53 protein-coding genes (1 of these 53 running past the window's edge) are annotated in these 57,671 nt (G+C 41.9%); 29 read left to right on the forward strand and 24 right to left on the reverse strand.

Features of this window, described 5'->3' with window-relative positions; genetic code table 11:
- Nucleotides 1–2 precede the first annotated feature (2 nt).
- The 3 genes from ACOFKR_RS14975 (at nt 3) to ACOFKR_RS14985 (ending at nt 2,898) form a co-directional block, all read left to right on the forward strand.
- Complete coding sequence (locus tag ACOFKR_RS14975; RefSeq protein ID WP_419801605.1) at nt 3–674, forward strand: response regulator transcription factor; 672 nt, start codon at nt 3–5, stop codon at nt 672–674.
- Nucleotides 675–1,949, forward strand: a complete 1,275-nt coding sequence (locus tag ACOFKR_RS14980; protein WP_419801606.1) for a sensor histidine kinase — start codon at nt 675–677, stop codon at nt 1,947–1,949.
- A 232-nt stretch (nt 1,950–2,181) separates the two neighbouring features.
- Entirely contained in the window at nt 2,182–2,898 is a 717-nt protein-coding gene (locus tag ACOFKR_RS14985; protein ID WP_419801607.1) for a Dps family protein, read from the forward strand.
- 102 nt (nt 2,899–3,000) lie between these two features.
- On the opposite strand, the gene ACOFKR_RS14990 is transcribed toward ACOFKR_RS14985, so the two are convergent.
- Nucleotides 3,001–3,765 (reverse strand): oxygenase MpaB family protein, encoded by a 765-nt coding sequence (locus tag ACOFKR_RS14990; RefSeq protein ID WP_419801608.1) that lies wholly within the window; start codon nt 3,763–3,765, stop codon nt 3,001–3,003.
- On the opposite strand from ACOFKR_RS14990, the gene ACOFKR_RS14995 reads away from it, so the two are divergent.
- Nucleotides 3,764–3,901 carry a hypothetical protein gene (locus ACOFKR_RS14995; protein ID WP_419801609.1) on the forward strand — a complete coding sequence of 46 codons (138 nt, stop codon included), beginning with the start codon at nt 3,764–3,766 and terminating at the stop codon, nt 3,899–3,901. The genes ACOFKR_RS14990 and ACOFKR_RS14995 overlap by 2 nt on opposite strands.
- 199 nt (nt 3,902–4,100) lie before the next feature.
- Here ACOFKR_RS14995 and ACOFKR_RS15000 read toward each other — a convergent pair whose 3' ends face one another.
- A complete protein-coding gene (locus tag ACOFKR_RS15000) occupies nt 4,101–4,529 on the reverse strand; it encodes a DUF5606 domain-containing protein (protein ID WP_419801610.1) in 429 nt (142 codons plus the stop codon).
- 100 nt (nt 4,530–4,629) lie between these two features.
- Complete coding sequence (locus ACOFKR_RS15005) at nt 4,630–5,088, reverse strand: peptidylprolyl isomerase (RefSeq protein WP_419801611.1); 459 nt, start codon at nt 5,086–5,088, stop codon at nt 4,630–4,632.
- Nucleotides 5,089–5,239: 151 nt separating this feature from the next.
- Between ACOFKR_RS15005 and ACOFKR_RS15010 the strand changes: the two genes are divergently transcribed.
- The 3 genes from ACOFKR_RS15010 (at nt 5,240) to ACOFKR_RS15020 (ending at nt 7,902) form a co-directional block, all read left to right on the forward strand.
- Entirely contained in the window at nt 5,240–6,421 is a 1,182-nt protein-coding gene (locus ACOFKR_RS15010; protein ID WP_419803650.1) for an asparagine synthetase B, read from the forward strand.
- An 83-nt stretch (nt 6,422–6,504) separates the two neighbouring features.
- A complete protein-coding gene (locus ACOFKR_RS15015; RefSeq protein ID WP_419801612.1) occupies nt 6,505–7,680 on the forward strand; it encodes a hypothetical protein in 1,176 nt (391 codons plus the stop codon).
- 33 nt (nt 7,681–7,713) lie between these two features.
- Nucleotides 7,714–7,902: a hypothetical protein gene (locus ACOFKR_RS15020; protein ID WP_419801613.1), complete on the forward strand. Its 189-nt coding sequence runs from the start codon at nt 7,714–7,716 to the stop codon at nt 7,900–7,902.
- Between the two features lie 196 nt (nt 7,903–8,098).
- Here ACOFKR_RS15020 and ACOFKR_RS15025 read toward each other — a convergent pair whose 3' ends face one another.
- From ACOFKR_RS15025 to lpxK, 3 genes are read right to left on the reverse strand one after another with little or no spacing between them, the layout of a single operon-like run.
- Nucleotides 8,099–10,246 (reverse strand): putative porin, encoded by a 2,148-nt coding sequence (locus ACOFKR_RS15025; protein ID WP_419801614.1) that lies wholly within the window; start codon nt 10,244–10,246, stop codon nt 8,099–8,101.
- Nucleotides 10,243–11,055, reverse strand: a complete 813-nt coding sequence (locus tag ACOFKR_RS15030) for a purine-nucleoside phosphorylase (RefSeq protein ID WP_419801615.1) — start codon at nt 11,053–11,055, stop codon at nt 10,243–10,245. The genes ACOFKR_RS15025 and ACOFKR_RS15030 overlap by 4 nt, the downstream gene beginning before the upstream one ends.
- Entirely contained in the window at nt 11,006–12,082 is a 1,077-nt protein-coding gene (lpxK, locus tag ACOFKR_RS15035) for a tetraacyldisaccharide 4'-kinase (protein WP_419801616.1), read from the reverse strand. The genes ACOFKR_RS15030 and lpxK overlap by 50 nt, the downstream gene beginning before the upstream one ends.
- Nucleotides 12,083–12,322: 240 nt before the next feature.
- Between lpxK and ACOFKR_RS15040 the strand changes: the two genes are divergently transcribed.
- From ACOFKR_RS15040 to ACOFKR_RS15050, 3 genes are all read left to right on the forward strand, one after another.
- A complete protein-coding gene (locus tag ACOFKR_RS15040) occupies nt 12,323–12,595 on the forward strand; it encodes a hypothetical protein (RefSeq protein WP_419801617.1) in 273 nt (90 codons plus the stop codon).
- A gap of 96 nt (nt 12,596–12,691) precedes the next feature.
- Nucleotides 12,692–13,474 (forward strand): YoaK family protein, encoded by a 783-nt coding sequence (locus tag ACOFKR_RS15045; protein ID WP_419801618.1) that lies wholly within the window; start codon nt 12,692–12,694, stop codon nt 13,472–13,474.
- A gap of 12 nt (nt 13,475–13,486) precedes the next feature.
- Nucleotides 13,487–14,152, forward strand: a complete 666-nt coding sequence (locus ACOFKR_RS15050) for a carbonic anhydrase (protein ID WP_419801619.1) — start codon at nt 13,487–13,489, stop codon at nt 14,150–14,152.
- A gap of 563 nt (nt 14,153–14,715) precedes the next feature.
- Here the strand turns inward: ACOFKR_RS15050 and ACOFKR_RS15055 are convergent.
- Both ACOFKR_RS15055 and ACOFKR_RS15060 read right to left on the reverse strand, forming a co-directional pair.
- The gene (locus ACOFKR_RS15055; RefSeq protein ID WP_419801475.1) at nt 14,716–15,264 is read right to left on the reverse strand and encodes an IS5 family transposase; all 549 of its coding nucleotides are present in this window, start codon (nt 15,262–15,264) and stop codon (nt 14,716–14,718) included.
- A gap of 179 nt (nt 15,265–15,443) precedes the next feature.
- Complete coding sequence (locus ACOFKR_RS15060; RefSeq protein WP_419801620.1) at nt 15,444–17,183, reverse strand: thiamine pyrophosphate-dependent enzyme; 1,740 nt, start codon at nt 17,181–17,183, stop codon at nt 15,444–15,446.
- Between the two features lie 83 nt (nt 17,184–17,266).
- Here ACOFKR_RS15060 and ACOFKR_RS15065 point away from each other — a divergent pair, with 83 nt between their 5' ends.
- Entirely contained in the window at nt 17,267–17,449 is a 183-nt protein-coding gene (locus ACOFKR_RS15065) for a hypothetical protein (protein ID WP_419801621.1), read from the forward strand.
- A 64-nt stretch (nt 17,450–17,513) separates the two neighbouring features.
- On the opposite strand, the gene ACOFKR_RS15070 is transcribed toward ACOFKR_RS15065, so the two are convergent.
- Entirely contained in the window at nt 17,514–19,325 is a 1,812-nt protein-coding gene (locus ACOFKR_RS15070) for a MutS-related protein (RefSeq protein WP_419801622.1), read from the reverse strand.
- Between the two features lie 79 nt (nt 19,326–19,404).
- On the opposite strand from ACOFKR_RS15070, the gene rlmH reads away from it, so the two are divergent.
- From rlmH to ACOFKR_RS15110, 8 genes are all read left to right on the forward strand, one after another.
- Nucleotides 19,405–19,878 (forward strand): 23S rRNA (pseudouridine(1915)-N(3))-methyltransferase RlmH, encoded by a 474-nt coding sequence (gene rlmH, locus ACOFKR_RS15075; RefSeq protein ID WP_419801623.1) that lies wholly within the window; start codon nt 19,405–19,407, stop codon nt 19,876–19,878.
- Nucleotides 19,879–19,953: 75 nt separating this feature from the next.
- On the forward strand, nt 19,954–20,865 hold the full coding sequence (locus ACOFKR_RS15080) for a cation diffusion facilitator family transporter (protein WP_419801624.1): 912 nt from the start codon (nt 19,954–19,956) through the stop codon (nt 20,863–20,865).
- A gap of 286 nt (nt 20,866–21,151) precedes the next feature.
- Nucleotides 21,152–21,916 carry a C1 family peptidase gene (locus ACOFKR_RS15085; RefSeq protein ID WP_419801625.1) on the forward strand — a complete coding sequence of 255 codons (765 nt, stop codon included), beginning with the start codon at nt 21,152–21,154 and terminating at the stop codon, nt 21,914–21,916.
- A gap of 3 nt (nt 21,917–21,919) precedes the next feature.
- A complete protein-coding gene (locus ACOFKR_RS15090; RefSeq protein ID WP_419801626.1) occupies nt 21,920–22,213 on the forward strand; it encodes a protease inhibitor I42 family protein in 294 nt (97 codons plus the stop codon).
- Between the two features lie 53 nt (nt 22,214–22,266).
- On the forward strand, nt 22,267–23,523 hold the full coding sequence (locus ACOFKR_RS15095) for an MFS transporter (RefSeq protein ID WP_419801627.1): 1,257 nt from the start codon (nt 22,267–22,269) through the stop codon (nt 23,521–23,523).
- A 240-nt stretch (nt 23,524–23,763) separates the two neighbouring features.
- Nucleotides 23,764–24,642, forward strand: a complete 879-nt coding sequence (locus ACOFKR_RS15100) for a glycoside hydrolase family 16 protein (protein ID WP_419801628.1) — start codon at nt 23,764–23,766, stop codon at nt 24,640–24,642.
- Between the two features lie 77 nt (nt 24,643–24,719).
- Nucleotides 24,720–26,171, forward strand: coding sequence for a glycoside hydrolase family 30 protein (locus ACOFKR_RS15105; protein ID WP_419801629.1), 1,452 nt, complete (start codon nt 24,720–24,722; stop codon nt 26,169–26,171).
- Nucleotides 26,172–26,246: 75 nt separating this feature from the next.
- Nucleotides 26,247–27,467 carry a glycoside hydrolase family 5 protein gene (locus tag ACOFKR_RS15110; RefSeq protein ID WP_419801630.1) on the forward strand — a complete coding sequence of 407 codons (1,221 nt, stop codon included), beginning with the start codon at nt 26,247–26,249 and terminating at the stop codon, nt 27,465–27,467.
- 362 nt (nt 27,468–27,829) lie between these two features.
- Here ACOFKR_RS15110 and ACOFKR_RS15115 read toward each other — a convergent pair whose 3' ends face one another.
- On the reverse strand, nt 27,830–29,308 hold the full coding sequence (locus ACOFKR_RS15115; protein ID WP_419801631.1) for a glutamate synthase subunit beta: 1,479 nt from the start codon (nt 29,306–29,308) through the stop codon (nt 27,830–27,832).
- A gap of 6 nt (nt 29,309–29,314) precedes the next feature.
- Nucleotides 29,315–33,835 (reverse strand): glutamate synthase large subunit, encoded by a 4,521-nt coding sequence (gltB, locus tag ACOFKR_RS15120; protein WP_419801632.1) that lies wholly within the window; start codon nt 33,833–33,835, stop codon nt 29,315–29,317.
- Between the two features lie 462 nt (nt 33,836–34,297).
- Between gltB and ACOFKR_RS15125 the strand changes: the two genes are divergently transcribed.
- Nucleotides 34,298–34,669: a single-stranded DNA-binding protein gene (locus ACOFKR_RS15125; protein WP_419801633.1), complete on the forward strand. Its 372-nt coding sequence runs from the start codon at nt 34,298–34,300 to the stop codon at nt 34,667–34,669.
- Nucleotides 34,670–34,713: 44 nt separating this feature from the next.
- Here the strand turns inward: ACOFKR_RS15125 and ACOFKR_RS15130 are convergent, their stop codons facing one another.
- From ACOFKR_RS15130 to trpD, 6 genes are all read right to left on the reverse strand, one after another.
- The gene (locus ACOFKR_RS15130; RefSeq protein WP_419801634.1) at nt 34,714–34,848 is read right to left on the reverse strand and encodes a hypothetical protein; all 135 of its coding nucleotides are present in this window, start codon (nt 34,846–34,848) and stop codon (nt 34,714–34,716) included.
- 116 nt (nt 34,849–34,964) lie between these two features.
- On the reverse strand, nt 34,965–35,309 hold the full coding sequence (locus tag ACOFKR_RS15135) for a hypothetical protein (RefSeq protein WP_419801635.1): 345 nt from the start codon (nt 35,307–35,309) through the stop codon (nt 34,965–34,967).
- Nucleotides 35,310–35,453: 144 nt separating this feature from the next.
- Nucleotides 35,454–36,248, reverse strand: a complete 795-nt coding sequence (gene trpA, locus ACOFKR_RS15140; RefSeq protein ID WP_419801636.1) for a tryptophan synthase subunit alpha — start codon at nt 36,246–36,248, stop codon at nt 35,454–35,456.
- Nucleotides 36,249–36,310: 62 nt separating this feature from the next.
- Nucleotides 36,311–37,492 (reverse strand): tryptophan synthase subunit beta, encoded by a 1,182-nt coding sequence (gene trpB / locus ACOFKR_RS15145; protein WP_419801637.1) that lies wholly within the window; start codon nt 37,490–37,492, stop codon nt 36,311–36,313.
- 28 nt (nt 37,493–37,520) lie between these two features.
- Nucleotides 37,521–38,147 (reverse strand): phosphoribosylanthranilate isomerase, encoded by a 627-nt coding sequence (locus ACOFKR_RS15150; protein WP_419801638.1) that lies wholly within the window; start codon nt 38,145–38,147, stop codon nt 37,521–37,523.
- 5 nt (nt 38,148–38,152) lie between these two features.
- On the reverse strand, nt 38,153–39,142 hold the full coding sequence (trpD, locus tag ACOFKR_RS15155; RefSeq protein WP_419801639.1) for an anthranilate phosphoribosyltransferase: 990 nt from the start codon (nt 39,140–39,142) through the stop codon (nt 38,153–38,155).
- A gap of 284 nt (nt 39,143–39,426) precedes the next feature.
- Between trpD and ACOFKR_RS15160 the strand changes: the two genes are divergently transcribed.
- The 5 genes from ACOFKR_RS15160 to ACOFKR_RS15180 all read left to right on the forward strand — a co-directional run bounded on the left by ACOFKR_RS15160 (nt 39,427) and on the right by ACOFKR_RS15180 (nt 46,688).
- Nucleotides 39,427–40,359, forward strand: a complete 933-nt coding sequence (locus ACOFKR_RS15160) for an ion channel (RefSeq protein ID WP_419801640.1) — start codon at nt 39,427–39,429, stop codon at nt 40,357–40,359.
- A 331-nt stretch (nt 40,360–40,690) separates the two neighbouring features.
- Nucleotides 40,691–43,924 (forward strand): SusC/RagA family TonB-linked outer membrane protein, encoded by a 3,234-nt coding sequence (locus ACOFKR_RS15165; protein WP_419801641.1) that lies wholly within the window; start codon nt 40,691–40,693, stop codon nt 43,922–43,924.
- A gap of 9 nt (nt 43,925–43,933) precedes the next feature.
- A complete protein-coding gene (locus ACOFKR_RS15170; protein ID WP_419801642.1) occupies nt 43,934–45,484 on the forward strand; it encodes a SusD/RagB family nutrient-binding outer membrane lipoprotein in 1,551 nt (516 codons plus the stop codon).
- An 8-nt stretch (nt 45,485–45,492) separates the two neighbouring features.
- Nucleotides 45,493–46,032, forward strand: a complete 540-nt coding sequence (locus ACOFKR_RS15175; RefSeq protein ID WP_419801643.1) for a DUF1735 domain-containing protein — start codon at nt 45,493–45,495, stop codon at nt 46,030–46,032.
- Nucleotides 46,033–46,511: 479 nt separating this feature from the next.
- The gene (locus ACOFKR_RS15180; RefSeq protein WP_419801644.1) at nt 46,512–46,688 is read left to right on the forward strand and encodes a hypothetical protein; all 177 of its coding nucleotides are present in this window, start codon (nt 46,512–46,514) and stop codon (nt 46,686–46,688) included.
- A gap of 722 nt (nt 46,689–47,410) precedes the next feature.
- On the opposite strand, the gene ACOFKR_RS15185 is transcribed toward ACOFKR_RS15180, so the two are convergent.
- Both ACOFKR_RS15185 and ACOFKR_RS15190 read right to left on the reverse strand, forming a co-directional pair.
- Nucleotides 47,411–47,572: a hypothetical protein gene (locus ACOFKR_RS15185; RefSeq protein ID WP_419801645.1), complete on the reverse strand. Its 162-nt coding sequence runs from the start codon at nt 47,570–47,572 to the stop codon at nt 47,411–47,413.
- Between the two features lie 51 nt (nt 47,573–47,623).
- The gene (locus ACOFKR_RS15190) at nt 47,624–47,935 is read right to left on the reverse strand and encodes a hypothetical protein (protein WP_419801646.1); all 312 of its coding nucleotides are present in this window, start codon (nt 47,933–47,935) and stop codon (nt 47,624–47,626) included.
- Between the two features lie 119 nt (nt 47,936–48,054).
- Between ACOFKR_RS15190 and ACOFKR_RS15195 the strand changes: the two genes are divergently transcribed.
- Complete coding sequence (locus ACOFKR_RS15195) at nt 48,055–49,170, forward strand: MBL fold metallo-hydrolase (RefSeq protein WP_419801647.1); 1,116 nt, start codon at nt 48,055–48,057, stop codon at nt 49,168–49,170.
- Nucleotides 49,167–49,922: an MIP/aquaporin family protein gene (locus ACOFKR_RS15200; protein WP_419801648.1), complete on the forward strand. Its 756-nt coding sequence runs from the start codon at nt 49,167–49,169 to the stop codon at nt 49,920–49,922. Before ACOFKR_RS15195 ends, ACOFKR_RS15200 begins: the two co-directional genes overlap by 4 nt.
- A 35-nt stretch (nt 49,923–49,957) precedes the next feature.
- Here the strand turns inward: ACOFKR_RS15200 and ACOFKR_RS15205 are convergent, their stop codons facing one another.
- The 3 genes from ACOFKR_RS15205 to ACOFKR_RS15215 all read right to left on the reverse strand — a co-directional run bounded on the left by ACOFKR_RS15205 (nt 49,958) and on the right by ACOFKR_RS15215 (nt 52,120).
- Entirely contained in the window at nt 49,958–50,326 is a 369-nt protein-coding gene (locus ACOFKR_RS15205; protein WP_419801649.1) for a DUF4174 domain-containing protein, read from the reverse strand.
- 104 nt (nt 50,327–50,430) lie between these two features.
- Complete coding sequence (locus ACOFKR_RS15210) at nt 50,431–51,180, reverse strand: PPK2 family polyphosphate kinase (protein ID WP_419801650.1); 750 nt, start codon at nt 51,178–51,180, stop codon at nt 50,431–50,433.
- A 10-nt stretch (nt 51,181–51,190) separates the two neighbouring features.
- Nucleotides 51,191–52,120: a cobalamin-binding protein gene (locus ACOFKR_RS15215; RefSeq protein ID WP_419801651.1), complete on the reverse strand. Its 930-nt coding sequence runs from the start codon at nt 52,118–52,120 to the stop codon at nt 51,191–51,193.
- A gap of 97 nt (nt 52,121–52,217) precedes the next feature.
- On the opposite strand from ACOFKR_RS15215, the gene ACOFKR_RS15220 reads away from it, so the two are divergent.
- On the forward strand, nt 52,218–52,421 hold the full coding sequence (locus tag ACOFKR_RS15220) for an endonuclease domain-containing protein (protein WP_419801652.1): 204 nt from the start codon (nt 52,218–52,220) through the stop codon (nt 52,419–52,421).
- The gene (locus ACOFKR_RS15225) at nt 52,408–54,306 is read left to right on the forward strand and encodes an ABC transporter substrate-binding protein (protein WP_419801653.1); all 1,899 of its coding nucleotides are present in this window, start codon (nt 52,408–52,410) and stop codon (nt 54,304–54,306) included. Before ACOFKR_RS15220 ends, ACOFKR_RS15225 begins: the two co-directional genes overlap by 14 nt.
- A 272-nt stretch (nt 54,307–54,578) precedes the next feature.
- On the opposite strand, the gene ACOFKR_RS15230 is transcribed toward ACOFKR_RS15225, so the two are convergent.
- Both ACOFKR_RS15230 and ACOFKR_RS15235 read right to left on the reverse strand, forming a co-directional pair.
- Nucleotides 54,579–57,116 (reverse strand): TonB-dependent receptor domain-containing protein, encoded by a 2,538-nt coding sequence (locus ACOFKR_RS15230; RefSeq protein WP_419801654.1) that lies wholly within the window; start codon nt 57,114–57,116, stop codon nt 54,579–54,581.
- A 178-nt stretch (nt 57,117–57,294) separates the two neighbouring features.
- Nucleotides 57,295–57,671 carry the final stretch of a leucine--tRNA ligase gene (locus tag ACOFKR_RS15235; protein ID WP_419801655.1) on the reverse strand. Its footprint extends 2,620 nt past the window's final position, so 377 of the gene's 2,997 nt are visible here — the last part of the coding sequence; the start codon falls outside the window, past its right edge; it ends in the stop codon at nt 57,295–57,297.

Genomic DNA, 57,671 nt, shown 5'->3' on the forward strand with positions numbered 1-57,671 from the left:
AATTGAAACTCCTGATTGTTGAAGATGAGCAAGGCCTGCGCGAAAATATTGAAAAGTATTTTACAGAAGAAGGCAGTATTTGCGAGAGCTGCGGAACGCTGAAATCTGCCGTTCAGAAATTAGCACTCTATCGGTACGACTGCGTGGTCCTGGACATCAATCTGCCTGATGGTGAAGGTTTTGCCGTATTGGACTACCTGCGCTCCAATGATAAAAACGAGTGTGTATTGATCATTTCTGCGCGCAATTCCCTGGACGATAAATTGAAAGGCTTGTCAATTGGTGCCGATGATTATATTACCAAGCCGTTCCATTTGGCAGAACTGAAAGCCAGGCTGATCGCCGTTTTCCGCAGAAAAACCTTTGGCACCAACAACGTCCTGAACTATAAAGAAATCGTGGTCGACTTGTCCGGCAGGACTGTGGACGTAAACGGCAAAGCTATCCTATTGACGCGCAAAGAATACGACATGCTGCTTTATTTTATCGCCAACAAAAACAAAGTGGTTTCCAGGAACGCCATCGCAGAACATCTTTGGGGCGATGACATGGACACGGCAGACAGCTTCGATTTTATCTATACACACATCAAAAACCTTCGTAAAAAGCTGATGGACAGCACACAAAAAGATTTTATCACGTCTGTTTACGGCGTAGGCTACAAATTCAGCTAAATGAAATTATCGGCACATTATAATAAGGCAAGTATTATCATCAGCGTTTCGGTTTTGCTGATTTCCGGTATTGTTTATTATACGGCCATCAACCGGATTGCCAAAAAACAACTAGACGATAATTTGCGCGAAGAAGTGGAGGAGGTTTTGGATTATGTACATCATAACGGCCGTTTCCCTAAAGAAGCGGAATTTGACGAAGACCAAACGACTTTTATCAAAACAGATCAAAACAGTTTTAAAACACAGTTTTTTGATGCCATTTACACAGATCATAAACTCCGCCGGGACGAACAAGGCCGCGCAGTTGCCACATTGATCCCACTGCACGGCCAAAATTATATCTGTACCATTATCGTTTCCCGGGAAAGCACGGAATATCTCATCCAGGTGATTTCCGCGATCACTTTATTGCTCACGGCACTTTTGCTCCTGGTTTTGACCATCACCAATAAATACATCCTGAACGGATTGTGGCGGCCGTTTTACTACATTTTGGATCATGTAAAAACTTTCAACCTGACAGATCAAATCAAAAAAATTGATATTGTTGAAAGTCCTGTGGACGAATTTCAGGAATTGAATCATGCAGTTTCCACCATGTCGTCGCGCGTGTCCAGCGATTATCAGGGGTTGAAAGCTTTTACCGAAAACGCTTCCCACGAAATGATCACACCAATTGCGGTAATCACTTCCAAGCTGGATACGCTCATCCAGGACGAACGCTTAGAATCAGGCCAGCTTTCGCAAATTACCGACGTTTATGCGGCCATAAGCAAGCTTTCCCGCATCAACCAGTCGCTTATTTTGTTAGTGAAAATTGACAACAACCTGATCCAGGAACGGGAAATTGTAGCATTGAAACCAATTCTGCTGGAAAAGGCCCAACAGTTTCAGGAAATTATCGGCAACAAAAACATCCTGCTTGAACTGGTCTTGGAGGAAGCAGAAGTTAAGGCAAGTAAATACCTGATCGATATATTGATCGGCAACCTTTTCAGCAATTCCATCAGGCATAACAAACCGGGCGGTAAAATCATTGTCGGGCTTCATCATCAGCAACTCACTTTTCAAAACTCCGGCGAAGACACGCCGCTTCAACAAGAACGGATATTCAGCAGGTTTTACAAAGGCCGCAATTCGGATGGTATTGGCTTAGGTTTGGCAGTGGTAGATAATATTTGCTCTAAATACGGTTTTTATATGAAATACCATTTTGCTGAAAACCTGCACAATTTTTCGGTAAACTTCAATACTGAAAAAGGATTGTCATGACTTTTCAACAAAGGCAAATTCGATCTGCAAACTTCAAACTTCCTTCAAAATTGTCCGTTAAATTCGCAGTGTCCGAAGTATAAAGCCGAACACTTCCTTATTTAAAGGACCATCAATTAATTGCCCTTCCGTTTGGACAACGGGTTTTCCCGCTAAACTATTTTTTGATCGGATCAGGAAATAGTGATGCGGCAGAACTAAGCATTTAATCTCTAAAACTATATTTAACAAAATGAAAAAAACATTGATCATTGTTGCGCTAACTACGATTGCAACAACATCTTTTGCGCAAAACCAGCAGGAACAGAAAGAAATTAAAGCCAATAAGAGCACCCAGCAGGACGTGAAAACCAGGGCGGCCGGCGCAATGGGCAAAGGCGAAAGCAATGAAAAATTTGGCCAGCCAAAACGTATTGAAGACAGCTATCCGTTAACGACTGATGCAGATCGCCAAAAAATCTCTAAAATGATGCAGCAGATGACCGTTGATTTGCTTTCGCTGTTCAATCAGTACAAAGAAGCGCACTGGAACGTGAACGGGCCGTTGTATCTTCCTCTGCACGATTATTATCAGGAACAGGCAGATTATTATCGCTTGCAGGCAGATATTTTTGCAGAACGGAACTTGCAATTAGGCTATAGTGTTGACGGCCGTTACAGCACCATCAGCAAAACCAGCAACATTCCGGATTTTCCTGCCGGATATGTAACTGACAATGAATCGCTTAAATTACTGATCGATAGGGTAACTGTTTTGCAAAAAGAAATCTATACTTATATTGCAGAGAGCAATAGTGTTGACCCGGTGACGAGCAATAAACTACAGGACCTGGCTTATAATGTCGATAAAAATATCTGGAAATTAAGGATCCATTTACAAAAACCAGGCGGAACAGGCGAAAACCTTCCCTGGAGCGGGCAGCAGTCACGTGACCGGACGGGAAATTAAATATTAAACGAAACCAAAAATCGGAGGGCTGCATAAGCCCTTTTTTTGGTTATTTTTTAGAAAACCTCAACAAAGCAATTTAGGCTCGACAGCTGGTCAGTATCAATTCACACTTCTTTCCAATGCTTTGATTTGTGGCTGATAATCCCGAGGCAAAATTGCAGCTTTTACCAAACCGTCCAGCTTTAGTTTACGGCTCAGTTTGTACATCGGCACAATCAGTTTCAGCAAAAAAATATCTTTCAGACCTAATAATTGCCGCACATATCCGGGCACCAATTGGGCTTGTACTTCTTTTAGCAGGATAAATCTCGGCAAGCCCAAGTGCTTTCGGTATTGTTTGTACAAATCAACCGTAAAGCGGCTTTTTTCCAGGTTTCTGCGGAGATGATTTTCGCGCACGGGCAGCCAGTTTTGATAGTTTTCGGGCAAATCCGGGATTTTCATCCGCAAGCCCATCCGGTAAAAAGTATGGTAAATTTCTTCTTTTTCTGCGGAGGAAAGTTTGTTGTAAAGCAATTCGTAAGCGCGTACAGAATAATCCACCAGTAAAAACAGCACGTCGCGGTAAGCCCAGTCCGGTATTTGGCTGCCGCGGTTTTTCTCTACTGCGGAGTGGATGGCCGTAATTTGATCGATGGCAAAATTGGCATCTTTTAAAGTAGAAAAATTGATCCTTTGTGCGTAAGTTACGGTAGAAAACAATCGCCCCAACGGATCGGCCGGTAATTTTCCGGTAAAATACAGCCAGTCCACGGCTTTGTTCAGTGCAAATTCTGCCGATGCACCGGCGAAAATGAACAAAATCGTATCTGCATTGCTCCATATTTTCCGCACAATTGAACCTTGTTCCACAAATAACTCCATGTTAAACCAACGTGGTTTTTGGTTTTTTGTGCGGAAGATTTGTGGTTTTGTACTTTTGGCAGAAGGTGAAAAGCTGCATCCGGGCAATGCTTCTTTTACCAGTATAAATTTAGACTGCGGAAAATTCTTCCGGTAAGTTCATTAGGATAAGATGTAAGTTTCAAATTAATCAAAAACCGTTCAAAATAAAAATGCTTCTTTTACCACCTAAATTTTAGGGTGATAAAAGAAGCATTTAGTTTTTTTCATGCCGAAACTATTGCGGCATTTTGCATTTGCAGTTTATTCTTTCACAAAAAAACCTGAAAGAAATCCAGGTTAATCAAAGCAAAAAATTACTCTGCAGGGGTTTCGGTTTTCGGCTCCTCGGCAGTTTCAGCTTCCGCTTCAAACTCCGGTCTTGTTTTTAAAATCTCAAACCAGGAAATTATCTTTTTAATGTCCGAAGCATAAACTTTCTCTTCATCATGGTCTGGTGCCACTTCACGGAAAAATTCGCGCAGTGTTTTGCCGTCGGCTTTTTTCGCGTCCGGAATGTTTTCCAGCGTTTTCATGCGCGCTAAAATATCCGTCAGTTTTAAATCTTCATCTTCACCAAAAACCGTGATTTCATCCAGCGCGGCCAGTTTTGCCGTACTCAAGTTTACCACTAATTTCAGTTTTTGCCCGTCCAGGCTTTCCAAAACAAAGCCGGTTTTATTTTGCGCCATTGCGCGCCACAAACCAGGTTTGCCGGAAACGGAAACTATTCCATATAAATTCATTTTTTTTGAGTTTTACGTTGTAAGTAATATGTTGGGGCAAACTCTTTATAAAAGGTTTATACCAAATACTTAAAACGTACGATTGAGCACTAAAAATCTATTAATCAATCACTTCAACACTGGTAATTTTATCGCCCTGACGGATTTGATCCACCACATCTACATTGTCCACCACTTTGCCAAAAACGGTGTGGTTGCCATCTAAATGCGCGGTGTTTGCACGGCTGTGGCAGATAAAAAACTGCGAACCGCCCGTATTGCGACCGGCATGTGCCATTGATAGCACGCCGCGATCATGATATTGGTTTTCGCCGGTTAGCTCGCAATCAATTTTATAACCCGGGCCGCCGCTGCCTGCGCGGTTAGCGGTTGACGGATCTTTGGAAAGCGGATCGCCGGTTTGCACCATAAAATTCGGGATTACGCGGTGAAAAGCCACACCATCGTAAAAGCCGTCTTTGGCTAATTTTGTAAAGTTAGCCACGGTATTTGGCGCATCCTGTTCGTAAAATTCTACAGTCATGTCGCCTTTTTCGGTTTTAATAATTGCTTTGCTCATTTTGTTGTTTAAAGAGGTGCAAAGTTAGTATTTTAGTAACAATATTAGATTTTTAGAATTGAATAAGATGAAGGGTTTCCGTGCTGTTTTTATCACTATATTTTTAAGTTTTGCTGGGTTTTGGGCAAAGGCCGCTTCCATTTTAATACCGATGGACGAAGTGCAGCACGATCATCTGAAATCTTACGGAATTGCTTTCTGGGTGTTGAAAAACGGCGAAGAAGTAGATTGGCTACTCAACTATCGCGGCGGCAGTTTTATGCTGAAATATAGCGAGAAAGCGGAATCAGAATGTAAAATCCGCGGTGTGAGCTATGAGGTTTTGGCCGATGCTAAAGTGACTTCCATTTTAAATGAAATCACAGATCCTTCCGTAAACATGGATTTGGTAAAACTTGAAAAAGCACCAAAAATGGCCGTTTATTCGCCCAAAAGCAAATTACCCTGGGACGATGCCGTAACGCTGGTTTTAACGTATGCCGAAATCCCGTACACAGTTTTGTATGATGAGGAAATTATCAAAGGCGAGCTGCCCAAATACGATTGGCTGCACCTGCACCACGAAGATTTTACAGGCCAGTACAGCAAGTTTTACTCCGCTTTTCACAATGCGGCCTGGTACGTTGAAGACCAGCAAAGACAGGAAGCATTGGCCAAAAAATTAGGGTTTAAAAAAGTATCGCAAATGAAGCTGGCCGTGGCCAAAGATATCCGCGATTTTTGCGCTGGCGGCGGATTTTTGTTTGCCATGTGTTCTGGTACGGATACTTTTGATATTGCTTTGGCTGCCGAAGGAACCGATATCTGCGAACGTATTTTTGATGGTGATGCCGCTGATCCGAACGCGCAATCCAAGCTTGATTTTAACAATACTTTTGCCTTCCAAAACTTCAAATTGGATGAAAATCCGTACAGTCACAGCTTCAGTAATATTGACGTAACGCCAACCCGTACCGTAAGCCGATCAGATGATTTTTTTACATTGTTTGATTTTTCGGCCAAATGGGACGTGGTCCCGTCCATGCTCACCCAAAACCATGATAAAGTGATCAAAGGTTTTATGGGACTGACAACGGCTTTCCGCGAGAGTTTGATCAAACCAAATGTGCTGATTTTGGGCGAACTGAAATCTGCCGGGGAAGCGCGCTATATCCACGGCGACTATGGCAAAGGCCAATGGACATTTTACGGCGGCCACGATCCGGAAGATTACCAGCACGCCATCGGCGATCCGCCAACAGATTTAAAACTGCACCCTAATTCTCCAGGTTATCGTTTGATTTTGAACAACGTTTTGTTTCCGGCGGCGAAGAAAAAGAAGCAGAAGACCTGATGCTGTTTTTATCGGTATAAAATTGAGATAATTTTCAAGGAATAATATTTTTCGTACCGTAAAAGGCTACTATAATTTATGATATGATTTCTAAACAAATTGTTAAACTTTTTATGATGTATAGAAGAATTGTAATAGCACTTATGCTGTTTTTAAGTTCAAATATTTCTTTTGGGCAAACGGTAAAAAAATTCAAACTAATAAGTGATATACAGCAAGATGTTTTATTTCGAGGTTGTGATACATTGTACTATACAAATCAAATAAAATCAGACGTTCTTGACTCTACTATTAGGATAATCGCGTCTAAAAAGTCATTTTCTTTAGATCCACTATATGCTGGCAAGCAAACTCAATCATTTGTCATCACTTCAACTGAACAAGCGTATTTAATCCAAGAATTAAATAAATTAAAAGTTTTCAAGTGGTCAAAAGGCATGTTTCTAAAATCAAGATGTCTTTCTATTAAACAGACAAACGCGGTATTCACAAACAATGAAAAATCCAAGGAAGCAATCTCGCGTTATTGTCCTATTATTTATACTTTTTCCAAACCAATATTCCTTCGAAATAATAGCATTTGTCTGTACTTAAAACAGGAGCAGTATGGGATTGATAACACACAATTAAGCTATAATTTCTACTGGAAAGAAAATGAATATTGGGAAGAATATGCTGATGTTTATATTAATATGGGTAATTATGAAGGTGAACCTGAAGAGGAACAGAAAGTAGCAGTAAAAGAAGATGTAGTTCAGGTTTCAACACCTGATATTGGAAAAATATTTAATGATTCATCTACAACAAAACGGGTTAAGTTTGGGAAAGATGTACTTATCGCATTAAAATCATCAAGGATAGATTCCCTAAAAATCTTATTTCCAACACTGAAACAGAGCATTAAAATAGATCAAGCAAAAGGTGGTAATCCAAAGATCATTAAAAAAGATGATTTAAAAGAGTTGAACCTTAATCATGAACTTGTATTAAATATGTCTGTGTCTATGTGTGGGTCTGTTTTGGAGAAGGCTAAAGTATTGAAGATTGATTGGTCAAAAGTAGTTCTTGACAATGTAGACAAGCAAGAGAAATTTTATCCTGCAAACACTAAATATAAAGGTGGACCCATTACAATGGTAAGTATGGATATTTTATTTTCCGAAGGACAACACAAATATTTAATCAATATTTCTCAAGCACTTTTTATAGATAATTATTGGAAAATAAATGGTTATATGGAACTTAAGGAAGTTAAATAATTTTATTTTGCTTATTACACTATTGTACCAATCATGGAAATGAAAAAAGTAAAATTAACCATTGAAAAAGGAGAAAAAGTTTTGTGGGGCAGTATTAAGTATAACAACAATTTAATTGCCGATTACGCCAATAATCTTACGGAACTTGAAAGTAAATTAAAAAAACATTTACAAGAATTTGAAGATGTTGAACCTGAAACTGTAACATTTAAACACAATTAAAATGTGTTTTCGTGTTCATTCAAACTATTGATCATGCTTCTTTTATCGCATAAAAATCAATGTTTTGTATATCCTTTTAAAGATCGCTGATTTAAACACCAATTTTATAGTGCTAAAAGAAGCATCATTGTCATTTCGGCCCGAAGGGAGAAATCTTCTTCAAATGTTTAAAATCAACGGTTTTGACAGCAAACTATCAATTATAAAAATTCCAGCTTACCCCAAAAATCAGCAACGCATCCTGCATTGGGTAGCCAACTTGCGAAGCGGGCGAGGCACCTGGTGATACCGTGGTATAATAACCTTTGCTTTGCAAACCCTGGTTGGCGTATGTATATTTCAGGAACAGATTTGTGCGCTTTAAAGTGCCTTTTACAAATAGATCTATCACCGGATAATTGGCAAAAGCAAAGTTGGAATTGTTATAAAACTGACCGATCCCGGGCGCGTAAGCCTGAGCCAGATATTTGGTATTGTACCGCACTGCAAACCCGTAACTGGTGCTTAAAACGTTGAAAAATTTTTTGTTGTAATACAAGCTGTTGTAAGTGTAAAATTCCGGCGTGCGCAAAACATCGGTGTTGTTTGTTTTTTGGTAAACCAGAAAATTATCAAAATGAAAATTGTGATAAATGAAGTTTTTGCCCAAACTCAGCTTTAATAAACTGATGACGCCGCCAGCCTGCCGGGGCTGCAGATTATTGGAGTAAGCAGAATCCGGACTGGTATTGGCTGCCGCAAAATAAAGGTAATTCCCCAGCAAAAAATATTCTGCCTTGGCATCCAGCTGCAGTTTTTCATTCAGGTAATTAAATGATAAGCCGGTTGTTTTTTGTTTGTTCAGATCATTATTGGTAAACGTGTAATGACTTGATCTCCAGGAAGTATAAATTAAAGGCACGGTATTGTTTTGTGTGTAAGCTTCGGCAATTACGCTACCAATTTTATTTCCAAGCAAAACATTCAGCCTGGCATTATAAAAGTAATCACCAAACTCGCGGCCCAAAGTTACTTGCTGCAGGTTAATGTCCAGCCCTGCCCGGTCGCTCAAATTGTAACCCAGCCGGGCTTTTAAAGTAATGTCCTGAAAAGAATTGCTTTGCACTTTTTGCTGATAATTTTGGGTAGAAACCAAACCATTGGCCCGGACCCACTGGTTGTAGTTGTAATAATCGTGTACCAAACCCAAATCCAGTTTCAGTTCGTTCCGTACAAATTTTACTGCATTTCCGCGCAAAGCAAAACTGTACGAAAATTCATTCCGGATATGTTGTACATGAAGTGAATCCCTGGAAAAAAGTGTGTCTGTATTGTGCTGCGGAAAAACGTTGTACACATCTGCTTCATCTTGTAAATACTTGTACTGCTGAGTATTATAAATAAACGTATGCGAAATTCGCTGGGTAGGGACAACGCTGGAAGAAGAACCGGCAGGTGTGTTTAAGCCTTCTGTTTTACCGATATAGTAAATTTGTTTGATGTAAAGGCTGTTGTTCCTGTAATTATCGCGCGAATTGTTGAGCCTTACCGGCTGCGAACTTTTGGCCAGAGAACTGTTGGTGCTGACTTGGCCTGTGCTTTTTTTAAAAATGCTGTCGCTCAGTATCGAACCATTTTCCGGTGCTTTCAGGTTATTAAAAGTGAGGTTGCCAAGTAGGTTATAGCGTTTGCTCTTGGATTCGTACCAGGTAAAAACAGCAGCTTCCAGGTGATCTGATTTTTGCCTCGGATAAAAACCAACCGAACCGATGCGGTTAAAATCAAAACCGGCGTTCCAGTTTGGTTTGATGTTTTGCGTATGCGTTACCCCGAAAAGCTGTTCTTTCAATGATCCGTTTACATAATAAAGGTTGGTAAAAGGCGTACGTGCGCGGTAGTAAGTTACGTCTTCCGGTCTTAACAAATATGCATCAAAAGCATGTATGCCAATATCAAAACCGATGGATTTGCGGGGTTCAAAAAGTAAATCCCGGTAAGCCAAACCCAGGTTTCCTAAACCAATTTTCGGGCTGCGCGGCTGATACAAAGCACTATAATTTTCAAAGTTGTTCAGCGTTGTGTCCAGCGGAATTACCTGCGTGCTGACATTTAAAAGTCTGGCATTGGTTACGCGGATATATTTTGAAGTAAAAACCACCGAATCGGCTTTGTGCTCGTCGCGTTTGCGCAAAGTGTCCAGCAACTGGTCGTCTGTTAAGGGTTTGGCCGTTTTGCGGTGGCTGGTATCGCCCTGCACAAATGGGTTGGTATTGGTGTTGGTGGTGCGGCCATATTGCGCGTAAACCGAAGCCGCGGGTAAAAAAATCAGCCCTAAAAATAAAAATTTCAGTTTGCTAAAATTCACAGTTGCGCAATCAGTTCTTTAAGGATCAAAGTCATTTTGGGTTCGGCCGCTTGTGCAATGGCGATGATACTTTCTACCGAAACCGGCTCCAACACTTCCGGGAAACCTTCGTCTGTAACCACCGAAATGGCAAATACCGGCAGGTTCATGTGGTTGGCCACAATTACTTCCGGCACGGTGCTCATGCCCACCGCATCGCCACCGATGATGCGCAGGTAACGGTATTCGGCACGGGTTTCCAAATTCGGCCCGGTTACCGAAACGTAAACGCCTTTATGGCAGGCAATGCTGTTTTTATCGGCTATTTTTAAGGCACTTTCAATCAAATCTTTGCGGTAAGGCTGGCTCATGTCCGGAAATCTCGGTCCTAATTCTTCGTTGTTGCCGCGCAGCGGATTATCAGGCTGCAGGTTGATATGATCTTCAATCACCATTAAATCACCTTTTTTGAATGCCGGATTGAGCGCACCGCTGGCGTTGGAAACCAGTAATGTTTTGATGCCCAGCATCTTCATAATCCTGACAGGAAACGTAATCTGCTGCATCGTATAACCTTCGTAATAATGCAAACGGCCCTGCATGGCCACTACTTTTTTGCCGGCCAGCGTGCCAAAAATCAATTTACCGGAATGAAACTCTAATGTTGAAATTGGAAAATCCGGGATATTGCTGTACATCAGCTGTTTTTCGATCTCTATTTCATTGACCAAACCGCCCAGTCCGGTGCCTAAAATAATGCCGACTTCAGGTTCAAAACCATTAATGCGGCTTTGTATATAAGCGGTTGTTTTTCTGATACTTTCTAACATAATTTTCTATAAGCTGCTGAAACGCCGGTGCCGCGCCGTCCAAAAACGAAATCCCGATCGGTGCCACAAAAACCGGCAAACCGGCCAGCAGCGTTTGCAGTTCGGGTTCTTGTAAACGCTGCGCATCTTTTTCTGTTGTGATAACTGCTTTATTTATCGCCGGGCAGGCCGCAAAATCTGCAACAAGTTTACTTATATTTTTGCTGGTAAACGGGTGATGATCGGGATAATTGTGCGGCACAACCTGTGCAAACTGCTTACGCAAATGCTGCAGCAACGGTTTCGGGTTGGCAATACCGGTCAGCAAAAACAAAGTAGAATTTTGGTCGATAAAAACAGCATCCGCCGAAGGAAAAAGTGTACGGAACGGCTGATAAACAATCGAAGTAAAAAACAAATTTTGATGTGCTAAAAGAAGCATCTGCTGCCGGATTTTTTCTTGGTTTTCTGCGGATAAATCTGCGGGGCATTTGCTGACCACGATCACATCGGCACGTTTTTTTCCCGAAAACGGTTCGCGGTAATTTCCCGCAGGAAGTAAAAAATGCGGTTTCAGCAACTGCTGATAATTAAACAGCAACAAACTAAATCCCGGCGTTAAGGCACGATGTTGGAAAGCATCATCCAGCAAAATCAAATCATGATCAGCTTGTAGTTTTTCAACCCCAAACACCCGGTTTTCGCAAACGGCAACGGCAATTTCCGGAAATTTTTGTTTAAACTGAAGCGGTTCATCACCAACCGTTTTGGCCGTACTGTTTTTATCGGCATAAAAAAAGCCTTTGGTTTGGCGGCCGTAGCCGCGGCTTAATGTGGCAATTTTGTATTGATTTTTGAGGAAGCCAACAAGATATTCTGTCATCGGGCTTTTGCCCGCGCCGCCAATTTCGAGGTTGCCGATCACGATCACCGGAAGGTCAAATTGTTTACTTTTAAAAACCCCGAAATCGTAAAAAAAATTTCGAATAAGGATGATCAAACCGTAAAGCAGCGAAAAGGGCAAGAGCAGGTAACGGATATTGCGCATGATTAAGCTATACCTATGGTTGTTGACCCGGAAACGCTGTTTTTTATCATATAATTTGATGTGCGGATATTGTTTTTATTAACCTTAAATAAATATTAATTATATCCGGATTAAATCGGTGCTAAAAATTGATAATCTATACAAATACAAAACACTTTTTTTGTATTATTGCAGCTAATGTCAAAAAAAACCATAACGTTTACAGTTATTACTTTCTTCATTTTAATCTTCGCGATTAAAATGTTGATACCGGCTAGTACTGTTTTTAACAATCATTTTTCAAAGCAGGTCGAAACCGTTCTCCTTATTGCCGATCAGGAAGATAACGACGAAATAGCATACAATTTTAAGGATTCCATCAGCAAAACCAGAAAAGAAACGGACAAGATTTTTATCCGCCAATTTAAGTTTGTGCCAGCGGCAACGCGTATTTTACTGCTGTACAAGCAGCAGGGTTTATTCATACAAGTTCATTTCCCTCAAATTTTTACACCTCCTCCAAACTTGGCCTAATCGCTGATTTACAGTTTTATAAACTATCGCGACTATTTATTATAGTTTTCGATACTGTTTTTATAACACAATTTTTTATCATCACGATTAGATTTTATGCTGAGAAAATTAAAACAAGAACGCTCGCTGAAAGACAATTTGCTGCTGGCCTCTTCTACCGCTTTTGTGGCCGGTGTAACCAATGTTGCAGGCGTAATAGCCTTTCTGTCTTTTACCAGCAACATTACCGGGCACGTAGCAATGCTGGCCCGCAAAATTGTGAACAAAGAACACCATGATGTGATGGTATATACGCTATGGCTGCTGCTGTTTTTAATTGGAGCGTTTACGGCCAACTTCCTTACCAAATCTTATAGTAAAAAAGGCAATTACCGCGCGCACGCCGTTCCTGTTTATGTAGAAATTGTTGTGATGCTCATTGTGGCAATTTACGGGCATAATTATTATACCGAAACACAAACCGAACGCGAAATGATTATTAGTGCGATGTTGTTTTCGATGGGTTTGCAAAACGGTTTGGTTTCCACCATTTCTGGCGGATTGGTCAAAACCACGCATCTAACCGGTTTGTTTACAGATTTAGGCGGAGAACTTTCCGAATATCTGCACACCGGAAAGGGCGAAAGATCACCCATAAAGCAGCGTTTGGCCGTCCGTTTCACTATTTTAAGTTTTTACTTGACCGGCGGTATTATTGGCGGCCTGATGTTTGAAGCGTATGATTTCCGGATATTTTATTTTATCCCGATAATCCTGTTTAGCATTTTATATTATGATATTTCGGAAGTAATTTTATACCGCATCGTTAAAGTGCTCAATTATCCTTTTAAAAGAAAAAAACAAATCAATCCCCGCTTTCACGGGTCTGAAAACCTATAAAAAAATATCCCTATGAGTAGTACCGAATCCATCCACGATACCAGCCACATCACTTACCAAAGCCTGCTGGAAGGCAATAAAACGTTTGTGGCCAATACTTTAAAAGAAGACGAACAGTATTTTGAGAAGCTTGCAAACGGCCAAAAACCACCGATTCTGTGGATTGGCTGCGCCGATAGCCGTGTGCCCGCCAACCAGATTACCAACACCAGACCAGGCGAAATTTTTGTGCACCGCAACATTGCCAATATGGTCATCCATACCGATATGAACATGCTTTCTGTACTGGATTATGCTGTTAACGTGCTGGAAGTGAAGCATGTAATAGTTTGCGGCCATTATGGCTGCGGTGGCGTTATTGCCGCGCTGACCAGCAAAACTTATGGTATTATTGATAACTGGCTGCGGCATATCAAAGATATTTACCGTTTGCACGCCTTCGAGCTGGATTTGATCAGCGATGAAAAGGATCGCGCCAACCGATTGGTAGAATACAATGTAATGGAAGGCGTAAACAACCTGTGCAAAACATCCATCATCCAGAATGCCTGGGAAAATAACAAAACACTAAGCGTGCACGGCTGGGTTTACGAACTGAGCACCGGTTTCATCACCGATTTAAAGGTGAGCACCACCTCCAGCAACAACATGAACGATGTTTTTAAGTTCGATTTTTAAGTTTGAGAAAGGCTGATTTAAATTAATCAGCCTTTTTTATAAACTGCAATGGGTGCCAAAAAGGTTGGTGTTAAAGCTGCTTTTATCGCCGAAAGTTGGTAAGGAATACTTCTTTTACCACCTAAATTTCTATAAGCCTTCTGATTATTTCAGGAGGCTTTTTGATTCACAGGATTTTACTTTAAAAGGAGTATTAATTTATAAACATCAATACCTTATTAATTTAACTTCTTTTTGCTTCAGCAACCTTTTGTAAAACCAATTTTCAATGCAATTCCACGCAATCAAAATTAAGTTTATTTAGAGGCTATTTAAATTTTGTTCAATCTATTTTCTATGCCTTTTTTATCATCTAAAAAATGGTGATAACTTAGAGCCTGTTTAAATTTTGTTCAATAATAATTTTATAGCTGAGATTTTGACCATTTTTTCGGAGGTTTCCAACAATAGTTCATAGTTTCTGCACAACCTTCTGTCGTTGTCGGACCAGGAAAAAGTCCGTTCGACTATCCATCTTTTGTGTGTTGGTTCAAACCCTGTCCTTTTATCGTCTGAACGCATCACTATTTGTAAAATATATCCGAAACGTTTTTTACCTGTTCTATGATTTCCCCACGGTAACCGCCATCGCAGGCAATTGTCCTGATGCCGCACAGCAGTTGTTTTAAAACCCGGGCCAGCAGCAAGGCGGCCTTACTGTGGTGTACATGGGCAGCCGTTACCATTACAGCCAACAGAAAACCGTTCTTGTCTGTTGCCACATGCCGCTTAATGCCTTTTACCTTTTTGTTGCCGTCATAACCGCTTAATGCCCGGTTGTTCCCCCAACGTACACTTTGGCTGTCCATAATGCCCAGGCTTGCCTGCCTGTTTTGCCCCATCCCGGACCGTACTTTTTCCCTCAGTTTCGCCAACAACAAATCAAAGCAGTCCAGCCCTGACCATTTCTTGTAATAGTAATAAACCAATTGCCATTTGGCAAAGTTTACAGGGAGCATCCGCCATTGGCAGCCCGTCTTTACAACGTACAACAAGGCATTCCAAACAGAGCGGAGGCTATGTTTACGTTTTCTTTCACCTAACTCTGTAAGGTTTTCTTTATAAATTGCCACTGGGTTTCTGATAGATCGGTAGGGTACATCTTTTTGTTGTTTAGCCACCACAAAAAAACAACCCAGACCGGTTTATCTAAACCTATAACATTTCCCTTTTTTAATTTTTAAACAGGCTCTCAATAAAAAAAGCATATTTAAAAAATTTTAAATATGCTTTAATTTAATTGAAAACTGCTTTATATCACATCTTTAATATGCTTATAATTAGATTTTACGGTATCGATTACTTCCTCTATTTTGCCGTCCATAATCATTTTGCCCATTGCTAAAGCCATGCCTTTTACCTGTTTAAACTCGATTTCCGGTGGCATGGAAAGTGCGTTCGGATCGGTCATTACGTTTACCAAAACCGGACCTTCCGCTGCAAAAGCCTGCTGAATAGCCTGCTCCAGATTTTCCGGATCATTTACAGTGATGCCTTTGATGCCGAAAGCGGTGGCAACGGCGGCAAAATCTGGGTTGACCATATCGGTTTGCCAATCGGGCAAACCGGCAACTTCCATTTCCAGCTTCACCATTCCTAATGATTTATTGTTGAAAACAACCATTTTTATAGGTAGTTTATATTGAACGATAGTGGCCAGATCGCCCAGCAACATGGACAAACCGCCGTCTCCGCAGAAAGCAATTACCTGCCGTTCCGGGAAAGCCAGCGCGGCACCGATGGCCTGCGGCATGGCGTTGGCCATCGAGCCGTGGTTAAAAGAGCCGATCATACTTCTTTTACCGGTAGAATTTATGTATCGCGCGCCCCAAACACAGCACATGCCGGTATCCATCGTAAAAATTGCGTCATTATCGGCCAATTTATCAATGGTAAAAGCCACAAATTCCGGGTGGATAGCATCGGTTTTGCCACGGTCATCTACATAAGTCTGCGATTTATCTTTTACTTTTTCATAAAAATCCAATTGTTCTTTTAAAAAGGTATCATCTGTTTTTGCCGTTAAAAACGGCATCAGTGTTTGCAGCGTATATTTAACGGAGCCGCACAAACCCATTTCCAACTTGGCCCGGCGACCTAAACGTTCCGGTTTAGTGTCGATTTGCACAATTTTATTGTCTGTCGGCATAAAATCGATATATGGAAAATCCGTGCCCAGCAAAATAACCAAACCGGATTTGTGCATACTGTTGTAAGCGGAAGGCAATCCGAGCAAACCTGTCATCCCGATTTCGTAGGGATTATCGTGCTGGATTTCCATTTTCCCGCGGTAAGAATAGCCAACCGGTGCCTTGATTTTGGCTGCAAATTCCACCACTTCATCGTGCGCGCCGGTAGCACCGATGCCACAGTAAATAGTAATTTTATCATGTTGGGCAATGAGTGCGGCCAAAGCCTGCAATTCTTTGTCGGACGGGCGCGTTACCGGTTCCGGGTTATAAAAGTGCATGGACGTTACGCTTTCTTCGGCATCTTTATCGGTTACGTCTCCCGGCAAACCAATTACAGCCACACCTTTGCGCTGCGTAGCGTGCTGAATGCCTGCCTGCAACATGCGCGGCAATTGCTGCGGCGTAACGGCAACCTGGTTGAAATAGCTGCAATCATCAAACAGTTTGATGGTGTTGGTTTCCTGAAAATATTCGGTGCCAAACTCTTTGGACATAACGGTGGAAGCAATGGCCAAAACCGGGGCCGCCGAGCGGTGCGCATCGTACAAACCGTTGATTAAGTGCACGTGGCCGGGCCCGCTGCTGCCTGCGCAGCAGGCTAAATGGCCAGTTAGCTGCGCTTCGGCACTGGCGGCGTAAGCACCAACTTCTTCGTGGCGCACATGTATCCACTGGATTTTGCCGCTGGTGCGCACGGCGTTGTTTACATTGTTCAGGCTATCGCCGGTTACGGCGTATATTCTTTTTACGCCAGCTTCGGAGAGCATTTCTACCAGCTGGTCTGCTACTGTTTTTGCCATGGTTTTTTAGGGATTGGTTTGGATATTTTATTTAAAACTAAACCGGAATAATCGCGCTTCGGTTTTAGTTATTTTAACGGGCAGTGTGGCAAACTTTGCAGGTAGGCGTTTTGCCGCGTGAGGGATTGCAGTGGAAAGCCCGCAGCGCAGCGAGGACTTGGAACGTAAAGCCCGACCCGAAGGGGCACGCCCAAAATAAAAAGAGCGGGAAAAAAGAGCGGAGAATAAGGGCTGCGGATAACCAGGCACTAAATTTTACCCGGTAAAAACAGTATTGCAAATGGCCAGGCAGTTTGGCCGGACACCAAATTTTACCCGATAAAAACAGTATCAATCCACACTTAGCCCGATTTCGCGCAGTAAAATGGCTGCATTGAACGTTTTACAAGGGCCGTTTTTGATTTTGTAATCGAAAAACATATCCTGGTTTTGCATTTTGATATCGAAGTGAAAATTGCGCACTTTTTCTGGATGCTGGTCGGCCAGATCGGCAATCTGCAGATCGTGCGTGGCTACCAAAGCGGCAGTTTCTTGTGCAACCAAACGCTCGATAAATGCTTTGGAACCGGCATATTTATCCTTGCTGTTGGTGCCGCGCAGCATTTCATCGATCAAAACCAGCATGTTGTTTTCTGCGGAGGTTTTTTCCAGGATCATTTTCAGGCGGTCCAGTTCGGCTTTAAAAGTGGAGGTGCTTTCGTTCAATGAATCTTTGATACGCATGTAACTCACTAATTTCAACACCGAAACCGACAAACTTTCGGCACAAACCGGCGCGCCTGCATAAGCCAAAACCAGGTTGATGCCCAGCGTTCTCAAAAACGTGCTTTTGCCGGCCATGTTGGAGCCGGTAATCACATCCGCGGTTTTTTGCAGCATTTGGAAATTGTTGCCGATGCGTTTTTCCGGGCGGATTAAAGGATGACCAAGCGCAGTGGCTTCTATTTTAAATTGATCCGAAATTTGCGGGAAAGGCCAGTTTGGATGGTTGTAATGCAGCGTGCCCAAACTGATCAAGGCTTCAAAGGCGGCAATTACTTCAAAACTGTCGGTTACGTTTGCGGCCGCGTTTTGGTGCCAGTAGGCCAGGTTTTCTGTGCAGCGCAAATCCCACAACAGCAAAATATTTAACGTTGTGCCTACAATCATGTTCAGCCGGTAATCAAATTTTTGCAGTATTTTGGCCAGGGCAGCAATTTGCAAATGCGCTTTTTGATGATCTGAAGCACTGCAGCTTTTAACTAATTTTTGCAGATAATTACTTTGCCAGGCTTCATTTTCAATCCAGCTTAAAACCGAAGCAAAAGCCGCCAGCTGGCTGCTGCTCCGGCCAAAACCGGCATAAACCAGGCTGACTTGCTTGCTGTAAATGCCGCTGATGAAAAAGTTGAGCAGCAATAAAGCAACCAGCAACTTCAAAAAAACACCGGTAAAAACAGCACCGAGCAGCAAAGCCAGTATTGCAAAAGGTAAAGTTTTGAGGTAAGTATTAAGTATATTTTTGTTGATGAACAAAAGCTTTTTTTTTAAGTTTTGCTGCAATGCGGGTGATAAATTATTAAGTTCAAAGCCTTTTAAATCAAGTAGTTGTGCACGAAAATCAAAAGTTTTGGGCTGATGGCTTTTTAATTCGGTAATGGCTTGCTGCCGGTCTTCAATCGTTATTTTTTCGGCCGGGGATTTAAACCAATCGGCCAGCATATTTTTCCCGGAATTGGTTTTGCAGCGGTTGACGTAATGAAACAGCGAACTTTCGCCAAAAATATCCAAATCATCGGTGTACGGATGCTGGCCGTTTACAAATTCATCGCCGTTGGCATAAAAATTTTTTGCTTCGGATAAATGTGCGGTTTCGTTTTGCAAAACCTGCAGCAAATTTTCATCAAAACCGAGTTGTTTTTGCAGGTTGCCCTGCCTGCCGATCAGCCAAACAAAAATTACAGCCATAAAAAAAGCAATCGCGATGATATAAGCCGTGCCAAACCGGCCAAGCGCATAAATCAAAATCAGCCCTGCAAAAAATACAATCAAACGGTAAACCGAAGTTTGGTTGATGCTTCTTTTACCGGTTAAAATTTTGCTTTCCAGCCGGGAAATATCGGCAAAATATTGTTCGGAAATTTCCTGTTCCTGGGCGGTCATTCAGTCCTGATTTTATATATAACTTTGGCGAAAATATCCAATTCAGTCCATATACTTTTATTTAATGCTGTTTTTGTAGATGAAAATTACGCTGGTTTCTGTTGGGAAAACCGAAGAAAAATATTTGCTTCAGGGCATTGATATTTACCTGAAACGGCTGAAACATTACATCAAACTGGAAATTATAGAACTGCCGGAACTGAAAAACACCAAAGGTTTGAGCCAGGACCAGCAGAAAACCAAAGAAGCGGAACTGATTGGCAAAAAACTCGCTTCAACCGATTTTGTGGTGCTGCTGGATGAACGCGGACAGGAACTGACTTCGCTGCAATTTGCTGATTTGTTGAACAAACGGATGCTGGCCTCAACCCAAAACCTGGTTTTTGTAATCGGCGGCCCGTATGGTTTTGACAATGCCATTTACCAGCGCGCCAACGATAAATTAGCGCTTTCTAAACTTACTTTTTCGCATCAAATGGTGCGTTTGTTTTTTGCAGAACAGGTTTATCGCGCGTTTACCATTTTAAAGGGCGAGCCTTATCATCATGAATAAAGAATAAGGTTTGAGGTGCGGAAACTACCTGAAATTGGCAACAGAAAACCCGCAACCGATAACTAACTTTGCATTATGCCTCACGATCATTCGCACCATCATCACGATCATGCACCAAAAATCACCCATTTAACGCGTGCTTTTATTATCGGTATTGTTTTGAACACTGCTTTTGTAGTGGCAGAAGTGATTGTTGGGCTGTCGTCGCACTCGCTTTCGCTGCTTACCGATGCCGGGCATAATTTAAGCGATGTGGCCAGTCTGGCTTTGGCCTTGCTGGCGTTCAAACTTTCCGGCGTGGCCAAAAACAGTTTATATACTTATGGTTACAAACGTTCTACCATCATCGTTTCGTTGTTAAATGCGATTATTTTGCTGGCTTCGGTGGTTCTTATTGTGTATGAGGCCGTTATCCGTTTCATTCATCCCGAACCGATTGCCGGCGGAACAGTTGCCTGGGTTGCTTTTGCCGGGATCATCATCAACGGCGTTACGGCCTGGTTTTTTATGCAGGATAAAGACAAAGACCTGAACGTAAAAGGTGCTTATTTACACATGGCCGTAGATGCGCTGGTATCATTTGGCGTGGTTGTTTCCGGGCTGGTTATTTATTTTACACACTGGTTTTGGGTAGATAGTTTGGTAAGCGTGATTATCGCCGCAGTGATTATTGCCGGCACCTGGAACTTGCTGAAAGACAGTTTACGGCTTTCGCTGGATGGCATCCCGAAGGAACTGGATTTAAAAAAAGTTACCGCTGCGATGTTGAAAATCCGGGGTGTTTTGGGCGTTCATCATGTACATATCTGGGCGTTAAGCACAACCGAAAACGCACTCACGGCACATTTGGTCATCGATCAGACGGCGGTGAATTCTTTCAGTAATATTAAAGAAGAATTGCGGCACGAACTGCTGCATTTAGATATCCAGCACAGCACTTTTGAACCGGAGTTTTCGGTAGAAAGCTGCAGTAACGCAAGTTGTTAAAAAATGTTCCATGCTTCTTTTACCGGTATAAATTTAGGCTGATAAAAGAAGCATTCTTTTTATTGAAGCGGATGGACTTTTATCCAAACTGAAGTTTTTATCGAAATAAAACAATTGATTATTTTTTGGTTTTGTAGAAGATTTCTCCCTGCGGCAGGGATAACGAAAGCGTAAAACCACGCAAAAAAAGTACGTAAAACATCCCGTAAAAACAGTACCGGCCACATTGATGCCGCCTGTAACTGCCTGTAGTTTAGCTAAATATTAAAATCAAAACTAAACTACTATGAAAGCTCCACAAAAACCAGATTATCGCTTGGGCTGGCTGCCAGACCTGCCCGACCAGCGCGACATTATGTATGCCGCACCCATGAGCGTAATGCTAAAATTGCCCTCCGCTGCTGATTTGCGCAACCAATGTCCGCCCGTTTATGATCAGGGCCAGTTGGGCAGTTGCACGGCCAACGCGTTGTCGGGTGCGTACGAATTTGACCTGAAAAAACAGCAAAAACAGGATTTCATGCCTTCGCGCCTGTTTGTTTATTACAACGAGCGCGTGCTAATCAACACTGTAAATTCGGATAGCGGCGCCTACATCCGCGATGGCATTAAAACGATGAACCAGCAAGGCGTTTGTCCGGAAAAAGACTGGGTTTACGATATTACCAAATTTGCCTTGAAACCATCTGCCAAGTGTTATACCGAAGCAAAAACCTGCCAGGTTAAAAGTTACCAGCGCTTGGTCAACTCGTTAAGCCAGCTAAAAGGCTGTTTGGCCGATGGTTTTCCGTTTGTGTTTGGCTTTACCGTTTACGAAAGTTTTTATTCCGATCAGGTTACCAAAACCGGTATCATGCCGATGCCAAAATCAGGCGAAAAAGTTGAAGGCGGCCATGCCGTTTGCGCAGTTGGTTATGACGACAGCAAAAACGCTTTCATCATACGAAATTCGTGGGGCGCAGACTGGGGCGTAAAAGGTTATTTTTATATGCCTTACGCGTATATCACCAGTAATTTATGCAGCGATTTCTGGACGATACGCTTGGTTTAAACTATGGAAATTATCCAATTAAAGGTGGGTAAAAACAGTATCATCAGCTTGCCGGGGCTGGCCATGAGCGGTTATTTATGGCGTTTCCAGGCTGATCGGCAAGATGTGGTTTCGGTTATGGCATATCAGGACAACACTTCGCCCAAAAACCTGAAAGCAGGGGAAACCCTGCCCTCAAAATTTAAGGTTGAAGCTTTGAAACCCGGCTCGGCAAAAATAGTTTTTACCCAAAAAAGAAGCTGGGAAACCGATATTGCCGCCCGGGCAACCCTGGTTTTTATGGTGATGGTAAGCTAAACCTGATACAAGAGTGAGGAGCGGCAGATTGTGGAAGCGGCAAAGTTTATACTTTGTCCTCCACTTCCCGCTTGTTTTCAACTTTCGCACTCCCCGATCCCCAACTTTCTCCACAATACTTCTTTTATCCGCCAAAAATTAGGGATAACTTTGCCCGCATCGTGATCGTTAGTGCTGCAACACAAATCCCCAAAAAAATAATCCGCATTACGGTTGGCATAATGTTTTTTCTGGCCGGTTTAACCTTTGCCAGCTGGGCTTCGCGCATTGCGGCCATCCAGCAAAAACTTAACTTATCTGATGCTGCTTTAGGCGGGGTTTTATTCACACTTCCGGTTGGGCTGATGGTTTCGCTGCCATTTTCCGGCTGGATTATTACCCGCATTGGCAGCCGCAAACTCCTGCTGATCTCTTTGCCGTTATATGCCGTTACTTTAGCTTGTCTCGGCCTGGCACACAATACGTTACAATTGATCATAACGCTTTTTTTCTTCGGGTTTTTTAGTAATGCCATGAATATTGCCGTAAACACGCAGGCTGTGGCCACCGAAAAATTGTACGGCAAACCTATTATGGCTTCCTTCCACGGGCTATGGAGTTTGGCCGGATTTGCAGGCGCGGCCATCGGTACGCTGATGATCGGCTACGGCATTGATCCGGCGGTGCATTTCAGCATAATCCTGGTTTTGGTTTTGGCCGGGGTTGCCGTTTCATACCGCTATTTGCAGGATGATATTGGCTCTGTGCAAAGCGGACCGGTTTTCGTGCTCCCCGATAACTCGCTGATCAAACTCGGTGCCGTGGCTTTTTGCTCGATGATTTGCGAAGGAGCTATGTTTGATTGGAGCGTAATCTATTTTAAAAAAGTAATCCATGCCGAAAATGCCTGGGTGGCAGCCGGTTATACCGCATTTATGAGCACCATGGCGGGCGGGCGTTTTGTGGCCGATTGGTTTTCGGGCAAATTCGGGCTGAGAAAAACGCTGCAATTAAGCGGAAGTTTAACCGCCATCGGGTTAATTACGGCGGTTGTTTTCCCGGTGATGGTTCCTGCAATAATCGGTTTTATGCTGGTTGGCGCGGGCGTTTCTTCGGTAGTGCCGCTGGTTTACAGTGCGGCGGGCAAATCCGGAACGATGTCGCCGGGCGTGGCCATTGCTGCCGTTTCTACCATTGGCTTTGTGGGTTTTTTAGTCGGGCCGCCGGTTATCGGTTTTGTGGCCGGTGCTTTCAGCCTGCGCGCTTCTTTTATGCTGATTGCCGCGATGGGCATGTGCGTGGTGATCGTTTCCTCTAAAGCCAAAATTTAGGATACTGTTTTTACCGGTATAAATTCTTCTTCTAAAATTATTCTTTAAATTATGGCCAATGATTGCCGGGTAAAGTTTTCTGCCAAAACAATTATACCTTTACGTTGCAAGGAAACCTGATTTTTAAAAATCGGTTATTTATCTTTATTGATCAGTTATGCAGCAACGGGCCACAACGCAGTCATCTATCTGCGCATTTTTTGCGTAACTATCAATCGTTCAAACAAATTAAACTTATAAATGAAACCTAACTTCGGCATACTGTTTTTAGCCATGTTTTTTTGGGGTGTGATTATTTCATCCTGCGGCAAGAAACAGGATTCGCCCCAACCCGCAAACAGTTTTGGCACAACCAGCATTTCCACAACTCCCTCGGACAAAGGCTGGACTTTTGAGGGCACGCCTTTTTTTGCAGATGAATTTAACAGCATTGGCAAACCCGACAGTACCAAATGGACCTACGACATTGGCGGCGGCGGCTGGGGCAACAACGAACTGGAATACTACACTAACCTGGCCGGTAACGCCAGCGTTTCCAACGGTGTTTTATCTATCAACGCTAAAAAGGAAGCTTATAATGGCCAGGGTTATACTTCGGCCAGGCTGGTTTCTAAAGGTTTAGGGTCGATGCTTTATGGCCGCGTTGAGGTGAGCGCAAAGTTGCCTTCGGGCAGAGGTTTATGGCCTGCCGTTTGGATGTTATCTGATAATGATGCTTATGGCAGCTGGCCAAAATCCGGCGAAATTGATGTAATGGAAAACGTAGGTTACGATCCTGGCCCGGTTTATTTTACCATCCACACGCAACTTTACAACGGTGCCATCGGTACACAAAAAGGTGCCAGTAAAAACATTGCAGATGCTTCAACCGCATTTCACAGATACCGGATGGACTGGACGCCATATGCCGTACGCGGATATTATGATGATGCTTTGGTATTCACTTATATTAATAACGGCAACGGCCCTGCTGCGTGGCCTTTTGATCAAAAGTTTCACCTGCTGCTCAATGTTGCCGTTGGCGGCAATTGGGGCGGCATTAAAGGTGTTGACGATAGTTCTTTCCCAACCGGTATGCAGGTAGATTATGTGCACTTTTATAAAATGATCGATAAGTAACTTCGCATAGTTTTGTTTGGTAAAAAAATATATTCAAATAGCAATCAGTTAAATTTCAATTCATCAGCATTTACAAAATGAGAAAAAAACACTTCCTGTCTTTATCCGTGATGCTGTTTTTACCGGGTATTTTTCGGGCAAAAGCACAAAACACTTCTTTTACGGCCAATAAAACGGTTACGGTTTACACTACTGCCCAAAATACAGCTTATCGTTTGGCCAAAACCGCAACTTTAAACTTCGCCCCAAAACCGCAACCGGTAGAAACGGAAATCAGTGTTTTTGTTGATCCGGCCAAAACTTTTCAATCCGTTGTTGGCTTTGGCGGCGCGCTAACGGATGCTTCCGCAGAAACCTTTTATAAACTGCCTAAAAACAAACAGCAGGAACTTTTGCAGGCTTATTTTAATGCTGATAAGGGGATTGGCTACACGATGGGGCGCACCAATATCCAGAGTTGCGATTTTTCCAGCGGCAGTTACAGTTATGTTAACGAAGGTGATGCCGGTTTAAAAAGCTTCAGTGTTAAGCATGATGAGCAGTACCGCATTCCGTTTATTAAACAGGTAATGGCTGCGGCGGGCGGCAAAATCAATTTATTTGTTACGCCCTGGAGCCCGCCAGCTTTCATGAAAACCAACCATGACGTGTTGCACGGCGGCCATTTGCTGCCGCAATACCGGCAAGCCTGGGCCAATTTTTTTGTAAAATTCATCAGCACTTATCAAAAAATGGGCATCCCGATTTGGGGTTTATCGATACAAAACGAAGAAATGGCCACGCAAACCTGGGAATCCTGCGTTTATACGGCGGATGAAGAACGCGCTTTTATAAAAGTATTAGGGCCAACTTTGCAGAAAGCCGGTTATGCGGATAAAAAACTGATGGCCTGGGACCATAACCGCGATTTGGTTTACCAGCGCGCCAGTGCCGTTTTGGAAGATCTGGCGGCGGCAAAATATGTTTGGGGAATTGCTTATCACTGGTATGAAACCTGGACCGGCGGCGAACCGCAATTTGTTAACGTACGGCGCGTGCACGAAGCTTTCCCGAAAACCAATTTAATGTTTACCGAGGGTTGCGGGGAAAAATTTGATTACTCAAAAATAAACGACTGGGGTTTAGGTGAAAGATACGGAAACGACATGGTGAATGATTTTAATGCCGGCACAACCGGCTGGACCGACTGGAATATTTTACTGGATGAAAAAGGCGGCCCAAACCACGTGGGCAATTATTGCTATTCGCCGGTTATTGCCGATACCAAAACCGGCGAACTGCATTATACCAATAGTTTTTATTATCTGGGGCATTTCTCCAAATTTGTTCGTCCCGGTGCACGGCGCATTGCCGCTTCTTCCAGCAGAAGCAGCTTGCAAACTACGGCTTTTATCAATACGGATGGAAAAATTGCCGTAATCGTACTCAATCTTTCTGACCAAAAAATAGCTTACAATTTATCGGTTTCAGGAAACGCCGTAGAAACGAGCAGTTTGCCACATTCTATCTCAACCTTAATTATCCAATAAGCCAATGCTGTTTTTATCACCCTAAATTTGGGGTGATAAAAACAGCATCACTACATAAAGCTTCAATCTATCTACATGAAAAAGCAGTTGACCATATTTGTTGTTCTCATTTTTGGGCTGATTACTGCAAACGCGCAAAGCCGGTTTATCAGCACCAAAGGGAAAGAAATCATCGGCACAAACGGCAAACCGATGCTTTTAAAAGGCACAAACCTGGGCAACTGGATGATGCCGGAAGGTTATATGTTTAAATTTAAGGATGTTTCTTCGCCGCGGCTGATCAACGAAGCAATTACCGAAATGATCGGCCCGGACGAAGCAAAAGATTTCTGGCAAAAATACCTGGACAGTTACGTTACCGAAGCAGATATCCATTACCTCAAAAGCACCGGCATGAACTCTATCCGCGTGCCGTTTAATTACCGGCTTTTTACCAACGAAACCTACCTCGGCGCAACAGACGGAAACCGTGGCTTTGTTTTGCTGGACAAACTGATTAAATGGGCCAGAAAAGAAAATATTTACCTGATTTTGGACATGCACGCTGCGCCTGGCGGCCAAACCGGTGATAACATTGATGATGGTTATGGCTATCCGTTTTTGTTTGAGAACGAACAAAGTCAGCAATTGACCATCAGCATCTGGAAAAAAATTGCAGCCCGTTACAAAAACGAACCGATTATTATGGGTTATGATTTGCTGAACGAGCCGATCGCCACGTATTTTGATGCGGCCAAACTAAACCCGTTGCTTGAACCGCTTTATAAAAAAATCACGGCCGCTATCCGCACTGTTGATCAAAACCACCTGATATTTTTGGGCGGCGCGCAGTGGGACGGTAATTTTGATGTATTTGGGGCACCGTTTGACCCAAAACTGGTTTACACTTTCCATACGTATTGGACGGACGTAAAGCAGGAAGTGATCCAGAAATATATCGATTTCAGGAACAAATACAACGTGCCGGTTTATATTGGCGAAACGGGCGAAAACAATGATGAGTGGATTAAAAATTTCCGCCTTTTGTTAGAAAAAAACAACATTGGCTGGCATTACTGGCCGTACAAAAAAATGGATGCCGAAAGTTGTATCGTGCAATTTAAGCAGCCATTAAATTATGGCCTTCTGATTGATTTCACCCAAAAACCAAGATCAACTTTTAAACAAATCCGTGAGGCCGGGCCGGTAAACCGCCAGCAAATAAAACAGGCGTTGGATGAGCTTTTAAAAAACTGTTTGTTTGAAAATTGCACGCCCAATCAGACTTATATCAGTGGTTTAGGTTTGAAACCCTGAACTGCATTATAACATATTTGCAAAACCTTTACTGCAGGCTTGCATATTTTAACTTAAATTGAGCTTGAATTATGATCTTGAATACTGTTTTTACCTGTTATTTTACAGTGAACAATAATCAAAAATGAAACCGGCTTATCTGAGTTTATTGTAAGTATATAAGAGCCTGTTTAAGTTCTGTCCAAAAATTGGATGCTTCTTTTAGCACCTAAAATTTGGTAGTTTTTTATAAAGTTTATAATCCGGAAAACTTACAAAACAAAAATTATGGCATAAAAGAAGCATCCGAAACCAGGCAACAGAAATTTAAATAATTTTTTAACCTTCAAAATCAGATGAAGTATGATTTTTACCCTTCACACCTACAAATCCATCTGATATTCGTTGATGGCATCTTTACTTTCCAGTTCAGAGTGCCCCATCAGAAACTCGTCAACTTTGCGGGCAGCTTCGCGTCCTTCAGAAATGGCCCAAACCACTAATGATTGGCCGCGGCGCATATCTCCGGCAGTAAAAACCTTGCTTACGTTGGTCCGGTAAACGCCTTCTTTGGCTTTTACATTTTTGCGCTCATCTAAATTAACGCCCAACTGCTCCACTAAGCCGGTTTGCTGCGGATTGGAAAAACCCATGGCCAAAAATGCGCGCTGACAAGGGATTTCGCGTGTAGAACCTTCAATTTCCTGAAAATTTATTCTTCGGCCTAAAACATCTTTTTCCCATTCTACATCTGCAACCAGCACTGCCCGTAAATTTCCGTTTCCATCGCCCAAAAATTCTTTGGTCAAAATCCCCCAGAAACGTTCGCAGCCTTCTTCGTGTGAGCTAGAAGTTTTTAACAATTTGGGGAAACTTGGCCAGGGCATCGCCATAGTGCGTACTTCGGAAGGCTGAAAGTTAACTTCAAACTGCTTTACCGAACGTGCGCGTTGCCGGTTGGCTGTGCCCACGCAATCAGAACCGGTATCGCCGCCGCCAATTATGACTACATCCAGGTCCGTAGTGACGATATTTTCACCTGTAAAAGAAGCATTGCCAACGCGGCGGTTTTGCTGTGTTAAAAAATCCATTGCGTAATGGATGCCGTTCAAATCACGGCCGGGAATGTGCAGGTTGCGCGGAATGGTTGAGCCGCCGCACAAAACAACCGCATTAAAATTGCGGATCATTTCTTCTGCTTCGATATCTTTCCCAACTTCTGTATTGCATTGAAACCTGATGCCGTCTTGCTTCATCACCTCCAAACGGCGGTCGATAATGTTTTTTTCCAGTTTAAAATCCGGAATACCAAACCGGAGCAAACCGCCCGGCTGTTCGTCGCGCTCAAAAACGGTAATGTCATGACCGGCTTTATTAAGCTGGGCCGCAGCCGCCAAACCTGCCGGGCCCGAACCAACAATGGCCACTTTTTTGCCGGAGCGGATGAGCGGCGCATTTGGCTTGACATAACCTTTGGCAAAAGCAATTTCGATGATGTGCTTTTCAATTTCTTCAATAACCACCGCCGGTTTGTTAATGCCCAAAACGCAGGCAGATTCGCAGGGTGCAGGGCAAATACGGCCGGTAAACTCCGGAAAATTGTTGGTGGTTGATAAAATCTGATAAGCTTCTTCCCAGTTTTTTTTATAAACGGCATCGTTAAATTCCGGGATGATGTTGCCCAGCGGACAGCCTGAATGACAAAATGGAATACCGCAGTTCATGCAGCGCGAGGATTGCTCGTGCAGCTTCCCGTCGGTATAATTTCCTACAAACTCATTGTAATTTTGTACACGTTCCTGTACAGGTACTTTTGGTGGAAGTTCCCTTCCAAAATCTTTAAAACCGGTCTCTTTTCCCATTTATGATCAGATTGTTAAAGGCTCTTTTTGCTGTAAAACTTTTTTGTATTCTTTCGGGAATACTTTAATAAACCGAAATGCCGCTGACTGCCAGTTGTTTAACAAATCCTGCGCAACTTCGCTTTGCGTTAATTGGACATGTTTACGTAATAAACTAATGATTTCATCTTCATCCGCATGGTCTAAAGTATCCAGATCAACCATTTCTTTGTTGCAGTTTTCGCGGAAAGATTGGTCTTCATCATAAACCCAGGCAATGCCGCCGCTCATGCCGGCCGCAAAATTCCGCCCGGTTTTTCCGAGGATTAAAGCGCGGCCGCCGGTCATGTATTCGCAACCGTGATCGCCAATTCCTTCCACAACCGCCGTGGCACCGGAGTTCCGAACGGCAAAACGTTCACCTGCCTGTCCGCGGATAAACAATTCCCCGGAAGTGGCACCGTAAAGCACCACGTTGCCAACCAAAATATTTTCTTCGGCTTTAAACGTACTGTTTTTAGGGGGATAAATTGCGATTTGTGCACCGCAAAGACCTTTTCCAACGTAATCATTGGCCTCACCTTCCAGCTCAAAAGAAATTCCTTTGGTAGAAAAAGCACCAAAACTTTGTCCGGCAGAACCGGTAAATTTATAATTGATCAAACCGGCAGGCAAACCCGGCGAACCGTAAATTTTAGAAATTTCGTTGGATAACAAAGTACCAACCGTGCGGTCTGTATTTTTAACGGTAAAAGAAGCATATACCGGCGTCAGGTTTTCCAGGGCCGGTTTTGCCTGTTCAAATAATTTCCAGTCGATGATATCATCCAGGCCATGGTCCTGTTTTTCACTGTTGTACAAAGTCATTTCGCGCGGATTGCTTACCGGGTGCAGCAAAGCCGTCAGATCAATGGTTTTAGCTTTCCAATGGCCTAAACTTTCCCTGACTTTTAAAAACTGAACGCGGCCAACCATCTCATTAATGGTTTTGAAACCTAATTCGGCCATTATTTCGCGTAGTTCTTCTGCCAAAAACTGAAACAGGTTGACCACGTGTTCCGGCCTTCCGCTAAATAGTTTCCGTAAATCAGGGTCTTGTGTAGCCACACCGACCGGGCAAGTGTTCAAATGGCATTTCCGCATCATAATGCAACCACCGGCAACCAAAGCCGCCGTGGCAACGCCCCATTCTTCTGCACCCAGTAAAGCGGCAATGGCCAAATCTTTTCCGGTTTTCATCTGACCGTCGGCCTGCAGAACTACGCGGCTTCTCAACTTGTTCCGAACTAATGTTTGATGTGCTTCGGATAAACCTAATTCCCAAGGCAAACCGGCATGTTTTACGGAACTGATCGGTGAAGCACCTGTTCCGCCATCGCTACCGGCAATCAAAATTACATCTGCGTGTGCTTTTGCCACACCTGCAGCAATTGTACCTACGCCTGCTTTAGAAACCAGTTTTACATTGATCCGGGCTGCACGATTGGCATTTTTCAGGTCGAAGATCAACTGCGCCAAATCTTCAATCGAGTAAATATCATGGTGCGGCGGCGGAGAGATTAAACCAACACCCGGCGTTGCATGGCGCACCCTGGCAATCCAATCATCTACTTTATGGCCCGGCAATTGTCCGCCTTCCCCCGGTTTTGCACCTTGCGCCATTTTGATCTGCAGTTCATCGGCATTGGTTAAATAGTTGGATGTTACCCCAAAACGCGCCGAAGCAATTTGTTTGATGGAGGAACGCATGGAATCACCGTTTTCCAGCGGTACATAACGGATTTCATCTTCGCCACCTTCGCCGGTATTGCTTTTACCGCCGATCCGGTTCATGGCAATGGCAATTGTACTGTGCGCTTCGTGAGAAATGGAACCGAAAGACATTGCCCCGGTTGCAAAACGCTTCATGATGCTTTCAATCGGTTCTACTTCATCAATAGAAACGGATTCCCGATGATGCGCAAAATCCAGCAAGCCGCGGATGGTGTACATCTTTTCGGTTTGCTCGTTGATCAGTTTGGCATATTTTTTATAAATATCATAATCCTGCGTGCGGGTGGCATGTTGCAGCAAATGCACCGTTTCCGGATTGAACAAATGTGCTTCTCCCCTGCGTTTCCACTGGTAAATACCGCCTTCGGGCAGTAACTGAGTTTCTTTTTTAGAACTGTTGAAACCGTTTACGTGCTTGCATAAGGTTTCGCGGGCAATTTCATCCAAACCCAAACCACCGATACGCGTAATGCCGCCGGTGAAGTATTTACTGACAACCTCTTTATTGATCCCCAAAATTTCAAAAACCTGTGAACCGTGATAAGATTGTAAAGTAGAAATCCCCATTTTAGAGAAAATCTTAAGTAAACCATCGCAAATGGCTTTAATATAGTTTTTAGAAAGCGAAGGAACATCCAGCGTACTTTCCATCTTTCCTTCTTTGGATAAAGTGTTGATGGTGGCCAATGCCAGGTACGGGTTGATGGCCGTGGCACCAAAAGCTAGTAAACAGGCAAAATGATGCACTTCCCAAATATCGCCTGCCTCAACTACTAAACCTACGGCCCCGCGTAAGCCTTTTTTGATCAAGTGGTGATGAATGGCGGAAACGGCCAGCAAAGAAGGGATCGGCGCATGTTCAGAATCAATGGCCCGATCGGATAAAATCAGCACTTCAAAGCCATCCTGAACGGCATCTTCTGCGTAGCGACAAAGCCGGTTTAAGCCGTTTTCCAGCGAACCGGGCAAATTATCTGCCTTAAAATAAGTTTGCAAGGTTTTGGCATGAAACAAGCCGGTATCGATACTGCGCAGCTTTTCTAATTCATAATCATGCAGGATCGGCTGGATATGTTCCACACAATGGCAGTGCATTTTGTCCTCGTCAAGCAAATTGCCATTATTACCGATAAAAGTTACCAAACTCATCACCAAACGCTCCCGGATAGGATCAATCGGCGGATTGGTGACCTGTGCAAAAAACTGCTTAAAATAACTTGAAATATGCTGTGGCCGATCTGACAGTACGGCCAGCGGCACATCCGTTCCCATAGAACCGATCGGTTCTTTACCATCGGTTGCCATTGGCTTGATAATGGTTTCAATATCTTCCCGCGTGTAACCAAAAACCTGCTGGTATTTAAAAACGGATTCTTTGGACAGATTGGTGAAAGATACCCGCGGCTCGGCCAGTTCATCCAGCCGTATTTTGTAATTTTCAAGCCAGTTGCCGTATGGCTGCCGACTGGTGATCTGTTTTTTTATTTCATCATCGGTGATGATTTTGCCTTGTGTGGTATCCACCAAAAACATTTTGCCCGGTTGCAACCTGCCTTTTTTTATCACCGTGGTTTCATCCAACGGCAAAACGCCAGCTTCCGAAGCAACAATTACACGGCCATCGTTGGTTACCACATAACGCAGCGGGCGCAAACCGTTCCGGTCCAGCAGCGCACCAATAATTTTTCCGTCAGTAAAATTTAAAGCTGCCGGGCCGTCCCACGGTTCCATTAGTGTAGCATGGTACTCGTAAAATGATTTTTTTAGCGGATCCATTTGCTCATTGCCGTCCCAGGCTTCGGGCACCAGCATCATCATTACATGCGGCAGCGAACGGCCGGAATGATATAATAGTTCAATCACATTGTCCAGACACGCAGAATCGGACTGGTTATCATCCACCACCGGAAACAAGATCTCCATTTCTTCTTTGGTAAAAAACGGGGAAACGTAAGAACGGATGCCCGAATAAAACCAGTTTAAATTACCGGTAAGCGTATTGATTTCGCCGTTGTGCGCCAGAAAACGAAAAGGCTGAGCCAACTTCCAGGAAGGAAACGTATTGGTGGAAAACCGCGAATGGATCATCCCGAAACCGGAAGTAACGCGTTCATCGCGCAGATCGGTATAATACTGGCGGACCTGATACGTGGTCAACTGCCCTTTGTAAACAATAATTTTACACGAAAAAGAGGTGAAATAAAAATGCTCGACACCGGTTTTAATACTTTCGGCAACTGTTTTGGTGATTAAACGGCGCAATACATACAATTTGCGTTCAAAATCATCCGCATTATGAATGTGCTGTGGCCGCGCGATAAACAATTGTTCTACGCCCGGTTCGGCAGTGCGGGCAGTTTCACCGATCACGGCAGAATCAACCGGTACTTTGCGGTAACCTAAAATCCGAAAACCTAATTTGTCACAAGATTGCTGAATGATGGCGCGACATGCTTTTTTTATGCCCGAATCTTTAGGTAAAAACAACATCCCGATACCGTAATCGCCGGGTTCTTTCAGTAAAATTTCATCAGCAGTGCATTCATCCAGCAAAAAACCATGCGGAATCTGAATCAGCAAACCGGCACCATCGCCCGAATCCGGATCACAGCCACAGGCACCGCGGTGCTCCATGTTTTCCAGCATGGTCAGCGCATCCGCAATAATCCGGTGTGATTTATGCCCGTTGATATGTGCTATAAACCCGGTCCCGCAGGCATCGCGTTCAAATTGCGGGTCGTACAATCCTTGCTGATCAGTTTTGAGTTGCTCCATTGCTTATTTTAGAAGAAATAAATTATAGCTTGTAACACGAATATATGTTTCCTTTGGTTCAGTTTCACAATCCAAGCTAATTTTTGAGAAATCCCTAAAAATGCTTATTCAAACAGCAATCTTTTAAAGTATAGTTAACAGAACTGGCTTATTTTATTATTTTGACAACAAATGGCGGTTTAAGCCCGCAGCTGAAAAATCTTTGATGCTTCTTTTACCACCTAAAAATTGGTGGCTGCATCAGCGGCTTATAAAAAGTAATTTATGCTTCACTAATTTTTAGGTGGTAAAAGAAGCATTCTAAAATAAATTCTTGTAAATCCTGTGTGCACAATCCTAAAACTTTAAGCCAATAATCCGGTTTCTATTAACAACGCTATGATTTAGCTGTTCAAAAACCTTATTACTTGCCGTGCTTTTACTAATGATTTATAGCGATTTTATGAACTAAAAATTAAAACTATGTCGGGCATCAACAAAGTAATTTTAGTAGGGCATTTAGGTAAAGACCCTGAGTACAGGCATTTAGATGATGGCGTGGCCGTGGCCAGTTTCCCATTAGCAACATCGGAAGTAGCCCTAAAAGACGGTAAAAAAACAGAACTGACCGAGTGGCACAATATTGTTTTGTGGCGCGGACTGGCCGATATCGCGCAGCAAATGTTAAGCAAAGGCAAATTGGTTTACATTGAAGGGAAACTTAAAACACGCTCTTTTGAATCCAGGGAAGGCGTAAAAAAACACACAACAGAAATAGTGGCAGAAAATTTTAAACTGTTAGGCCGTAAAACAGATTTTGTAAGTGTTGATGGCTTGGAAAACTTAAAAGCCTGATGCTCAGATCATAAAAAAAGTGCAGTTTGGGCTGCACTTTTTTATCAGTTATCTTCTTTTTCCTGGGTTGGTTCCAAGTTGTCCTCATCCGGGGTTACCGTTGGGATTTGCTTGGCCAATTCTTCATTATTTTGTTGGTCGGTTTCGTTTTTTTCCTGATTTTCCGGTTCGATTGCCATAATTGTAGTTTTATTTTCAGTTTAAAACATAAAATGTTGCATTTGTTTTGATTTGCTGCGATTATTGAATCAGCAGCCTTTTCTAAAACGGGGAATAACCCGACCAAACCGGGGAATCAGTTATACATCTTTTGGGAATTATTGTTGATAAACCGATTTGAAAAAAGCGAAATATCCCTGATTTTAAAAGAGAAAACCTCTTGTTGATTATCACTTAGCAAAACCTTTTTAGTATCACAATACAAGCGGATGCGATCGTCCCAAACCTCTAAATCAAAGGCATAATAATCTTCATCATGCTGTGGCGCAAGCAGTTGCATATCTTTTGATTGAGCGGTTACTTCAATCACATCACCAATTTTAAGGCTGGCCTGATAATGAAAAAGCAAAGAAACCGTATGGCCGCTGGCCAAGTGCTGGGTAGTTTGGTTGATGATTTTGGCGGAAGTATCAGTGTTCATAAGTTTGAATTTTTTTGTTGTTCAAACTTATAGTTGCAAGCATCAAACCAAATTTTTGTGACAAAAACGCAATGCTGTTTTTATCGGCTAAAAACTGGTATCAACCCAAAAAAAGAGGTGATAAAAGAAGTATCGGTTTTAAATTTAAACAGTTGCCGCAACTCCATTTTTAATCTGATCGATAAACGCCGGGATTTTGTCCAGATAATCTTTTTCCCGGGCCAGCATTTTTACAAACGCACTTCCTACAATAGCACCGTTTGCATATTTACAAGCTTTTGTAAACGCCGCATGGCCGGAAATCCCGAAACCAATCACTGCAGGATTTTTTAAGTGCATGTTTTTGATCCGCTCAAAATAAAGTTCTACCGTATCAGAAACTTCCAGGTTTTTCCCGGTGATGGAAGATGAAGAAAGCAGGTAAATAAAGCTTTGGCTCAGCGCATCAATTTTGCGTATCCGGTCTTCCGAAGTAACCGGTGTAACCAAAAAAATATTGCTCAGGTTATTATCGATGAAATGATTTTTGTACAAACTTTCATATTCATACATTGGCAAATCCGGGATGATCACGCCATCGGCACCAACTTCAACTGCTTTTATACAAAACTTTTCAACCCCAAACTGTACCACCGGGTTAAAATAACCCATTAGCAAAATCGGGATGGTAACTCGTCTCCGCAAATCTTTCAGCTGTTCAAAAAGCAAATTCAGGTTCATGCCATTGTCCAAAGCCGTTTGCGAGCTATGCTGGATGGTTGGCCCGTCTGCCACCGGGTCAGAATACGGGAAACCGATTTCCAGAAAATCCACACCTGCTTTTTCCAAAGCTTCGGCGATATCAACTGTCGAGTTTAATCCCGGAAAACCAGCTGTGTAATAAATCGATAAAAGGTTTTCTTTTTTGGCAGAGAAAAGCTGGTTTAGCCGGTTCGTCATATTTTAGGTTGAGGTGGATTTTTGGCCGATACTGTTTTTATCGGCATAAAAACAGTATCATTTTAAAATCCGAAATGCTTGATATACGTTGTTAAATCCTTGTCGCCGCGGCCGGAAAGGCAAATTACCACTGTTTCATCACCTTTAAACTTCATTTTTTTAAGCTGGGCCAGGGCGTGTGCGGTTTCTATTGCCGGGATAATACCTTCTAACCGGGAACATTCCAAACCGGCTTCCATTGCTTCATCATCCGTAATGCTCACATATTCAGCACGTTTTATTTTATACAGATGTGCGTGCTGCGGCCCGATCCCGGGATAATCCAAACCGGCAGAAATGGAATAAGGTTCTACCACTTGTCCGTCATCAGTTTGCATTAAAATAGTGCGGCTGCCATGCAAAACACCTTCTCTGCCCAAAAAAGTGGTTGCTGCGGATTCGCCTGTATCTATACCTTTTCCGGCCGCTTCCACCGCAACTAACTTCACACTTGGTTCATCCAGAAAATGGTAAAACATACCCATTGCATTGCTGCCGCCGCCTACGCAGGCCACCGCATAATCAGGCAGTTCGCTACCGGTTTGCTGCAATAATTGTTTGCGGGTTTCCTGGGAAATAATGGCCTGGAAACGTGCCACCATTTCCGGATACGGGTACGGCCCAACTACCGAGCCGATGATATAATGCGTATCTTCCGGGTTGTTGATCCAGTCGCGCATGGCCTCGTTGGTGGCATCCTTCAGCGTTTTACTGCCCGAAGTTGCAGGGATAACGGTTGCGCCCAGCATTTTCATCCGGGCCACGTTTGGTGCCTGCCGTTCAATATCCACTTCGCCCATGTAAACCACACATTCTATATTTTTTAAAGCACAAACCGTAGCGGTTGCCACACCGTGCTGACCGGCACCGGTTTCAGCAATGATGCGTTTTTTGCCCAGCCGCTGCGCCAGCAAAATCTGGCCGATGGCGTTGTTGATTTTGTGCGAACCGGTATGGTTTAGATCTTCGCGCTTAAAATAAATGCTGGCACCATACAAATCCGAAGTGCGTTTTGCAAAATACAAAGGCGACGGCCGGCCAACGTAATCCCGCATCAACTGATTAAATTCATCGATAAAAACAGCATCCGTTGTGATTTCCAGGTATTGCTGCCTTAATTCTTCAATATTCGGGTACAGCATTTCGGGGATGTACGCACCTCCAAAATCACCGTAATAACCTTGTTCATCTACACCAAATTTCATTATCCAAAGGTTTTGTTTTGAAGGAAGTTTACACGTTTTCAGCTTTGATCAAATCGAAAGCTTCCTTCAGTTTTTCAATATTTTTTACGCCGGGTTCGTCTTCAAACCGGCTGTTTAAATCCAGCCCGTAAAAGGCAGGATGTTTAAATTTTAACACTGCTTTGATGTTTTCAATCCCCAGACCGCCGCTCACAAAAAACGGGACGTTGAGTTTATAATTTTCCAAAACATGCCAGTCGAAACTTTTTCCCGATCCGCCATGAACGGGTGTTTTGGTATCAAACAAAAAATAATCAACAGAATTTTCATAAGTTTTGAGATGATCGAAATCAAAGTTTTCATCTACCCCGAAAGCTTTGATCACGCCTACCGTTTTTTGCAAAGCGGCACAGGTTTCTGCGGATTCGTTTCCGTGCAGCTGCACCAGATCAAGCTGATATTTTTCGATAATACTTTTGATCGTAGTAAAATCCTTATCCACAAAAACACCTACTTTTTTTGCCGGTAAACGAAGCATTGCCAATTCTTCATTCACTTCATAACCCACAAAACGCGGCGAATGCGGATAAAAAATCAACCCAAAAAAATCAGGCCCTAAAGCCGCAACTTCCCGGATGTTTTCCGGAAATTTCATACCGCAAACTTTAATTTTCATCTTCTTTAATTTTGCAATAATAATTTAAAACTGTTTAAGGCTTTTTTGTTTTGAAAAGATACATTTGCTTCGTCAAAACAGGCAGCAAATGATTTTTCGGGGCAGCTTGTTTTGATGGCCATTGCCGCGTTGCAAAGCACCACAGTGGTTTGGGCCGCGGTAGCGGTATTGTTTAAAACATTGGTAAAAACAGCTGCTGCTTCGGGCACGGTGTGGCCACTGCTGATTTGGGCCGGGTCAAGCCTTGCAAAACCCAAATCTTTAAGCTGATAAACCTGCTCGCCGGCATTAGAAAAGGTTTTGAAACCGCCTGTCAGCGAAATTTCGTCATAACCGTCTAAAGCGTGCACAACGGTATAATTTTTATCGGTTTTTTGGTACAGGTAATTGTAAACCCGGGCCAGCTCCAAACTGAAAACCCCAACCATCTGGTTTTTGGGTTTTGCCGGGTTCACCATCGGCCCGAGCATGTTAAAAAATGTTTTTACGGCCAGTTCTTTGCGGATCGGGGCGATGATTTTCATGGCCGGATTAAAAAGCGGCGCGTGCAGAAAACAAATCCCGGCCGTAGCAATGTTTTTTTTAAGCTGATCCTGGTTGCTGGTAAACCGGTAACCCAGATATTCCATCACATTAGAGGAACCCGAACCGGAAGAAACGCCGTAATTGCCATGTTTGGCCACCGGATAACCCGCCCCGGCCACCACAAACGAGGCCAGCGTGGAAATGTTGAAAGTATCTTTGCCATCACCGCCGGTGCCGCATAAATCAATCAGGTTTTCTGTTTCCAAATCAACCGGCAAACACATTTCCAGCAGGGCATCCCTAAACCCTTCCAGTTCATCTACAGTGCTGCTGCGCATACAATAAGCGGTAATAAAAGCTGCCATCTGCGACTGATTATATTGTCCGCGCGCCATGTTGATCAGGATGTTTTTTGATTCTTCCTTCGTAAAACTTCTGTTTTCAAATAAATAGTTTAAGATGGCTTTCATGTAGATTTTTGGTAGATTGAACAGCTGCTAAAAGCAATGGTCAGATTGCTTGTTTTTGTTTTACGGGCTTAATTTAAACCCGGCAAATTGAAAGATAACAAAGATCAAAAAAAATAAAGGCTACACAAACCAATCCTTACATTTAAACCCGATGACCAAAAAAACAGTGGTAAAAACAGCATCATCGTTTTGTGATATTTCTTTTTGATATTGTTTCGGCGTTGCCCAAAATCTGTTTTATTTGAAACCAATTTTATACCCGTAAAAGAAGCATTGACCCAAATATGGAAACAAAACCAAAAGTTCAGGACGATTTAGGCTTAGGCTTGCAGCCGGTGCTGCACAACCAGCGGGTAATCAACCGGGATGGTTCTGCCAATATCCACCGCACCGGAACGCCTCTTTTTCGCACGGCCGATATATACAATGCCTTAATCAACATAAGCTGGGGTTCTTTTAACCTGATGGTTTTTGTTGCTTACGTGCTGATCAATATTTTCTTCGCCTTGATTTATTTAAGTTTAGGGATTGAAAACCTAGACGGCATTAAACCCCATGGAACAGATTTTCAGCATTTTATGGATGCTTTTTTCTTTTCGGCACAAACTATTTCCACGGTTGGTTACGGTCATATTAGTCCGGACGACTTGGCAAGCAGTTTGGTAGCAGCTTTAGAATCGCTGATCGGCCTGCTCAGTTTCGCCCTGGCAACCGGCTTGCTCTATGGCCGGTTTTCCAGGCCGTCAGCCAAAATAAAATACAGTAAAAATATGGTGGTGGCTCCTTACAAAGACATGACCGGTTTAATGTTCCGGCTGGCCAATTTCCGGAGCAACCAATTAGTTGATGTAGAAGTTTCGGTCAACCTTACCTACAACGCAATGGTGGACAACAAATCTGTCAGGCAGTTTTTACAACTTGAATTAGAGCGGAAAAGGATTGGCTTGCTTACCTTAAGCTGGACGGTTGTGCACCCGATTACCGAAGACAGTCCGCTAAAAACCATGGACAGCGGATTTTTAAAAAGCAGTGAAGCTGAATTTGTGGTGATGTTGAAAGCATTTGATGATAGTTTTTCGCAAACGGTGCATTCGCGCACGTCTTACACCGATGAAGAAGTGATTTGGGGCGCCAGTTTTATTTCAGCCATTTCCCAGGACGACCGCGGGGTAAATATTCTGGAATTGCACAAAATCGACGCGCTGGAAATCCTATAATTATTATTGTTTAATATCTGTTTAAATTTAATTTATAAAAACCCTGATGCATCTTTTACCACTATAATTTGGGGCTGTGGCCTGATCTTTACAAAAGTAAAAAGTGCTTCCCTATTTTTTAGGTGATAAAAGAAGCATAGATAAATTAGTTTAAGAAAATTTAAACAACTTACCCTTAAATTTAATTTGATCCAACAAAAACGTGTTTTATGGTACTTTTATAACAATCACTTGTTTTTATTAAATTTTTGATAATAAATTATAATGTTTATAGTTTACTTGCTAACTTTAACAATATTTAACATCTAAAACTTAATTAATTAAACAAAACATGAAAAAACTTCTACATGTAAGTGTAGTTTTCTTGCTCTTATTTGCCTCGCAGGTTTTTGCACAGAATCGCACGGTTACGGGTACAGTTACAGCAAAAGAAGATGGGTTGCCACTTCCGGGAGTAAGCGTACGGGTACAGGGAACAACTATTGGGACTGTTACTGGTGTTAACGGGAAATACTCTATCAATGTACCAGCCAGTGGTACGTTGATTTTTACTTTTATTGGTTATCAAACCTTAAACAAGCCTAATACAGGGTCAGTTGTAAATGCAACGTTGACAGCATCTACCCGACAGCTTGGGGAGGTAGTTGTTACCGGTGCGTTAGGTGTTAAAAGACAAGCCAAAGAACTTGGTTATTCCACTACTACTGTAAGTGCTAAAGATTTAACAGCAACTAACGTAACAAACATTGCAAACGGATTAACAGCCAAAGTAGCAGGTTTGCAAATCAATACCATTAATAATGGCATTGATCCTTCAGTAAGAATTACTTTACGTGGTGCAAGGTCCATCAATGGCAACAACAATGCATTAATTGTTTTAGACGGTGTTCCGGTACCTAATGGTACTTTAAACTCAATTAACCCAAACGATGTACAAGATGTAACAGTTTTAAAAGGAGCCAGTGCAGCTGCATTATACGGTTCTGAGGCTTCAAACGGGGCATTAATTATAACCACAAAAAGAGGTTCTTCTTCTGATATATCAAAAATCACCTATTCTAATTCATTTCAAATTAATAAGGTATCATATTTTCCGGCTATCCAAACGAAATTTGGCCCTTATGGTGGTGAAACGGTAGCAGATGGTTTTCGTGACCCAAACACAGGTTTCCCGTTGTTTACCGGATATGAAAATCAGCTGTATGGCCCTGCTTATAATGGTGCCCAATACCAGTTGGGTGCTCCACTTGCTAACGGAGAAAAAAACATCATTACCTATTCTCCTTTACCTAAAAGCCCGATCAAAGCTTTTTTTAATACAGGTTATACAGAACAGAATGATCTTTCATATCAAACTGGTAATGCAGATAATAATTTTTATTTTTCTGCTCAGAATGTTTATACCAAAGGTGTTGTGCCGGATGATCTTTCTAAAAGAACAGCTTTACGTGCATCAGGTACAAAAACCTATAAAATTTTTAAACTTGATTATTCTGTTGGTTATACAAACTCGAGCTCAAGTACCTACGGTATCAACTATTCAACAAATGCAACTACTCAGATTTTATATGCCAACTTATTTCAAATGCCGGCTTTCATCAATATTGATGATTTAGCTCAGGGAGACAATAGCAAGTTCTATAATCCGAATGATTTTTATAGTGCTTATAGTGTAAATCCTTACTGGCAGATTAAAAATTCAAGGATTAATCGTAAAGGTGATACTTTTTTAGGCAATATCAGCTTAAATGTTAAACCTACAAAATGGTTTGATGCAACTTATCGCTTGTCTCAAAACTTTGGTGTAAACAACTATAAATATACACGTAAGGAAGTCCAGTTTTCTTCTTATGCCGCTTCAGATCCGCTTGGTGTAAGTAACATTCCATCTCGTTATGGCAAAGCTGCCAAATCCCCTGGATTTGTTCAGGATTATACCCAGTACGGTGATGGTACAACCAACCTGAATACAACTAATGCGCAAGGTTTATCACGTTTACAACAAGACATTTTCTTGAAATTTAATCATACTTTTTTTGATGATTTTAAAACAGATTTACTGTTAGGCAATACCATTTGGCAATCAAAAGCCCGCACTCAAAATGATCAGAGTTCAAATCTATTAATTCCGGGCTTTTACAATATTGGTTTGATCTCTGGTGCTCCGACAGTTTCAGAAGCCGACTATCTTATTCGCCAAATAGGTGTTTATGGAGCATTAAACATCGGTTATAAAGACTTCGCATTTATACAGGCAACCGGAAGAAATGATTGGGATTCTAGATTGTCAAAAACAAAAAGATCATTATTCTATCCTTCTGTTTCCGGATCATTTGTATTTACAAATGCTTTCGATATATTAAAAAACAACAATATTTTATCTTATGGTAAATTAAGGGCTGCGGTTTCTAAAGTAGGCCAGGTTAATATTGCCCCTTACTCTATTAATAATACATTTAGTTCAACTCCGGGATTTCCTTACGGTGGCTTGGGTGGTTTATCTTTGGGCACCACAAACAACAATCCTTTACTGGAGCCTGAGTTTGTTACAGAAAAAGAATTTGCTGTTGAATTAGGTTTACTGGATAACCGAATCAATCTAAGTGCCACCTATTATAAACAGAATAGTAAGAACCAAACTTTGAATGTTCAAACATCAGCTTCAACGGGTTTTAACCAAGCTACTGTTAATGCTGGCGAAATTGCCAATAGTGGTTATGAGTTTGAGTTAAACGGCATAGTACTTTCTGCATCTAAAAACGTGATTGGTTTAAAATTGGGTGGTAACTTAGGCATCTACAATTCAAAGGTAGTATCCTTACTTCCCGGATCTACTCAATTCCAAGTGTCCGGAGCATCCTCTTCAATTTATGCAGTTGTTGGCCAACCTTATCCTTCATTATTGGGTACAGATTACAAACGTGACAACCAAGGACGAGTGGTGGTTGATGCTACAGGTACTACAGCCGGTTATCCGCAATTGGGTTCAGGTTTAACTAATTTTGGCAGGACAACCCCAAAATATGTTTTGGGGTTAAATATGGCTGCTAATTACAAATTTGTAACCCTTTCTGCTGTTGCAGAATATAAAAGCGGATATGTTATTTACAATGCTATTGGATCAACTTTAGATTTTGGCGGTATTTCTGCAACAAGTGCATCAGCAGATCGTCAACGTTTTATCTATCCTAACTCTGTGATCCAAACCTCCCCTGGTGTTTATGTACCCAATACAACAGTACCAGTTGTTGATGGCAACTATGGTTTTTGGCAGGGTTCAAATTATGGATCAGCATTAACGCCTTTTGTAACCAGCGCAGCTTATTGGAAAATCAGAGAGATTACGCTAAATTTTAATTTATCTCAATTTATAAACAAAACCAAAGTAATTAAAGGTTTAAATTTTGCACTAACCGGCAGAAACATGTTTTTGTTCAGGCCTAAAGACAATCCCTACACAGATCCTGAATATAATTTAGATGCTACAAATGCCGTTGGTGTAACGAACGCTAATCAAACGCCTCCAACCAGGATATTTGGTGCTAACCTTCAGGTAATTTTTTAAAAAAGAAATATGAAAAAGACATTTTCCATCATAGCACTTTCGATACTTATCAGCATGTCTGGATGTAAGAAAGACTTCCTGAGTCTGGAAGAAAACCCTAACACACCCTCTACTGCTACCCCTCAATTTCAATTATCCGGTGCATTAGTTGTTTCGGCAAATTTATATAATGCTAATGCTAGTACTAGTACAACTACACCGGGCGCAATAAGTTTAACAACAAGTGGTTATGCCCAAACGGTTGGTATATGGATGGGGTATTGGACAGCAAGTGGTAACTATGTGCCGGCTTCGGCACTTAACACAAACAATTTTACCAATACAAACTATCAAATTTGGACGCAGTTTTATCTAAACCTTTCAAACTATGACGCATTAGACAAAAAAGCTGCTACAGACCCTACTTTAGTTTACTTCTCTTCAATTGCAAAAATCATGAAAGCACTTGAATTTCAAACTTTGGTAGACACCTATAATAATGTACCGTACAGCCAGGCATTTAAAGCCCCAGGTGTTTTATTCCCTGCTTATGATAACGGAGATGTTATTTATGATGATTTAATGAAACAGCTTGATGCTGCCATCGCTGCAATTAAAGCTGCTACTCCTGCTTCTGCTGTAAACCCGGGAACTTCGGATGTGATGTTTAAAGGCGTGATGACCAATTGGATTAAGTTTGCAAACACAATTAAGTTGAGATTGGCCATCAGACAATGGAATAAATTTCCTGCTAAACAGGCAGCCTTAAAAACTGCAATTACTACTACTTCCACTGATGGCTTTATAGATCAAACTTTCCAGGCAGCAGTAAACCCTGGTTATACAAACGATGATGCAAATGGATACAAACAAAGCCCTTTTTATGTAAGTTATGGATTTAATGCAACGGGGGCAGTTTCATTACCCGGCGATTATTATAAAGCTAATGCCTATGCAATTAATAAACTCACAACTACAAACGATCCCCGTTTATCTAGATTTTATGCCCCTGCATCTGCACCAGTGAATCCATTAGTTCCGTTCGTTGGTAATATTTATGGGTCAACTGCACCAACCAACAACCCTAAAACAAGTAGCATTGGACCTGGCTTATTAAAAAGTGCAACACAAGATGCCGTGATTTTAAGTTCTGCCGAATCATTGTTCTTGCAATCTGAAGCTTCCCTTTATGGAATATTAACTGCTAATGCGCAAACGTTATATGAAAGCGGTATTAGTGCTTCGTTTACGGCTTTGGCTGTTCCAAATGCTACAACTGCTGCTGCAACTTATTATGCCCAACCCATTACAAACGTAAATTGGACAGCATCTGCAAACAAATTAGCGGCAATTATAAATCAAAAATGGACTGCGCTTAATGGTTATGGTAACATAGAAGCTTATAATGAATACCGAAGGACTGGTTTTCCATCAGATATTCCGGTTTCTACTCAAGCTACTCAACCGATTATTCCTACCCGTATTTTTTATCCAAGCACCGAAGTGTCAAACAATGGTGACAACTTGAAAACACAAGGTACAATCAATCAGTTTTCTTCAAAAATATTTTGGGCTTTATAATTATGAATATGAGAAAGTTTAATATAAAAAAAATATTTCCTGTTTTATTTATTGCATTGGTGATAAGTTTAAGTTCATGCTTAAAATCAAAAGACACTTATGTAGATTTTAGTAAGGTTGGCACAACCATCGAACTGCCTTTAGCGGCATTAAATCAGGAAACAGGTGTTAAAGTTGTTAAAAATATATATCCTGTAAGTACCACTTCTTCGGATTTACCTGTGGTAGTGAATATTGCATCACCGAAAACATTAGATCATGCCCTTACTGTAACTTTAGGTATTAATGCAAATGATGCCATTGGAAAATTAAATACATCTGTACCAACCGGAGGATATGTTTTAATACCTGCGAATGCGTACTCTGTATCTAGTCTTCAGGTTACGATTCCTGCCGGACAACGTACTGCCACAGTAAATTTTAAAATTAATTCATCTCTTGTTGGAACAACCAATACAAAGTATGTGTTGCCGGTATCAATAGTTGATGGTGGTGGTGAGCAAATTAGCCTTTATAGTACAGTGTACTACAACATCATAGTTAAGTAGCAGTGTTTTATCTTTTAGTATTTTAAAAGCAAAAGCTAAGCCGACCCATATTTTATAGGTCGGCTTTTTGTTTAAACACCAATTAGCATAATTTATAATGAAGCTATAAAGCTGTTTAAACTTATTAAAGTGGAAAAGGAGGTTTCTAATAAAAATTCATTTTTTATGATGCTAATATCAGTTCAGGATTGAGAACCGTTGATAAAGGCACGATAGAGGAATTAATTTATACTCTATTCAAGAATGAACAAGAAATAAAAATTTAAAAACAAATCAATGTTTATTTTAATTTCTTATATGTGAAAATTTATTCAAGAATGAACAAGAAATAAAAATTTAAAAACAAATCAATGTTTATTTTAATTTCTTATATGTGAAAATTTATTACCTTTACAATAATTAATATAACTATAGGATTATGTACTAAATTACTTCATACCGTGTAATATTGCAACGAATAGCAATAAATATTTAATTAAATGAAAACTAAATTAACAAAAGAAGAAATGCGAGTTATTTTTGGTGGTGTTAACCCTAAAGACTGTCCCGATGGTGAAGCTGCATATTTCTGTAGATTTCCAGAAGCTGTAGGAATTTTCTGTCTTAGTCCAGATTATGGTTTCCAGATGATTGAAAATGGTACTTGTCATAATTAAAATATAGGTGTAATTGCTCCTGTATTTTTTATTATGGAATATTTTTATTTACAGCATTTTAGTGTTAGGCAAAATTTAAATTTGTTGCTATGTTTACTCAAAATCATTTGTTAAAGGCATTTATTACTTTGACAAGTGCTTGTGTTTCTAAATGTATGATAAATCAATTTTAACTGGAAAAACTGACAATCAGAATAAATTATTTTCAACTTATATAGCTAAACAGGTCTACTATTTTAGCGTAAAACTACTTGTGAATACAGTCATCATACATTTGAGAACAGTACCTTACAAGTAAGTATAATTTTACTATACATTTTTTACAATGCATTGTTTATGTAGGAATTTAAAACAATGTCTTTCGTATTGCGCCTTGAGTAACGAAAATTATATGATTCTCAATGTAAATTCTGTAATTAATTTGGATTATCAATAGGAAATTTTGTTGTAAGATATTTTAACGCCCGCTGTGTTTAAACATTTGATGCTTGCATGTTTTCCCCTTGTATAAACATAAGTAATACACCAAATTGCTGCTGTCTCCTCACTATTCGATTTGCTGTAGGAGTTAATACAGGTTCTAAAAGCATTATGAAATTTTTTATATCAACCTTATTATTTTCTAAGGTTGAAATTAAAAATATTAAATTTTATTTTATAAAAAGGTTACAACAATAAAGGCTAATCAACCTACATTCAGTATTAATTACTATTCTAGAATGTCAATTTTCCCAACTTTGCTTTTCCACCAATTCCTCTAAAACCGCTGCCAACTCATTCACGCACCTATCCGCATTAATTTTACTATGCGTTTGGAAAGCAATGGCTTTGGCATAAATAACAGAAGTAATCTCGGATAAACTGATTGCTTCCAAAACTTTCATTACAGTAATCACTACTTTGGATTGAAGTAAAACCGATATTATGCTTAAAGGCTAGATACTTTCTGTCCGGACCTTTTGCCGCATTGGGAGTTTTAACCTGTTGATTAAGTCTTGGCACAGATATTCAACATAACAGCCACTTGCTTTAAAAAACTGCAGAAAATCTTCGTGGTCTTTAAATTCCCCGAAAACCTGGCTGAATGCTTCTTTTATCGCCCTAAAACATTGGAGTTTTTGCGGTAAAAAAAATGTTTTCAGGTTGACCGCTTCTTCTACAAAAAGGATTTTTGTACTTTTTGGCTGGTATTGCTGCTGGGTTTGGTTTAAAGCTTCTGTCATTTCTTTAAAAATATTTATGGTCAATTATTTGGGGCTTTACCAGTCTCACCTTAAATGCCTCTGATCCGGTGAGGCTCTAAAAACAAACCTTAAATTTATACCGGTAAAAACAGCATCTTGCAATACCAAAAAAATTTCTAAACATGAAATTACAAACACGAAGAAATTTCATCAAATCTACTGCTGCGCTGGCTGCCGGTGCTGCATTGGTTCCTGCTCCTGCTTCCTCTAAACCAAATCCGGCTGCCGCTGTTTCGCACTTTATGTATAATTCCCCAAATTTTAACGGTAAAGTTTTTGTCAACCCGATCCCAACGCAAACTGGTTTATCTTCCAGCATTTTCAAAGTTTTAGCCGAATATGCCAAAGATCATCCCAACCGAACGCCACGAATAAAACCAGGGCCTTTTCCGGCTGATTTGAATTTGTTACAAAATCTTCCTGCAGATACTTTACGCATTACTTTAATCGGCCATTCCTCTTTGCTGATTGAAATCGATGGCAAACGCATTTTAACCGATCCGGTTTGGGTACAGCGGGCTTCACCTTTTCAGTTTCTCGGGCCGAAAAGGTTTTTTCCGGCATCAATTGCTTTGGATGATCTGCCTCCGATTGATGGCATTATCATTTCCCACGATCATTTCGATCACCTTGATAAAGAAACCGTAAAAACATTGGGTAAAAGAAGCATCCCATTTTTCTGTTCGCTCGGTGTCGGGAAGATTTTGGAAAACTGGGGCATCCCCAAAAACCAAATTACCGAGTTTGACTGGTGGCAGGAAAAAGAAATATGGCCTGGCTTTAAATTAATTGCTGCCCCGGCGCGTCATTTTTCAGGCAGAGGAATAAGCCATAGAAACACTACGCTTTGGGCCTCCTACATTATCCAAGGTCCAAAACACAAAGTTTATTTTGGTGCCGATTCCGGGATGCACCCTTTATTTAAAACCATTGGCGAAAAATACGGCCCGTTTGATATGGCCATGCTCGAAATTGGCGCTTACAACGATCTTTGGAAAGATATCCACATGGGGCCGGACAATGCAGCGGAGGCTTTTTTAGCTTTAAATGCCAACCTGATGATGCCGATCCATTGGGGAACTTTCAACCTTGCTTTTCATGCCTGGACCGAACCAATTGAACGTTTACTGCAGCTGGCTAAACAAAAAAACATTAAATTAGCAGTGCCAAAACCAGGTGAAACTTTCATCTATAACGGTCAGCCGCACATCAGCAAATGGTGGGAACCTTTTAAATGATCAACAAAAACTTTCTAAAAGCCTATTTTTCAGAATTTATTGGCACTGCCCTGCTTGTGTTGATCGGTTTATCAGCTGTGATTTTTATCAACGGAAAAGGTTCGCCTGTTTTAAAAATCCTGCCAAATCCGGGCATCAGAAGGGCAGTTTCAGGCTTTTTATTTGGCACTACCGGTTGCCTGATCACCCTTTCGCCGGTGGGCAAAATCAGTGGCGCGCACATCAACCCCATCATAAGTATTACTTTCTGGCTGCGTAAAAACATGCAGTTTAAAAACATGCTCGGCTTTATCGCCGCACAAATGTCGGGCGCAGCATTAGGGTGTTTGCCCCTGTTGTTTTGGGACGATGAAGGCAGAAGTATGTATTTTGGCGCAACCGTTCCGGCACCGCTATATGCTGCTTTTATCGGTGAAATCTGGACAACTTTTGTGCTGGTTGCTGTTATCATCTTCTTCACTTCACACAATAAAATCAAAAACTTTACCCCGTTTATGATGCCAATAATCTATTGCGTAATGGTTTTTTTAGAAGCACCGGTTTCGGGCACCAGCACCAATCCGGCACGCAGTTTTGGCCCGGCGGTAATCAGCCAAATGTGGTCGGGTTATTGGCTGTATTGGCTGGCACCGGTTTTGGGGATGCTGCTTGCCGTTTTACTTTTTAGTGTAGGCTGGCTAAAGCATTTAAAATCAGACGTGGCCAAACTTTATCATTTTGAAAGATACCGCCACATTAGCAATCAACTATAAATATCGGATGCTGTTTTTACCGGGTATTTTTTAGGCTATTGCTTCATTTCACGTTTGCGCATGGGCATGGCATCAATGGTTCGGTACAATTTTTCCTGACTGACCGGCCCGTTGGCACGTAGTTTTTCGCCGCCGTCTTTTCCAACCAAAATAAAAGTAAATTTTTGGGGCGAAGCTTTATATTTTTTAAACAAAGCCTGATGCGCCTTAAAACCAATTATTTCGTGGATCAAAATATCACGTTCCTTCAAACCGGTAAAATCATTTAAAGCAGCTTTTTGGGCGATAAAAGAAGCATTGTCAGCATCGGCGGTAAACAACCAGATTTCGCGGTGGCTTTTTTGTGCCGATAAATTATGCACTGGCGACAATAAAATTAATGCTGTTAAAAACAGGTTGAACATGGTTTAAATTAGTGGTTTTGATTAGTTTTTTAAAGCGATATTTTGACTAAAAGCTGCCATAACCTTTATCTTTAAGCCGCGAATGATAAAATCGGATCCTTTAACTACAAATCCACCTTCGGATAATGGATTTCATACTTTTCCAATTCTTGCACAATTTCGCTTAAAATCAGATAGTTTTTGTACCATTTTTTATCGGCCGGAATAATGTTCCAGGGTGCGGCTTCGGCACAATGCTCAAAAATATATTCGTAAATTTTGGCAAAATCATCATGTTTGCTAATCGCTGCAATATCTTCTTTCTGATATTTCCAGCGTTTGTATTCATCAGTTTTGCGGATTTGTAGTTTCTCCAACTGTTTTTCGTGCGAAATATGAAGGTAAAATTTCATCAAAATCGTGTTGTCCCGAACCAAACCGCTTTCAAAACTGTTGATTTCCGCACAACGCGCTTTAACCAGTTGATCATCAATCAGATTGTTGATTTTCGGCACTAAAATATCTTCGTACTGCGAGCGGTTAAAAATCTGGATCATGCCTTTTTCCGGACATTCTTTGCTCACGCGCCACAAAAAATGATGCGCCCGCTCCTCTTCCGTTGGTGCTTTAAAAGATTTTACACGGCACCCGGCCGGGTTTACACCCGAAAAAACGTGTTTCACCGCGCTGTCTTTGCCGGAAGCATCCATGCCCTGCAAAATAATCAGCACATCATACTTCTTTTGCGCGTATAATTTATTCTGAATTTCGGCCAGCTTTTCCGTCAGCCCAAGCATTTCTTTGGCCGCTTCTTCTTTGGTTATTTTTTCTTCGGGATCGGTTGAAATGTCCGCCAGTTTGATTTTTTTGCCCATGATGCTTCTTTTATACACTAAATTTTATCCAGCCTGTACCTTCATAACCAAAAATAAACTGTTTTGGGTTGATTATTTCTGCTAAAATCTCAACCGAATCTACAATCCGCGGCCCGGAACGATTGAAAAACTGGTTTCCGTCGGCCACAAAAAACCGGTTGTTTTTCACCGCCTGCAAATCCCGGAAATACGGTTGCTGCAACAACACATCCATTTCTTTCAGTGTTCGTTCGATACTGAAACCGCATGGCATCACGATAATGATTTCCGGATCGGCCTGCACCAAATCCATCCAGTCAATCACCGGCGAATGTTTTCCGCTGATGGCCAAAACCGATTGCCCGCCGGCAATTTCCACCATTTCCGGCGTCCAGTTTCCGGCCATCATCAGCGGTTCTGTCCATTCAATACAGGCCACAGTTGGTTTTTGGGTGATAAATTTAAGTTTGTGCCGGATCAGTTCCAGCCGTTCCTGCATCCGCTCCAGCAAATCCTCACCGCGTTCCGGCACGCCCAAAACCTCCGATACTGTTTTTATATCGGTAAAAACAGCATCCAGATTGTCCGGCTCCAGCGAAATAATTTTTACCGGATAATCCAGCAGGTTTTCCAGTGCTTTTTCTACGTCTTTAAAACTTACCGCGCAAACTTCGCATTGTGTCTGGGTGATGATGACATCCGGTTTTAATTTCTTAATCAACTCACAGTCAATCTGATAAAAAGACAACGCATCTGTTAAAATACCTTTTACCTGCTTGTCGATTTCCAGACTGTTTGCATTCGGATCAAGCATTGCCGAAGAGCAAACGGGTAAGTTTTGGATCGAATCCGGATAATCACATTCGTGCGAGCGGCCAACCAGCTGCACTTCCAAACCTAATGCACACACTATTTCTGTTCCAGCGGCCAACAGGGAAATGATTTTTTGATTCAATACCATTAAATTATACCTTCAACAAATACAAATAAAAAATGCCATGGTTCTCATTCCCCCTTTGAAGGGGGCCAGGGGGATGACCTTTTAAACCAAACCAACATTGAACAATCACTATAACAAACAAAATAAGCAATTAGCCCGCAATCTGCGCAATGATTCTACACCGGCAGAAATCCGCCTTTGGAGTGATTTGCTTCGGGCAAAAAGTTTTTACGGTTATGCTTTTCTCCGCCAACGGCCAATTGGCAATTACATTGCTGATTTTTTTTCCAAAGAGTTGAACATTCCGCTTGATAATTATTGAGTTAGACGGAGGAAGTCATCAGCAGGAAGAACAGGCAAAACGGGATGTTATGCGCAATCAGGAATTACAAAATATGGGTTATCAGACTATTCGTTTTGAAAATGATGAGGTTTTATATGATTTAGATAATGGGCTTAGGACTTTAGAAGTTTTTGTGGAGGAGTTTGAATTGAAAAAAATACAAAATCATCCCCCTAACCCCCTTCAAAAGGGGGAAGAGAACCAAGTTGTAGATTTAGCAAATTCAACTAAGAAAAAAGTTAATGATAACTTACTGCCTATACTTCTTTTATGCCTGTTTTTTTTGTTTGGCTGCTCCTCCAAAGATCAATCCAACAAAACGGTTTTTAACCTGAACATGGATGATGCGCTCACTTCGCTTGATCCGGCTTTTGCCCGAAACCAGAATGCCATTTGGTGCGATAACCAGTTGTACAACGGTTTGGTGCAAATTGACGACAGCTTAAAAACCCGGCCTGCCATTGCCAAAAGCTGGACGGTTTCTGCGGACGGGCTGCATTATACTTTCCGTCTCCGCAGCGATGTTTTTTTTCAGGATGACGCGCAGTTTAAAAACGGAAAAGGCCGGAAAGCCGTGGCGGCAGATTTTGTTTATAGTTTTAAAAGGCTGATCGATCCGAAGATTGGTTCTTCCGGTTCCTGGATTTTCAGTGATAAAGTAGCGGTAAAAACAGCATTTACTACGCCTGACGATTCAACTTTTATCATCAACCTGCGCCGTCCTTTTCCACCAATGCTGAGCCTGCTTACGGCACAATATTGCTCGGTTGTGCCACATGAGGTGGTTGATTTTTATGGGAAAGATTTCCGCAGTCACCCAGTTGGTACCGGCCCGTTTAAGTTTAGGTACTGGAAAGAAGGCGAAGTGCTGATCCTCCTTAAAAACGAAAAATACTGGGAAACAGAAAACGGCCGCCGTTTGCCTTATCTGGATGCGGTGCGTGCTTCTTTTATCACCAATAAACAAACCGCTTTTCTGGAATTTGTGAAGCATAACCTGGATTTTTTTAACGATGTAGACGGCAGTTACCGCGATGACATCCTTACTAAATCCGGCAAAATCACAAAGAAATATAAAGGTAAATTTCAATTTATAACGCGACCATATCTAAACACAGAATATTTAGGGATGCTGGTTGACAGCAACTTAGCTATCGTTAAAAATTCTCCGCTACGGATTAAAAAAGTTCGGCAGGCCATTAATTATGCCATTGACCGCGAAGAAATGGTAAAATACCTGCGCAACAACATCGGTACGCCCGGTCATGCGGGTTTTGTGCCGTTGGGGATGCCCGGTTTTGAGCAGCAGATTGTTAAAGGTTATCATTATGACCCGGAGAAAGCCAGAAAACTTTTAGCCGAAGCCGGTTTCAACGCAAAACATCCTGTCCCGGAAATTTTGCTGAACACTACTACAACTTACCGTGATCTGGTTGAATTTATACAAGGGCAGCTGCAAACCGTTGGCATCCGTACACGCGTGGAAGTGGGCCAGGGCGCAAGTTTGCGGGAAATGATCGCTAAAAACAGCATCAACTTTTTTAGGGGAAACTGGATTGCCGATTACCCGGACGCGGAGAATTATTTATCGGTTTTTTATTCTAAAAATAAGGTCCCGTTCGGGCCAAATTATACGGCTTTTTATAATACAGATTTTGATAAATTATTTGAAGCCAGCTATCAGGCCAAAACCGATCCGGCCCGTTTTAAATTGTACCGGCAGATGGATCAACTGGTGATGGACGAATCGCCGGTGGCGGTTTTATACTATTATAAATTGGTGAACCTTTATCAGAACAACATCAGCGGCATCAGCACAAACGGACAGAATTTGCTGGTTTTAAAGCGGATCAGGAAAAGGTAAATGCCTCACGGTTATCTCCAAAAAAGGAAAAATTGGCAGGATTTAGAAGCTGTTCATCTCTGCAACGGAAAATTTATATGCTTCTTTTATGTCTGCAAATTTGGGGTTTTCGGTTATTCGCAATAAAAAAATGTGTTAAAAAACCATCCTATTTTAGGTCATAAAAGAAGCATGCCAGATTGGTTCAATTGTTTTCGGGCAGCTTCTTACCTCAAACAAAAAAATCCGGCTGTTTAGGCCGGATTTTGAATGCTGTTTTTAGCAGGTAAATTTTATTGCGGACGGCCGCCGCCACCACCACCTGCACCGCCGGTAGGAACACCACCGCCGCCGCCGTTGTCCCCCGGCATCAAATCATCATTGTTGATGCCTTTTTTCTTGGTTTGCTGGCCATAAGTGATCTTACCAAAACTATAAGAGAACGTAACCCCGAAAGAACGGATTGGATAACTGATGCTTTGATTTTGGCTGATACCGTTGCCCTGGATGTTGGTTTTAAGGTTAAGATATTTTTGAAATGGTGAAAGCGCATTCAGCCCAAGCGTAAATTTTTTGGCGATAATGTCTTTTTTCAGCCCAAAACCATAAAGGTTAAACGCCGGCCCGGTGCCCTGTATGTTTCTCCGGGGCGAGTTGAAAATGGCAAAAACCTCTGCGGCAAATCCTTTTTTAAGCTCTAAAGTAGAACCTGTAAAAATATTGTATTGGATATAAGTGTTGTTGCTGCTTTGCTGTGCGGCCAGATTTGCGTTTGCATTGGCTGCGTAGGTATAAAAGTTTGCACTACCGCGAATGGTCAATGGTTTTATCGGATTGATGGAACCGGCCGCGCTTAACCCGAACGAATTATTTTTACCGATGTTTAGATAGTTGGTACGGGTAACGGTACGGCCCAGGTCCGAATCAAAAATGGAGGCCGCAATCCCTTCTATCAAATCATTGGTGTGTTTGTAGTACGTGGATAAAATAACAACCGAGCTTTTGATAAAAGCGGTATAGCCAAACTCCAGCGTTTGCGAAACTTCCGGAGAAAGTGTTGGGCTGCCCTGCGTTTGATTGTCCGCATTGGCTTTATTTACAAAAGGGTTGATTTGCGTGAGGCTTGGCCGTTGAATACGTTTGGTATAAGTAAGCTTAACCGTATTGCCGCCTTTTAAAGATTTGGCTAACGCTATACTCGGCACAAAAGTAGTGTACGAATTTGAAAACGGGGAAAGACTTGGTTGTGTACGGTTGGTTGGCAAACCGCTGATCTGTGTATTTTCTACCCGGGCACCGGCCTGCAAACTGTAGCTTTTGGGCAAAGTAAAGGTAAAAACAGTATAACCGGCATACACATTCTGGTTATAGCTGTATTGGTTTGAGGCTGTGTCATTTAACAAATATGGCCCTTCATTATTGGTTTGCCTGAAAACATTAAAATCACTGTTTATCCTGCGAAAAATGGATTTTCCCCCTGCTTCAAATTTGATTTTACTGTTGATCGGCAAAGTATAATCTGCCTGCGCCGTGTATTCATCGTTTGTACCATCATTTGCACCTGTTTGATTAGGCGTATAACGAATAAAAGCTGCAGGGACGTCAAAATATCCCGTTGCATAATTGTTGGTGGCACTGGTATGGCTCCACTGCCCGGAAATAGTTATCTCTTCGTCTTTCTTTTTAAACTTATGCGTGTAATCGGCATTCCAGTCAAATCCGCTCAGGCTGGTTTTGTTGTAGTTGGAACTGGTATAGCCGTTAGAACCGGAAAACAGGCTGTTGGTGTTTAATGAATTACCATCGATGGTCATGTTAAAACCGGTGGGCGCAAAAGTGCTGGTGATAGAGTTATACTGATTAAAATCATAACTGCCGTTTACAGAGCCTCGCAAACCCTGCCGCGTAGTTTTGGATTGCGAAGTTTGCGTGCGGCTGATTGAACCGGTGACGCTGTTCAAATCTGCCAGCGAAGTTTGCGGCCAGGCAGCATTGCCGCCAATATTTGCGCCTAATGATAACCGGTTGTGTTTATAGTTAAGGTTGATGTTACCATTATTTTGCCTCGTACCGATCCCGCCGTTTATTGCACCGCTAAAACCGGATGCTTTATTGGTTTTTGTGATGATGTTGATGATCCCGCCGGAACCTTCCGCATCATATTTTGCAGATGGAGAAGTAATAACTTCCACGCTTTTGATCTGATCGGCAGGGATCGTTTTCAGCACATCGGCCAAACTGGTTGATAATGCGCCAGAAGGTTTCCCGTTGATCAAAACCCGCACGTTCTGGTCTCCGCGCAGCGAAACATTTCCGTCCAGATCAACCGATAACAAAGGCACTTTACGTAAAACATCCGTTGCGTTGCCGCCGGATGAGGTCAGGTCTTTTTCGGCATTATAAACCAATTTATCAATATGGTTTTCTATCAGTGCTTTGTTGGAAACAATGTCCACCCCTTTTAACAGCCTTCCGGTTGGCGATAAACGGATCGCCCCGATATTAAAATCCGGTCTGCCCGGCGTTGTGGTAACGGGATCGATGGTTTTGGTTGGATAACCGATAAAACTTATCGATACTTTATATTTGCCGGGGTTCAAATTATCAATTTTAAAAACCCCTTTCTCATCGGTAACAACCCCGTTCAATGGTACTTTTCCGCCGCTGCGATATAAAGTAATGGTTGCATAATCGATGGGTTTTCTGGTAAGCGAATCTATAACCGAGCCGGATATCCTGCCGGTAACCGAGGAGCCGCCACCACCCGGAAACTGGGCATGTGCAACAAGGGTAAAAGCAAATAAAAATAAAAGTAGAATTAAACGTTTCATTACTGTGTTTTTGTGATTTGGAGGTGCAAAAGTGGGAATTGTTACAACGTTAAAAGAATTTTTACTTGTAAAAGAAGCATTACTTGAGAAGGTTGTAAGGTAAAAGGTTGTAAGGAGAAAGGCTAAACCTGGCCAACCTTTCTCCTTTTACCTTAAAACCCTTCACCTTTTACCTTCCTCAAACCACCATATTCACAATCCGGCCTTTTACCACAATCACTTTTTTTGGCGTTTGCCCGGCCAGATATTTTTGCACGTTTTCATCCGCTAAAACAAGCATTTCCACTTCTTTTGGATCAAGGTTGAGCGGGATTTCGAGATTAGTTTTTGTTTTTCCGTTGATGGAAATCGGGTACGAAAACGCATCTTCCACTAAAAATTCAGGATTAAATTTCGGGTAAGCGGCGTAAGATAAACTGCCGGCTTCATTACCTAAAAGCATCCACAATTCTTCGCAGATGTGCGGCGCATAAGGCGATAAAATTACGACCATATCTTGCAGGATGCTTCTTTTAGCACACTTTATTTCGGTCAACTCATTTACCGCGATCATAA

It is taken from the genome of Mucilaginibacter sp. (assembly GCF_965201005.1).
In the GTDB taxonomy this organism is placed as follows: domain Bacteria; phylum Bacteroidota; class Bacteroidia; order Sphingobacteriales; family Sphingobacteriaceae; genus Mucilaginibacter_A.

Excerpts from the sequence above, each read along its gene's own strand:
- ACOFKR_RS14980 (WP_419801606.1), top strand. The coding sequence starts at position 675 with ATGAAATTATCGGCACATTATAATAAGGCAAGTATTATCATCAGCGTT.
- ACOFKR_RS14985 (WP_419801607.1), top strand. The coding sequence starts at position 2,182 with ATGAAAAAAACATTGATCATTGTTGCGCTAACTACGATTGCAACAACA.
- ACOFKR_RS14995 (WP_419801609.1), top strand. The coding sequence starts at position 3,764 with ATGTTAAACCAACGTGGTTTTTGGTTTTTTGTGCGGAAGATTTGTGGT.
- ACOFKR_RS14990 (WP_419801608.1), bottom strand. The coding sequence starts at position 3,765 with ATGGAGTTATTTGTGGAACAAGGTTCAATTGTGCGGAAAATATGGAGC.
- ACOFKR_RS15000 (WP_419801610.1), bottom strand. The coding sequence starts at position 4,529 with ATGAATTTATATGGAATAGTTTCCGTTTCCGGCAAACCTGGTTTGTGG.
- ACOFKR_RS15005 (WP_419801611.1), bottom strand. The coding sequence starts at position 5,088 with ATGAGCAAAGCAATTATTAAAACCGAAAAAGGCGACATGACTGTAGAA.
- ACOFKR_RS15010 (WP_419803650.1), top strand. The coding sequence starts at position 5,240 with ATGGACGAAGTGCAGCACGATCATCTGAAATCTTACGGAATTGCTTTC.
- ACOFKR_RS15015 (WP_419801612.1), top strand. The coding sequence starts at position 6,505 with ATGATTTCTAAACAAATTGTTAAACTTTTTATGATGTATAGAAGAATT.
- ACOFKR_RS15020 (WP_419801613.1), top strand. The coding sequence starts at position 7,714 with ATGGAAATGAAAAAAGTAAAATTAACCATTGAAAAAGGAGAAAAAGTT.
- ACOFKR_RS15030 (WP_419801615.1), bottom strand. The coding sequence starts at position 11,055 with ATGTTAGAAAGTATCAGAAAAACAACCGCTTATATACAAAGCCGCATT.
- lpxK (WP_419801616.1), bottom strand. The coding sequence starts at position 12,082 with ATGCGCAATATCCGTTACCTGCTCTTGCCCTTTTCGCTGCTTTACGGT.
- ACOFKR_RS15040 (WP_419801617.1), top strand. The coding sequence starts at position 12,323 with ATGTTGATACCGGCTAGTACTGTTTTTAACAATCATTTTTCAAAGCAG.
- ACOFKR_RS15045 (WP_419801618.1), top strand. The coding sequence starts at position 12,692 with ATGCTGAGAAAATTAAAACAAGAACGCTCGCTGAAAGACAATTTGCTG.
- ACOFKR_RS15050 (WP_419801619.1), top strand. The coding sequence starts at position 13,487 with ATGAGTAGTACCGAATCCATCCACGATACCAGCCACATCACTTACCAA.
- ACOFKR_RS15060 (WP_419801620.1), bottom strand. The coding sequence starts at position 17,183 with ATGGCAAAAACAGTAGCAGACCAGCTGGTAGAAATGCTCTCCGAAGCT.
- ACOFKR_RS15070 (WP_419801622.1), bottom strand. The coding sequence starts at position 19,325 with ATGACCGCCCAGGAACAGGAAATTTCCGAACAATATTTTGCCGATATT.
- rlmH (WP_419801623.1), top strand. The coding sequence starts at position 19,405 with ATGAAAATTACGCTGGTTTCTGTTGGGAAAACCGAAGAAAAATATTTG.
- ACOFKR_RS15080 (WP_419801624.1), top strand. The coding sequence starts at position 19,954 with ATGCCTCACGATCATTCGCACCATCATCACGATCATGCACCAAAAATC.
- ACOFKR_RS15085 (WP_419801625.1), top strand. The coding sequence starts at position 21,152 with ATGAAAGCTCCACAAAAACCAGATTATCGCTTGGGCTGGCTGCCAGAC.
- ACOFKR_RS15090 (WP_419801626.1), top strand. The coding sequence starts at position 21,920 with ATGGAAATTATCCAATTAAAGGTGGGTAAAAACAGTATCATCAGCTTG.
- ACOFKR_RS15100 (WP_419801628.1), top strand. The coding sequence starts at position 23,764 with ATGAAACCTAACTTCGGCATACTGTTTTTAGCCATGTTTTTTTGGGGT.
- ACOFKR_RS15105 (WP_419801629.1), top strand. The coding sequence starts at position 24,720 with ATGAGAAAAAAACACTTCCTGTCTTTATCCGTGATGCTGTTTTTACCG.
- ACOFKR_RS15110 (WP_419801630.1), top strand. The coding sequence starts at position 26,247 with ATGAAAAAGCAGTTGACCATATTTGTTGTTCTCATTTTTGGGCTGATT.
- ACOFKR_RS15115 (WP_419801631.1), bottom strand. The coding sequence starts at position 29,308 with ATGGGAAAAGAGACCGGTTTTAAAGATTTTGGAAGGGAACTTCCACCA.
- gltB (WP_419801632.1), bottom strand. The coding sequence starts at position 33,835 with ATGGAGCAACTCAAAACTGATCAGCAAGGATTGTACGACCCGCAATTT.
- ACOFKR_RS15125 (WP_419801633.1), top strand. The coding sequence starts at position 34,298 with ATGTCGGGCATCAACAAAGTAATTTTAGTAGGGCATTTAGGTAAAGAC.
- ACOFKR_RS15130 (WP_419801634.1), bottom strand. The coding sequence starts at position 34,848 with ATGGCAATCGAACCGGAAAATCAGGAAAAAAACGAAACCGACCAACAA.
- ACOFKR_RS15135 (WP_419801635.1), bottom strand. The coding sequence starts at position 35,309 with ATGAACACTGATACTTCCGCCAAAATCATCAACCAAACTACCCAGCAC.
- trpA (WP_419801636.1), bottom strand. The coding sequence starts at position 36,248 with ATGACGAACCGGCTAAACCAGCTTTTCTCTGCCAAAAAAGAAAACCTT.
- trpB (WP_419801637.1), bottom strand. The coding sequence starts at position 37,492 with ATGAAATTTGGTGTAGATGAACAAGGTTATTACGGTGATTTTGGAGGT.
- ACOFKR_RS15150 (WP_419801638.1), bottom strand. The coding sequence starts at position 38,147 with ATGAAAATTAAAGTTTGCGGTATGAAATTTCCGGAAAACATCCGGGAA.
- trpD (WP_419801639.1), bottom strand. The coding sequence starts at position 39,142 with ATGAAAGCCATCTTAAACTATTTATTTGAAAACAGAAGTTTTACGAAG.
- ACOFKR_RS15160 (WP_419801640.1), top strand. The coding sequence starts at position 39,427 with ATGGAAACAAAACCAAAAGTTCAGGACGATTTAGGCTTAGGCTTGCAG.
- ACOFKR_RS15165 (WP_419801641.1), top strand. The coding sequence starts at position 40,691 with ATGAAAAAACTTCTACATGTAAGTGTAGTTTTCTTGCTCTTATTTGCC.
- ACOFKR_RS15170 (WP_419801642.1), top strand. The coding sequence starts at position 43,934 with ATGAAAAAGACATTTTCCATCATAGCACTTTCGATACTTATCAGCATG.
- ACOFKR_RS15175 (WP_419801643.1), top strand. The coding sequence starts at position 45,493 with ATGAGAAAGTTTAATATAAAAAAAATATTTCCTGTTTTATTTATTGCA.
- ACOFKR_RS15180 (WP_419801644.1), top strand. The coding sequence starts at position 46,512 with ATGAAAACTAAATTAACAAAAGAAGAAATGCGAGTTATTTTTGGTGGT.
- ACOFKR_RS15185 (WP_419801645.1), bottom strand. The coding sequence starts at position 47,572 with ATGAAAGTTTTGGAAGCAATCAGTTTATCCGAGATTACTTCTGTTATT.
- ACOFKR_RS15195 (WP_419801647.1), top strand. The coding sequence starts at position 48,055 with ATGAAATTACAAACACGAAGAAATTTCATCAAATCTACTGCTGCGCTG.
- ACOFKR_RS15200 (WP_419801648.1), top strand. The coding sequence starts at position 49,167 with ATGATCAACAAAAACTTTCTAAAAGCCTATTTTTCAGAATTTATTGGC.
- ACOFKR_RS15205 (WP_419801649.1), bottom strand. The coding sequence starts at position 50,326 with ATGTTCAACCTGTTTTTAACAGCATTAATTTTATTGTCGCCAGTGCAT.
- ACOFKR_RS15210 (WP_419801650.1), bottom strand. The coding sequence starts at position 51,180 with ATGGGCAAAAAAATCAAACTGGCGGACATTTCAACCGATCCCGAAGAA.
- ACOFKR_RS15215 (WP_419801651.1), bottom strand. The coding sequence starts at position 52,120 with ATGGTATTGAATCAAAAAATCATTTCCCTGTTGGCCGCTGGAACAGAA.
- ACOFKR_RS15230 (WP_419801654.1), bottom strand. The coding sequence starts at position 57,116 with ATGAAACGTTTAATTCTACTTTTATTTTTATTTGCTTTTACCCTTGTT.